The organism is Lactobacillus sp. ESL0785, from assembly GCF_029395455.1.
Classification (GTDB): domain Bacteria; phylum Bacillota; class Bacilli; order Lactobacillales; family Lactobacillaceae; genus Lactobacillus.
Genome location: NZ_CP113916.1, coordinates 173014 through 230684, shown reverse-complemented (window position 1 = coordinate 230684; position 57671 = coordinate 173014). Strand labels below are relative to the sequence as shown.

Here is a 57671-nt window from a genome sequence, read left to right as displayed (position 1 = left end):
ATCATTTCTAATGATTTTTGGCGGACAGCAGGATCAGCTGACCCTAGTGGAAACCGCCGATGTCCTGATAACATCAGATTATTAATCCGTGTATCAGTCAACCACATTAAATCACGGAATTTCTGGCGTTCTGCACGCGTCCAATCAAGTCGCGCTAAGCGCTCATCACTTTCATCAATTGAAAATTCTAAGAAATTAAAGCCTAATTGATGAACTAATTCAAACGTTTCCTGCCAAGATAAGTTTTGCGGCAAGGCCTTTTCGTAAATACCTAAAGAATTTACTGTCATTTGTTTTCTCCTTGTTATTTTCAAAATAAAAGGGAAACCATGAACCTAAATTCACCAGTTTCCCTAATTATTAACTAACCCCAAATATTATTAATTTCATCCTTAAATTGTTGTGCAACTGCACGCGGATCATCGGCTTCTCTAATTGCCCGACCAGCAATAAAGGTATAAACGGGCACACCCTTAAACAACTTGAGAATTTCTGGGTGAACACCACCAGTTACGGAAACTTTGAAGCCCATCTTAGTCAGATTTTTAACGTTCTCAACGTCTTGTTCAGACCACTTTTGCCCAGCAAACTTGGCATCACGACTTTGATGGTAGACAACTTGGTGAATACCATGATCAAGCCATGCCTGCATTCTCTCCTTGTCATCCCAACCTTCATAGAGTTCAACTTGAACTTCAATTTCTTTTTGTGCATTGCTCATCGTTGGTACAGTAGCTGCATTGATACAAGTCATCCAATCAGCACCTGCATCTTTGCAGGACTTGCCACACTTGGTTCCAGCATCTGCACATTTAACATCAGCAAGCACAATTTTATCTGGCGCCATTGCCCGCAAGTTTCTCACTGCACTCAAACCATCGCGATAAACCAGAATCGTTCCGGCTTCAACAACATCAATTAGATCTTCAACCTTACGCAAGACACTAATTGCCTGTGCCGTATTATCACTATCTAAAGCAACTTGTAATTTTGGAATAGCCATGATTATCTCCCTTAATTTTTCTTAAATTTAGTTGGAATATCAGAAGCATTAACTTTATCTTCAACTTCTTTAGCTGAAATTACATTTTTAATGCCAATTACTTCACCGCCACGTTTTTTAACTTCATCAAACATTTTGATAAATGGAATTGAGGTAAAAACAACATCGTAATTACGTGCAATTCCTTTAGCTTCAGAAATCGAAGTATGATCAGCCTTAGTAATCTGGTAACCCATTTTTTCCATTGTCTTTTTAACAGTCCGCATCAGCATTAAACTAGTACCTGAACCATTCGCACATGCAGTTAAAATTTTCATAATCATGCCATCCTTTAACTTATAATTAATAACTATTATTTTTCTTTATGATTTAGCTTTTCCCAAGCTGGATAATCTTCTGTAATTAAGAAGTAACCTTCTGGATCTGCTCTGTATTGTAATTGCGGAATTGCCAATAAGCCAATAACAATTACAGCAACCCCAATGTAGCCTAAGTACTTCATGATTACCGTGAAGAATGGCCAAACAGTTGCCCAGTCGAACATACCAAGATAACCACCGTAACGAGCCATTCCAACCCAAGTAGCAATCAGTGCTGAACCAGCAACTTGAATTAACCCAGAAATAAACGGCATAATCATGGCACACTTATAACCACCACGGTCATTAGAATACAAACCAATTGCAGCGTTATCAAAGAATAGAGGAATAAAGCCGGCAATAACCAATGTTGGTGAATGGAAAATAAGCAGTAAGAAAATCATCGTAAACTGACCTAAGGCACCAAACATAAAACCAATGGTTTGTGCATTTTGTGAACCAAAACCTAAAGTTGCAGCAACATCAATTCCGGGAACTGCACCTGGCAGCCATCTGTCAGAAATTCCAGTGAATGATTCTGTTAATTCGTTAACGAATGTTCTAACTCCCAGCTGCAAAATTGCAAGATAAACTGAAAATTGTAAGGCTGTTTGTAAAATATAAAAGACAAAACTTTGGCCCTTTTGCATAAAATGAGCCTTAGTTAAGTAATCTGGTCCTAACACAATCAAAATTGCCCCAATAAAGACCAGCATCAATAGTGAAGTTGAAACCATATTGTCATTAAAAATAGACATAAAGCTTGGCAATTCAATATCTTCCAGACGCTTATTCTTATCTGCTTTACCTTTTTTCATTGAATGCTTTTCAATTAATTCTGAAATTTTAGCAAAGAAATAAATCCCAAACATCTGTTGGTGCGCAACGGCAAAGCCAGCACCATCAGTCAATTCCTGAGTGATACCAACGGTTAGGTTCGAACCAACAGCCCAGTAAAGTCCCAAAATCAAACTCATAATTGCCAAAATTGACAATCTGTTTAACTTTGGAAAACAGAACAAAATCAACCAAAAGGCAGTTGCAGCCTGTTGCACTTGAACATTCCCAGTTGTAAAGACCGCACGCAGTTTAGTATATTTAGAAAAGCGCACTAAGAGAATATTGATGATGTAGGCAAACAGAAGTAGCAACATCGTATCTGCAAATGAGCGTCCAAATCGTTGCATAATGCCAGCATTAACAGCATTTTGACCAAAGTAAGGGTCAATAATCATCGCACTTAAATGAAAACGATCTTTTAACCCAACTAAAATCGGTCGAAAAGTATTAACTAAGCCACCAGACCCAGCTGACAAAATAAAGTAGCCAACTGTCGCTTTTAAAAAGCCAGACAAAACGTCATACCACTTCTTGCGTTCCAAGATATAACCGATTAATACAATAAAACCGATCATGAACGCAGGCTGTCCTAAAACATTAGTGGCAAAGTAGCTCCAAATGGTCATTAAAACATTTAAAACATTTTGCATTCTTTTACCTACTCTCTTCCTTATTTAACTCATACTTAGCCATTACCTGCTGGTAATCTTGTAAATTCTTTACTTGTCGCAGATCAGCAATTAAGCCATCTTCCATTAGCATATTGGATAAATTAGCAATATTTTCCATATGTTGCTTATTATCCTTAGCAGCTAACATAAAGAATAATTGTGCATCCTTTTCTGGATCATTTTGATCGAAGGAAATCGCCTGTGGAAAAATCGTTAGACCAATTCCAGTCCCCAAAACACCTGAACTATCTGCTTGTGAATGAGGCATTGCAACCCCAGGTACAATAACAATATATGGACCATATTCCTTCACATCAGCAATTACTTGATCAATATATTTGTCAGTAACAAGACCATTTGATTTCATCACTTCACCAGAAATTCTGATAGCTTCTTCCCAATCTTTAGGGTGTTTTGAACTGATATTAATCAAATGATTTTCTAAAAAGTAACGTAACATGATTCCCTCCTGCCATCATTATTCAAAAAGGAAATTATAATAATTCTGGGAATGGTAAATCTGGATCATTCTTAAAGGCATCGTGGAAGCCGCGATCATACATATACTCAAAATTATCTTTGTCTTGTGGATAATCAAATTCACCGCCAACTTGCCAAATATATGGCTTAAACTTGTATTGCAGACGGTACTTCTTCCGACTCCACAGAGCTAAAATATCTTTCGGATCACTATAAATATTGGTCCAGATATCATAGTGCATTGGAATAATTACCTTAGTATTCAGAGCTTCACCCATCCGCAATACTTGGGAATCATCCAACTTGTCAGTGATACCACGTGGATTTTCACCATAAGCACACAAAGTAACGTCAATCTTATTTTCATTACCATGTTTAACATAAGTATTAGAATAGTGTGAGTCACCTGAGTGATACAAATTACCTCCTGAAGTCTCAAGCAGATAATTTACTGCTAACTTGGCCATTTCTTTTGGCTTAGTACCAGCTAATTTAACATTAGGATCATCTTCAGTTACTAGTTCGGTTCTGTCAAAAGCTTCCAAAGCCTTAATAGTTACAGCACCAACTTTAACTTCATCACCTGGTTTGACTACGATAATTTTTTCTTCAGGAACGCCCCATGACTTCCATTCATCAGCAACTCCCTGAGGCCCAATAAATTTAGCATTAGGACAGAACTTGTTTACACAAGCTGCAGTATAAATATCCAAATGATCGTGGTGCGTATGGGTTACACACAAAGCGTCCAAATCTCTAATTGCAAAAGGATCAATAACGTATGGCTTATTGCGCATGTTAGGCTGCAAGGCTTCACCACCAGTCATCCGCATCATTTGGTGTCCTTTACGCATCTTGCCGTCACCATGTGTATGCTTACCTGTACCATTCCACATATCAATGGCAATATTTGTTCCTTCATGAGTCTTCAGCCACATGCCCATACAGCCAAGCCACCAAATTGAAAATGAATTTTCTGGCACTTTCTTTTCGGCAATTTGCTCATTTAAATATGTTCCCCATTCAGGAAAATTGTTTTCTGCAAAAACAGCAGGTGTAACTTCGTTTATATTTGTAGGTTTTGTCATCTTTTTCCTCCTAAGAGTTTATCTTGTTTGTTTTCAAAACAAATTATATTGTATAATGTTATCGCTTTCAATCATATTTTATGATAATTTGTTATTTTTATGGTGTTTTATCAAAACCGAAAATAAAATGTTGAGTTTAATACATTTTTATGATATTTTTTATCATAAATTTTAGAATAATATTGTTAATATTAGGACAGGAAAATGAAGAATTCATACCAAGAAATTAAAAATAGAAGAAAAAAAATTATTGATTTACTTAATCATGAAAAAAACATTTCATTAGATGATCTCAGTAAAAAGCTCGGTGTCTCAATCATGACCGTTCGCCGAGATTGCAGCAATTTAGCTAATCAAGGGCAAATAGAACAGGAAAAAGGCATTATTTCACTAGTTAAACCAGAAGAAATCCCCTTTACAGATTCCGTCAGTTATATCAAGCAACGAATTGGTAAAGAAGCCTCGTCTCATATTGAAAAGCATAATTGGGTTTTTATTAATTCAAGTACAACCGCATTTGAAGCAATACCATATTTATTGAAAAAAGACGTTAATATTCTAACTAATAACGGTTATGCCGGAAACTTAGACATGCATGCCAGCAATAGCAAAATTATCTTGAGCGGCGGTAATGTCAGCCGCAAAATGATTATGAGCGGTGACTTAGCAGTCGAACCCTTCTTAAAAATTTATGCCGATTGGGCAATTATTGGTTGCGCCGGACTTAGTTTAAGTCGTGGAGTTGCTACACCATTTATTGAAGAAGCCAAAGTTAATGAGGCAATTATCAAGCACGCACGCAAACTGATTGTGGTTGCAGATTATAGTAAATTCAGCCAATTTTCTAACTTCACAATTTGTCAGGCAACCGACATTGACTTGCTAATCACTGACTCTTTTACACCCAAGGACATTATTGCCGGCTTTATTAAAGCTGGAATTCAAGTCATTCAGGTTCAGCTATAAAATTTAAGCAAACAAAAACAGCAAAAAGTATGGATCATACTTTTTGCTGTTTTAATTTATGCAATTTATTTTAAAGATTTAATAACCTTTTTAAACATTTGCTGTTGAAATTTTTGAACGTATTGTTTAGCTAGGCTAGCCTGCTTAGCTTTATCAGTTGCCAAAGCCGGATTCTTCATCATAGCTTGCTTAATTTGTGCCATTACATATTGCTGTGCCTGCTGTTTCAGCTTTTGCTGAGCTGCTTTAGACTTCATGGCTGACATTTTCTTTTGCATTGCCTTAGCTTGATCAGTTGATAAATAGAACCAAGCTTTAGGTAAATAGAATGTATTTGAACGTTTAACTAATTTATTTTCTAAACCAGAAACACCAAACCACAACTTAGCTGCACTTGAATCAAAGCGCCAACGAGTTTCCTTAACCTTTAACGTTGCCGTGTCACCTGATACACGCTTAACGTGGTTATTCGCTGCCGTTAATTCATTAGCTTGTGTATGACTAGGCTTCTTTTGGTCTAAGGTCTTCTTATAAACGACAACTGTTTCTTTACCATTGGTTCCAACTGGCTTATACAGAACCATATTCAAGCCATTCTTAGTACTTGCTGGATAAACTTGCACAGTCTTAGTTGTCGTTTCCTGATGCATACCATAATGGTCATGGCTGTTCAAAGTTAAGAAGACAAGTGAACTAATTAAAATTACTGCTGAAACGATTGTTGCTATAATTCGCCATTTAGGCGTTTTAATAAAGATATAACTGATAAAAGCTGCAAGTGCTCCAATAACTAATGTTGCTAAAATCATTTATTATTCACCGCCTTCTAATTTAATATCATGACTAGGTGTCCGTTTATCCTTTAAGAAGAATGAAAGACATAAACCGATAACTGCAAAGACTAATGAGAACATGAATGCTACATGGTATCCGTCTAAAGTTGCAGTTAAGTACTTTTGCTTATAGCTAAACGGTGCTGCCTTTAATAACGACTTAGTTGGTGCCTTAGCATTAGTAACATTAGTTAATAAAGTAATCATAATTGCCGAACCAATTGATGAAGCAATCTGCCGCACTGTATTATTTGAAGCTGTCCCGTCAGCGATTAAGTCATCCGGCAAAGCATTCATTCCTGAAGTAGTTACCGGCATCGTAATCATTGAAATACCAAACATTCTAATTGCATATAAGAAGACAATGTAGATATCTGGTGTATCCAAAGTCAACCATAAAAATGGCAACGTCCCTAAAATAAGTAAGGACATACCCAATGTAACTAAGCGTTTACCACCAATTTCATCAAATAAGCGACCGGTAATTGGACTCATTAAAGTCATCACCACAGCACCGGCAAGCAAAGTTAAACCTGAGTTAAATGCACTCATGCCGTGAACAATTTGCAAATATAATGGTAAGACAGATTCAACCCCTAACATCGCAATGGTGGAAATTGAAGCCATTACTGATGCCAAAGTAAATTCCTTAGTCTTAAATACCCGCAATTGTAAGAATGGCTTAGGAATTACTAATTGCCGCCAAACAAATAGTGCCGTTACAATAACACCAACAACTAGGGCAATATCAACATTCTTTGCATCCCAGCCATCATTACCAGCAGCAGAAAAACCATAAAGTAAACTACCAAATCCCACTGTTGAGAGTGTTAATGATAGCCAATCAAGCTTTTGCTTAGTTGTTTTAAGTACCGGCTTCATGAAGAAGAGTGACAGTACAATAACGATCACCATTAATGGAATTAACATGCCAAACAGAACACGCCAGTTGTAATTATCAATAATCCAGCCAGATAAGGTTGGCCCGATTGCTGGTGCAACCCCAACGACAATTCCTACAAGACCTAAGGCAGCCCCACGTGAATTAGCTGGGAAGATTGATAACATAATTGTCTGCAACAGTGGCATTGAAATACCAACCCCAACAGCCTGAATTAAACGTGCTGTCAGCAATGTACCAAAGTTAGGTGCACTATAAGCTAAAATTGTACCACCAAGGAAAATTACCATGGCACCTGTGTACAACCACTTAGTGTTAATTGTAGTTGCTAAGTACGCTGATAACGGTATCATGATTCCGTTAACCATCAAGAACCCAGTTGTCAACCATTGTGCTGTAGCAGTTGAAATATTAAACGTCGACATTAATTTAGGTAATGCAGTTGAAAGTAGCGTTTGGTTCAAAACCGTACAAAAGGTTCCGACTAAAAGCACAATAATCAACATTGCTCTACCAAATGAACTTGTTTTATTATCAGCAATTTTTGCCAAAACAGTTTCCTTCTTTCATATTTTTAAACAAGATGTTTTCTAATATAAAATAGTTCATATTTAATGTCAAATATTTGATATTGAGGTTAAAAAATTAACACTGATGCTTTTTATGTTAAAATACTTCCTAACTAGCTAATAAATTATGCCAAAAAGTTTTATAATAATACTAAGTAAATTAGGAGTAACAAATGAAACAAGAGACTTATGCCGAATGGCTGAACCAAATCGTTAAACCTGATAAAATTTACCTTAGTATTCGTGATGCCGCCAGAGCAAGCGATGTCTCTGATACTCAGGTACGCTACTGGATCAAGATGGGCTACCTTAAAACTACTAAAGCAGAAAATGGCGCAATTAAGCTGCCCTTTAATCAAATTGCAAAAATTAGAATGATTAAATTCTTTTTGAATGAAGGGTATACTTTACCTGCAGCAGCTAAAAAGATGACCGAATATCAAAAAAATGTCCACTCACTCCTGCACCTATTCTTAGGTAGTATTCATGGCATTAAACAAGAAAACGACCAGACAATTTTTGATTTAGGGCCCCTAGCTACTAACCCTAAACAGCATATTTATGGTATCGAAAGCCAAGAAGATATCAAATTTGTTTTAAAAGAAAAAAAATAATCTGATAATCATTAAGATTGTCAGATTAATCAAGCCGCTAATTAAGGCGGCTTTTTTTGTGTTCAAAATATTTAGCTACATCTATAAATACTGCGCAACCTGATTAACCATGTTTTTAGCATGTCCATCACGCAATAAGGCAATGATATTTTCCGAAGCCTCATTAGCAATTGCTGTGCGTGCTTCTAATGTAGCGGTGCCTGCATGCGGCGTCAACACAACATTATCTAATGCACCTAAAGCTTCTGGCACTTCAGGTTCTTCCGCAAACACATCAAGTCCAGCACCAGCGATTGTCTTATTCTCTAAAGCTGTAATTAAATCCGTCTGATTAATCAGTTTTCCTCGCGCTGTATTAATAATATAAGCAGTTGATTTCATTTTATTAAAAACACTACTATCAAAAACGCCCTCGGTTTGCGGCGTTAATGGTGCGTGCAGCGTAATAACATCGGAATCTTTAATTAAAGTCGAAAAATCCGCATATTTAACATTAAGTTTTTGTTCTTCAGTAGAACTTAAAGGGTGCCGCTTATTATAAATAACCTTCATTCCCAATAGTTGGGCAAATTGACCAACTGTACTACCAATTCTTCCCATGCCATAAATACCTAAAGTTTTGCCAGCTAGGCTCATCCCCATATTTTGCGATTCACTAAGATCGGGCCAGTTGCCCGCGCGCAAATCTTGGTCATACACATGCAACCGGCGCACTACCGCAAGCATCAATGCAATTGCCATTTCAGCCGTCGGTAGTCGCACTGCCTGTGGCGTATTCGCAACGACAATGCCCTTTTTTTGTGCATAATCAATGTCAATATGATCAAAGCCGACACCAACAGTCGCAATAATTTTCAAATTAGAGCCCGCATCAATTAATTCGCGGTCACCTTTTAATCCTACTAAGAGCACGCCATCATATTCAGGCAGCATTTGCAATACTTCCACACGCGAAAACCGTCTATTCTGTGGATACGTAACATCAAATACTTCCTGTAATTTTTTTATTACTTGTTCAGGAACTTTCCCCGTTACTAATACTTTTGACCGTTGCATTAACTTTTCCCCTTCTAACAACTAAACTTTCATAGCTGGATCACTAGCTGCCTCAACAGCTGCAATTGCTGTCTTTTTAAAATAAATCCGTTCAGCATTATTGTACATCACATCCGTTAGTTCTTCGGTTGTAAAAATTGACGTGCGTTCTAACCAAGTTGACAAACTATGGTAAGAATTAAACGTGGCTGACCATGGTGCATCACTGCCCCAAATAATTCGCTTAGCACCCAAGATCTTTTTAGCTAGAGCAACATCTTGTTGACAACGCAAGAATGGCTCCGCAGTTTCATTTTCAATATCCTGAATTGCCGCAATATCAGTATAGATATTCGAATACGGCTGCCACTCATTAAGTGCAGCTTGTAGACGATTTAAATGATCTGCATTGGGAAACGACAAATGACAAACCACAAAATCCAGCTTGGGGTACATTTTAGCCAAGTTGGCAATTGCTTCTGGCTGATAACTAGCTTGTGTATAATCACCATAGTCAACCGTTACCACAAAGCCGGGATAATCACTAAGATAGTGAAAAATGCGGCCAATACGCAGATCCGTATCCAAGCGAAACGGTGTTGTTAAATGATAACCTGTCAGGCCACCACCCTGACTGATTTCAAACTTCATTGCCCTAAAGCCCAGTTTTTCAACATATCGTTTAACAATTTGCATGTAAAATTCACTAAAGGGATCGACAGAAAAGGTACCAATAAAGTGGTCAGGATACTTTTTAACTGCTTGATAAGAATAATAATTCTGAAAGCCGTATAAACTGCCTTGCAGCAAAACGGCTTTATCAATCCCATTAGCTGCCAAGACTTTTAGCGCTGACTCAGCAGTAAAAGTATCATCTCCCCAGCCATCTGGAAGTAACTTAATTACTGTTTGATCATTATCCCAAATCGCGCGACCATTGCCTAAAGCTGTTAGACTACCTTTACCATTAAAGCCGGCAAGTGAACGCACTAAGTGCAAGTGCCCATCAATCTTTTTCATTATTAAACCTCCGTTGTTAATTCTTAGTTTACTACTAATAAACTAATATTTTTCAAATCAACTTTCGTCTCTGCCGTCATGAACACTTAAACCGAATTATAAATTAAAAACCACGCCTAACTCTAGACGTGGTTTTATTTAATCAAAGCAAGCGATAATTCCTTGAATATCTTTATTTTTTTGCTCAGGCGTAATCTGATTATCATTAATGATTTTAATCGCTTGTTGCACTAAAGAAAATACCTGCTCATCATTTTCATTATCATTAACTAAATAACTGATCTTGTAATATGACGCGAGTTTTTTAGTACTATTTTCTTCTAACGCATCCTTAATCAAGCTCTTAAAAATCAACCGTAAATTGCGTGACCGCTTATTGCGTTCTTGTCTTTTTTCATAATATGGCAAAAATAATGCTACACAAACAGCTGCAATCTCAGCAAATGCTGTCACCCATTCTGATATCGAACCTAATTCCATGATTTCACCTCTGTATTATTATACAAATATATTGCAGAAAAATCACAGCTTTTCATAATTAAGCGTCAGTATCATTAAAGGTTGCCATTAATTCGTCCAAATTCAGCTTTGCTTTTTGTTCATTGCTAAGGTCAGCTACTACTTGACCAGAGCGCAAAACCAGCAACCGATTGCCATATTTAAGCGCATCTTCCATGCTGTGGGTAATCATTAAGCAGGTTAACTTTTGCGCGGTTACAATTTGGCTGGTCTGCGCCATTAACTCACGACTAGTTTTCGGATCTAGCGCTGCTGTATGTTCATCTAATAAGAGAATATCTGGGCGTTTAATTGTCGCCATCAAAAAGCTTAGTGTCTGTCTTTGACCACCTGACAGATGCTCTGTTGGCGTATCCAATTTATCAGTCAAAGAATTACCCATCTGGGCCGCGATTTCGCGCAATTGCTTTTTATGAGCAGCCAACTTGCGCAAGTGTAACCCGCGTCGCTCGCCCCGCTTTTTAGCGAGTAAAATATTTTCCGCAACCGTCATTCGCGGTGCTGTTCCCATCTTGGGATCTTGAAAAACGCGACTGATGAAGCTGGTTCTTTTTTCAACTGATTGGTAGGTAATCTCCTGTCCCTGATGCAATATTCTGCCTGCTGTCGGGATAATTAACCCGCTGATAGTATTAAAAAGCGTTGATTTACCAGCACCATTGGCACCCACAATGGTAATAAAATCGCCTTGATTAATTGTTAACGACAAATTCCGCAAAATTTTTGCTTCTGCCGGTGTGTGCTGGTTAACAGTGGTTGTCACTTTATCCAAAGTCAAAACTGCCTGCTTATTTTCCATTTTGGCTCACCCCTTTACGTAAAATTCCGTCCAACTTTAACGCATGTCGTAATTTGGGTAGCATTAGACAGATTGCTAAAATAATGGCCGAAATCAAATTTAGGTCATTAGTTGAAAAGCCTAATTGCAGAACAATTAATAAGACAAAACGATAAATGATACTACCTAAAATTACGGCAATTAACCGCTGATTAAGCGTTAAATAGCCGAAGACTACTTCACCGATAATAATTGAAGCTAACGCGATTACGATAATTCCAATACCCATATTGGCATCCGCATAACCATTATTTTGCGCAATTAAGGCACCAGCTAGACCAACTAGGCCGTTAGACAAAGTTAAACCTAAAATGGTCATATTATCGGTATTAATCCCTAGTGACCGCGCCATCATTTGGTTATCACCTGTTACAATGAAGGCTTGTCCTAAATCAGTTTCTAAAAACAAAGCGATTAATATAGTAATTAGAATAATTGTCCCGCCGCCAATTAGTACACTATCGAAATACCGTGGAAGTGATTGGAAGATTTTAGCTGAGAAAAAGGTCTTTTGCCCTAGCAATGAAACATTTGAGCCGCCCATAATTCGCAAGTTAACCGATAAGCAGCCCGTCATTACCAAGATTCCCGCCAGCAAAATTGGAATGTTACCTTTGGTATAAAGTAAGCCGGTAATTAACCCGCCAGCCGCGCCGCCTAAAAATCCTAGGAAAGTAGCCATCAATGGCGATGCCCCCTTAGTAATTGCCGTCACTGTAATGGCAGCACCTAGTGGGAATGTCCCTTCAACCGTCATATCAGGAAAATTTAAAATGCGAAATGTTAAAAATAAGGCAAGCCCTAGTAGAGCCCATAATAATCCTTGCCCAATACTTGAAGTTATTAAATTCATTTGATCACCTTCCCATGTTGACTAGCAGCACGAACAATTGCTGCTGGAATTTTAATATGTAATTTACGCATTTCCTTTTCATTTATCATATAATAGCCATTTTTAACCGTAGCAACTGGATAAATCGCTGGTTTTTTACCACGCAAGACTTTCGCAGCCATCACGCCAGCAAGCCTGCCCATTTCTCGTTGACTAATGACATAAGAAGCTAGACCGCCATCAGGCATCATCGTTTCTGCACACGGAAAGACCGGAATATTAGCATTATTAGCAACATTTACCAGTGTCTTCATTGCCGAAGCCACACCATTATCTTGGGGCGCATAAATCGCATCAACTTGGCTTACCATTTGATTAGCTACTTGCTGAAGATCATTGGTATTGGCAATGGTATACATCTTAGGGATTAGACCTGCCTGTTTAACAACTTGCGCAAACGCGTGAGCATTCGTCTGGCCGCCATGATCTGATGACGTATAGATAATACCGATTTTCTTAGCTCGCGGCATAATTGCGTGCAGCAATGCAAATTGCTTAGATACTGGGTTGAGTCCCGATGTTCCCGTGATATTGCCGCCGGGGCGCTCTTCACTTTTGACTAAACCGCTAGCTGCTGGGGTAGAAATCCCTGCCAAAATAATTGGTGTTGTTTTAGGGGCACTATTAGCTAGAGCCTGTGCCGCTGGGGTCGCAATTCCCACCAGTAGTGAATCTTTATTAGCTAACTGTTGAGACATCGTTTTTAAGTTGCTTTGGTCTCCTTGGGCATTCAAAAAATCAATTTTGAGATTTTTGCCGGTAGTAAATCCTTCCTCTTTTAAGCCGGCGACCACTCCGTGATGAATTTGATCAAGTGCTGGGTGGGTCATCATTTGTAAAATACCAACATGGACGACCTCTGATTTAGACGCCGTTTGACTAGCGGTTTTGGGAGCCACTACCAAGTCAATCCCAAGAAACAATAGAATTGCACTAATAAATGCGAGCATTCGTTTCATTTTTTCTCCTTAGTTTTTGTTAAATCCGGGCATTTTGACAACAAAAAAAGGCAAACCAGCATTTTGCTCTGGTCTGCCCTAAGGACGCAAAGCCTGCTGCACGTTTTACCATGCAAACAAACTTCGTCAAGTTAAAAGTAGTCAGCACGGATACAAACTGTTTGCCAGATCGTATCCGTTCAAGACGATTACGATCAATCCTGCTGGCTTTGCCAACTCTTATTCAGGTTTAATGTGAACGATTGAATCATAATTATTTCCTTTCTCTAATAAATTATCCTAAGTTTAACCGATTTTTAATTAATGTCAAGCAAATTTTTAAAGCTTTGACCATTTAACCTGCAAAAATAACCATTTATCTCCCAGAGATAGTAATTTAAGTAAAAAGCGAATATATTTAAAATGGCAACAGAAAGGAAGTAATATTACATGCTTGTAAAATTTAACATAGATCCCCAGTTTAAGCCCACTTGGATTGCTATTAATACGGATAAGAAAACCACTAAGTTAGAAAAAATGGCCTGTTCTATCAAACATCTAGTTAACGACTGGCAAATTCAAGGAAGTAGAAATAACCAAATCAAAATGATTCCACTTTATGAAATTACCCGCTTTTATACGCAAAATAAATATGTTGTCTGTGAAGCAGGTGGGCAGACCTATCGCATAAAGGCAAGAATATACGAATTAAACAACAGTTTGCCGCCAAATACTTTTATTCAGATCTCCAGTTCTGAAATTGTTAGTCTTGCTAGTATTGATAGCTTGACTTTAACCAAGACCGGCTGCTATCAGGTCAATTTAACTACTGGCGAAACAACTTTTACCTCAAGAAGATACATGCAAAAGTTAAGAAAGGAATTTTTACAATGAAATTATTTAAAAAAATCATCCGTTATGGCTGCTCAGGCATTCTATCAGGTATTGCTATCGGCTTTATTATTGCCCTCTGCTGTAATCTTATTGACCAAACAAACTACTTCGTGCCATCAAATCCACCCTTCTTACACAGATTTTCTTCTGTTACCTTAGCAACTTTAATTTCTGCAATTCTCTGGGCTCTGATGGGCTTTCTAGGAGGAGCTTCAGCGATTATCTTCATGCAAGAAAGATGGAGCATTACTAAGCAAACAGTTATTCACTTCATTGTAATGTTTTGCTTGTTTACACCTCTGGCCATTTTAGCAGGCTGGTTCCCGCTAAACTTCCTGTGGTTCAGTCTTTATACCCTAATCTTCATCATTGTTTACGCCATTATTTGGTACATTTCAATGCTTAAAGCAAAAAAGCAAATCAGTAAAATTAACCGCGCAATCAAAGAAAACAATTAATAATAATTATTCGTTTCATCTCCTTGAATCATCTTATCAAAACTCCTATAATCATTTCTTATAATCTTAGAAACATAATATTTTAATTTACGGAGGAAAACCAATGATTGGTTGTAGCAGTTTTACACTAGAAACTAAGGACAAAAAGCACTTTTTGTCACGAACAATGGACTTTATGATGGAAATGGCTGAACAAGTCGTTTATACACCCATCAACAAAACTTTTAAAGTTGCTTACAGTGTTGAGCAAGAAATCACTAGCAAGAGAGCTTTTATCGGCTTAGGCGAAATTCAGGAATACGACCATGCCCCTGTAACTTTTGATGGTGTTAACGACAAAGGTGTCATGGGTGCCACTCTGTACTTCCCAGGTTATGCCAGTTACCACGAAAAAGCGCAAGCTGGTACTTGGGCAGTCTCACCTGACAAAGTGATTTCTGTAATTTTGTCACAAGCTGCTAACTTAGACGATGTTGCAGAGCTTTTCCAAGAGCAAATCACAATTGTAAATGACGCCAACCCAACACTTAAGGCTGTCTCGCCACTGCACTTTATCTTTTCTGACACTACCGGCAAAAGCCTAATCGTTGAACCTGAAGAAGATGGTGTTCATATCATTAAGGATTCAATTGGTGTCATGACTAACAGTCCTGATTATCGTTGGCATGAAACTAATTTGCGCAATTATTTGTCAATTACTCCTAAGCAGCATGACGATGTTGCCTTTTTAGGCAAAACTTTAAAGCCATTCAGTCAGGGTTCTGGTACCTTCGGCTTGCCAGGTGATTATACTCCAGTTTCTCGCTTCGTCAGAACTGCCTTCATGAAGAACAACGTCGAACAGCCAGCTGATGAAACTGCTGCTGTCAGCCTTGCTCATCATATGCTTGAACCTGTCAGCATCCCGCGCGGAATTGTTGTTACACCTAACGATACCTTTGATTATACTTGTTACAGTGCCTACATCTGTGCCGAATCCAGAAGCTATTACTACTCAACTTACAACAACCAACGAATTCGCTGCGTACGTTTAACTCCAGAATTATTGCAAGAAACAGATTATAAAGAATTCAAGGTCAACCCTAAAGAAGACATTGATTACCAAAATTAGAAAAATAAAAAGCATGTTCACATTAAATAGTGAACATGCTTTTTTATAATATTAATTATTTTACCTGATCCGGCTTCTTATTGAAGCGATATTTACGACCAATAAATACTAGCAAAATCATTCCTGCAATTAAAATAGCACCAAACATGAATACAGCATTAAATGTCTTAGTTGAATCATAAATCATACTCAAAAGTGGCACAGCAAAAGCAGCTAAAATATATGTAATAGTATTTACATATGAATATCCTATATCAAAAGCTTCACCGAACATATCACGAGCAAATATTTGTTGACCTGGACCATAAATATCAGTCAAAATATCTGCACCAACTGCAGCTACAAGTGCAAAAGCAACTGTATGTGTATTAGTAGCAGTTATCAAAAGTATAAAAGTTAAAAAGCCACCAAATAACCACACAGGTAAAGCTTTCCTACCACCAAATTTATCAGTAGTAAAAGCGAAAATAGGAGCAATTACAATATCAACCGCTGTCATGATTGTTTCCATTAATCCACCTGTAGTTGAGCCAAAACCTACTGAAGTAGCATAAGTTGGGAACAGTTGATTAATATTAGAAGCAAAAGCAATAAAAATGAAGAATAATAACACAATTAAAAATGCACCGGAAAAAATAACCGTCTTACTTGAAAAACTACCCGAACTTTTATCTTCTTCAGTATCTTCCTCTTCTTCACTACTTAAATCATAACCATAAGGCTTTAAGCCGATTTTTTCCGGTTTTAGTCTAATAACTAATGCAGATGGAATTCCAACTACCAAAGCAATGATAGATAAAATCATCATTGTAGTTCGCCAACCAATATTAGCAATCATTAACGTAGTTGCTGGCGTCATAATAAGTAAATAAATAGTTGCTACAAAAGAAGCAGCAGTAAACGCAAAATTTCTTCTCTTTTCAAACCAATTATTAATAACTATGCCTTGAATAACCAATCCACTAAAGCCACAACAAACACCAATTACTGCAGCTAAAATATACATTGTCCAAATATTTGAAGCATGTGATAATAAAAAGATACTACCAGAGCCAATAATAATTGCCGCTAAAATTGTAAAAGTTAAATTTATTTTTTCAATAAACCTACCAACTAAGGGCATAGTAGCAGCAAGTGCTAAGTTAACAATTGTGTAATACATTGATGTAACCGTTAAACTAGCACCCATTGATTTAACTAATGGATCCAAGAAAAGACTAATCATTCCAGTAAATGTATCTTCCATAACACTTGCTAGTAAGCCAACAGCCAAGATTATTATCCATGGATAAATTTTCTGTTTTGTTTTCATTATTTGCCTTTCTATAAATTTTGTTTTTTAACATTAATATTAATTTTCAGCAGCATTTTGCCCAGCTAATCTACCAAAAGTTTGTGCATGACTGCAAGTTAAACCTGGGACATGATCAGGATAACTACCCCAGAAGAAACCACCACTACAATTACCTGCTGCATATAAATGAGGAATAGCTTTCCCCTCTTCTGTAATAACTTCCATATTTGTATTAATGCGTAAGCCATCAAGGGTAGCTAATAATCTACCACCTAAAATTGCACCATAAAATGGGCCTTTAGTAACCGGAACTAATCTAAATGCTTCTTTACCAAAATCTGTATCCTTCTTTTGAGCACACATTTGATTATAGCGAGTAACGCTTTTTACTAAATTATCCTTAGGCATATCTAATTTATCAGCAAGTTCTTCAATCGTATCAGCCTTTTGAATAAAACCCTCTTTTAATCTAGAAGCAATTTCATCCCGATTTTCTTCTGTATTATAGAAACCTGGCCATCCTAATCTTGCACATCCTTCAGTATGAAATTGTGCTAAATTATCTAATGTATCTTCATCCCAAATAGCAGCTTCTAAATATCCTGGTTGTTTAGCTGAACTATTTGTATCAAATTCATAAGGTTCACTTTCATTAAAGTAACGCTCTCCATTTAGATTTACTTTTAATAATGGATATGATCCCATCCAGAAATAACCAACATCCTTAAAGCCTTTGATATAATATTCTTTAGCATTTGTACCAACAGGAACAGCCCCACGATTAAACACAATCTCTGCTGGTTCTTCATCTTTAGCTGCACCAATCTCCATTGCTGCTATAATTCCTGAACCATCATCACGTGGACTGTCGGAATAAACATTCTTTTTTAATGCTAATGGATCCCATTTCTTCATTAAATCTTCGTTAGAGCCATATCCACCCGTACATAAAATTACGCCTTTACGTGCCATATATTCTGTCATAGCACCAGTTCTGCGGTCCCCGGCAGCAATGCCAATGACTTTACCTGAATCATCAGTAATCAATTTTTCTAATTTTGTGTTAAATTTAGTAGTAACTCCCAACTCAACAGCCTTATCAATTACCCATTGACCATAAAAAACATCTTTTCCATCAGCACTAGCAACATCATGTTCTGTTGGAAAAGAGGTATTAATTAGCGTTTCATATGAAGCATCTTTTTCAGCAAATAAGTGACAATTATGTGGTTTTAAGACATTATCTTCAAGCCAATCCACAGTTTCAGCACTATTATCTGCCCATTTCCAAAGCAAGCGTTGGTCAATATTATCTTGCGTGAAAGCTGATAAGAAGTTAATTAACTTCGTTTTATCTACTTTGATGCCTGCTTTTTTTTGAGCTTTTGTATCAATTCCGGCTATTGACAAGCGGTATAAATAACCTGCACTTCCTTGCTTATCAATTAAAAGTACCTTCGCACCCTTTTCTGCAGCAGCACATGCAGCCATTCCACCTGCATTACTTGCACCAACTACAATTACATCATAATTAGTTGCTTCCATATTTTTCTCCTCTTAATTCAAACATATTGAACAAATTTCACAATATTAAATATATCATTGATTCCAGACACTACTTAACGTAGTTATAGATAGCTTATTTAAATAATAGATAACAAAAAAATAGAGACAGCAATAGTTAAATTGCTGCCTCTATTTTTATTTCAAATTGTTTTACCAATATAAATTAATATTCTCATCAAGATATTTTTTGGTTGTTTGCCTAAAAATTCTAACAATTTGTGCAATATTAAACGATTTACTTAATGTTTTCATAAAAGCCAATCCGTATTCCGGACACTCTTCATACCTAAAAGGAATATAACTAATATTTTTATGACTTAAATTAGCAGTAAAATTTGGCAATACACCTAGCCCCCATCCAGCTCCAACATACGAATCCATTGTAAAAAGATCAGAAACATATTTAATACGTGAACTACCTATCTTTTCAACCAAAAAATTTTGCATTTTTTGCTGCACTGGTAAAGAACTATCCGTTTCAAGTAAAAAAATTGTTTTATCACTGCCACGTAAATCACGATAATCCAAAAAATGTTGCACACTAGGTAAAGATTTTTTAGAACAAGAAACCATAAATTTTCCCATAATTAATGGTTCAAAATTTATTCCATCAATTGCATCAACTATATCATTAGAAACTAAACAGGCATCAATCTGATGTCGGGATAATTCAGAAACAATATTATCTAAATAATTTACTTTGAACTCAATATCAATTTGACTGTTCTCTTTTTTTAATTCTTTTAAAAACAATGGAATAGTCTTTTGTTCCAAAGGTGTACTAAACAAGCCAACTCTAAAAGTACTCCCTATACCGTCTTTTTGCTGATTTATTTTGTTCTTAGCTATCTCCATTTCTTTTAAGATACTCCGTGCCACTTGATAAAAATATCTTCCTGCTGAGGTAACGTCTAATCCATGAGTTGTTCGGTTTAATAATAAAATATTTAATTCTGCTTCTAAATCTTTAATATTCTTAGATACAGACGACTGTGATAAATTCAATTTTCGTGCAGTTAACGTGAAACTAGCATTTTCAACAACTGTTATAAAACAAGATAATTGCGTAAAATTCATTACTATACCAACCTACTTTAAAATTTATATTAATTATAGCAAACATAATATCCATAATTAGGCATAGTTATTAATAAGATTACCTATATATTTTTTACACAACTTAATTAACAGTAAAAAACTTCTAATTGTCATTTTTGTTCAACAATTAGAAGCCTTTTAATTCATATTCATTTATAAAATCTTAAAATACGTCAGTCCAACAACTATCACCATCATTATAATAATCATCATTGCAGCATGCTTGCCATTCATTTTCTTCAAAATATAATAAACAGCAACTGTAACTAGTAAACTAAGCAAGCCTGGCATAATTTTGTCAAGCATTGACTGAACGCTAATAACATTATTACCTACTTTACTTGATATATTAGAATGAACAGCAATTTTTATTGGTGTTTTTACTTTAATAACCGTTGAAATTAAGGCGCCAACAACCATTAATCCAACAACATTTGCCATAGTTGAAATTCGCTGAATAACATCACTTTGTTGATTATTATTTAAAAATGCAATACCTTTTTTATATCCAAAAGAAACTGCATAATATCTCATACCCATATTAATAACGTTATAAAGGATAAACATTAATATCGGTCCAAAAATACTACCACCAAAAGCAATTGAAGCCCCAATACTACCAACAATTGGTAACCAAGTAAATTTAATTAAGCTATCGCCTAAACCAGCCAATGGGCCCATTAATCCTGTTTTTAAAGGATTAATACCATCTTTTTCATCTGGCGAAGTAGTTTCTTCCATTGCAGCAGTTAAACCTAAAATAACGGCATCAAAGTTAACATGTGAATTATAAAAAACTAATTGACGTTTCATAGCTGCTGATAAATCTTTTTTATCAGGATAAATCTTGGCTAAAGCTGGCGCAATTGCCCGCATAAAGCCTACGCCTTGTAAAGTTTCATAATTCAATGTAATTCGCATTGTATTTAAGCGCATAAACATCCGCCAAATATCACGATTATTTAATTTATGTTCTGGTGCAGTCAACTTTTCTTCTGTCATAAGTCATAATCCTCCGCATCTTCATCGGTTTGATTTTCAAAATTAGTATTTGTAGTTACTCCATTACCTACCGACTTAATTTTAGGTTCACGCGTTGCTCGTTCATATAAAAATGCAAATACCAAAGCAATTAACGTAATAGGTAAAATGTCTAACTTCATATATGCAGAAAAAACAAATCCTAAAATAACAAACATCCATAGTTCGCCTTTTTTAAGCATTGTCATCATCAATAAGGCAATACCGACTGATGGAATAATCGAACCCGCTGTACTTAAACCATTAATAATAAATTTCGGTAAATCATTAATAGCCTGTTGAATTGCTCCAGCACCAAATTGCAAAGCCAAAAAAGTCGGAAAAGCACAAGCCAGACCATATAAAATAGCAGAAGGCCAAGTTAACCAATAAGTACCCTTTACATCCGCATTATCTGCCAATTTTTTAGCCCAACCATTAAGTGAACAGTTAACCGTTTCAATTAAAACTAATAGCTGCTGAGCTAAAATTGATGTAGGAACTGCCAAAGTAATTGCAGTGGCAATCATGGTTGAAATAGAACCATTACTATTACCCATAATAGCAAGCGAAGTGCTAATCATGGTTCCAGTAATTAAGTCTGGAGCCATATAAGCACCAACATCACCAATTCCCATCCACATAATTTCAAGAGTAGCGCCAATTGCTAAACTTGCTTGTAAATTTCCTAAAACAAGTCCAACAATTGGTGCCATTAACAATGGACGCCTAAACATCTTTGTACTAACATTATCAATTCCTAGCAAAAATGCTAAAACTGTTAGAATTAAGACTTTCATTTCTTCAAAACCTCACTTAGCTTTTCAACTCCATCTGTTGGGACCATTTGTATTTCAATGTTTACTCCTTGTTTAAGCAATTTTTCTAAAGTTGCCCGTTCTTCATCTGTTAAAAAGACAGCTTTTGTATATTGCTTACGCTGGTCATTACCTCTAATACCACCAATGTTTAAATCAGGTATCTTATAACCACTTGCAACTATTTTTTCTACTGTAAATGGTGACGCAAATAATAACATCGTCCTTCTGGTTATCGGATTATTAGGAACTATCTTCAAAAACTTCTCAGTCGTAAAAATATGCAACTTAATGTTACGTGGAACACTCATTTTTAATACATTAGACTGAATTTTATCTGCAGCAACTTTATCATCAACGATAATAACTTGTTCAATTTGTTTAACATTTAACCATGTTGTTACTACTTGCCCATGAATTAATCGATCATCAATTCTACAAAATTCCACTGACATCGTCTTCTTGCTCCTGTTCTTTAAATCTATCCGTTATATTTTGAAATCCCATTTTATATGACTTAGTAAGTGATTCTGCCAATTCATCTAATGACCGATTACGATTAGTAAATAAATCTAATAGCATTGGTAAATTCAACCCACTTAATACCAATACATTATCCTTTTCTAAACAAAATGTACCACTGACATTAGATGGTGTACCGCCCAAAATATCAACCAAGATAATTGTTCCTTTGCTTGTATCCAAGTTTTCATACATTTGTTGCATTTGCGTTTTAGCTTGATCTAAATTCAAATTTTCAGTAACAGCTAAATATGCACAATTATCTTGTTTACCAACAATCATTTCTGCACTATGCAAAGCTTCTTTTGCTAAATAGCCATGACTTGCTAGAATTACTGCAACTCCAGGTGTTTTATTAACCATGTTGTATCCCCTCCTCTAAATAAAAGTCTCTTGCTTGATTAATTTCAGTCATTGTTAAACCAAAATGTTTTTGAAAGTAATTATTTGAAGTACCAAAATCAACTTTAATTTTATTAATAGCCGCTTTAATATAACTTTCTCTTGTATCAATCATTGCCATTAAATAGTCAAGATAGGATTTTTTCTGAACTAATTGATGGTACAAATCATATTTCAATTGATTACGCTCTTCACGAATAGTTTTAGTCAATAAATAATCCTTAATAATATCTTCATCCTTAATATTTAACATTAATAAAATTAACATTGAGCCAAATCCTGTTCGATCCTTACCTCCGCGACAATGATGGAATAATGGCAGATTTTCTTTACGTATAACAGCTTTAAGCATCCGAGCATATGCTTTTTGTGCAACTGGAGAAGTAACCAAATCCTCATAACTAGCAATTACATTCTCACCACGATCATTAAGATATTTTTGCGGCACTTTGCCTGATGTAATTGATTCAACTAATTTTTCATTTTCACCTTTTAAATCTACTACATCAGCTGCAGCTTCTGAAAAACTTGACTGTGGATCACAATTCAATACTTGTAAAATAGTAGGGATAAATTTGTTAGGATGATATTCCCGTTCATGCGGCGAGCGATAATCTACAAGCGTACGTAAATTATAATTAGTCAAAATTTGCTGATCAATCTTATCCAATTTGGATAATTGATCTCCTCGATACAATATTCCCCACTTTAAAAAGCGCCCATCATTTGCCTCATATCCGCCCATATCACGAACATTTATGGCATTATTAAGCGGGATAACTCTTTCAGCAAAAATATTAGTTGAAAAGCCATTTTTAGCCTTAATTATGAAATATTTAGGCAGGGTTTCACGCGGGATATCTACTTGAAATTCACCTGTATCGCTAATTGCTAATACATTACTAATTTCATTATTGTTAGGATTGCTACCCACTAATAATTGATATGAATCTTGTTTAGCATTTAATAATTTGATTGTTAATCTGTTACTATCACGCTTCATATAAATACTTGGTAAAATATATGGTTGTTCTTTCATTCTTTGTAACCCCTTTCAATTTTGAATGATACTACACAAAAATAATTTACGCAATATATTTTTTTAGAAAATTATTATCATTTTTAAGAAAGAAAGATTATACTACAATTCAAGACATAAACTCATATAATAATAGTAATAAGCTATACTAAGGAGAAAATCATTTTGAATTCACTAGTTGCCATCCAAAAAAATTATTTAAATTTTTCTAAAAATGAGAAAAGAATTGCAGATTATATTTTGCAAAATAGTCCCAAAATAAACAATATGAAGATTACAGAACTCGCTCATCAAACACAAACTTCTAATGCCACAGTTACCCGATTTGTTAAAAAAATTGGTTGTCAAAGTTACTCTGATATGAAAGTCAACATTAGCCAACATTTGATCAATACAGCATTTGAACAACAAGATGATATTTTAAATGAGGTCTTTAATTTTTACCAAATAGTTATCAAAAATACACAACAAATGATTGATCAATCTGCAATTAATCATTTTATAAAACTATTGCAAGAGCAAATCCATATTATAATAATAGGTGCTAGCAGTTCAGGTACTTCTGCTAAAACATTTGGTTTACGCTTAATGAGAATGGGAATTGATGCCTTAAGCATAGATGACCCCTATTGGATGCAAATGCGGGCAAGTATCGCCACCAAAAATGATCTATTTTTAGCAATATCAAATAGTGGAATAACTGATTGTATCGTTAAGACATTAACATCAGCTAAAAAGAATAAAGCGAAAGTTGTTTCTATTACCAGCTACCTAGATAATCCTGTTGCCCAATTAAGTGACCTTACTTTTCATGTTTATAATCCGCGATTTGCTAATAATAAAAAGTTTATTAATTCTCAATTTTCCAACATGTATTTAATAGATATCTTAACTTCCTATCTTCAAGAAAAAAGCAGATTCAAAAAAGCTATGCAAACAACCCGTTCAGCTATTGGAGATAAATAACCTGTAAATATTTCAAACTGACTGATACAGCAACCCAATGATCAATCAATCTTAATCAAAAAAGCTATGACTTGTAAATCGAGCCATAGCTTTTTAGTTAATTCAATTCTGTATAACGAGCCAAGTGAATTTGTTTTTCCGCAATTTGTTGTGGCAATTGCGGATCACACAAGAAGGCTACTTCCTGCGTGCGCGGAATTGTCAAACTTGACTGCTGCATAATACTTTGATCTAAAAATCCGGGATGACAAACCATCATTGGTACGTCATCAGCAGAAGTTTTTAACGTAAAATCAACGGCATGTTCAAAAGTACGGTAAGGATCATAATTCGGCTTCATACTATCCATGAAGGTCGTAATTGTCGTTTGCTCCTTAAATTTAACTGGATCTAACTCTAAATCAAATGGCAATAGCGGTAAATCATGCTTTTCAGCAACCATTGTCAATCCCTTAAGTAAGTTAGCACTATAAACTGCATGTGCTTCAAAGTAATCAGGTTTTTTATTTGTTAGTTGTAAAAAGCGCTGATATTGTGCCTCAATTTCCATGACCACTTCGTCCAAATTAACCAGGTCATGTTCGGCCTGACGGTATACCTTCGATGGCTTAAAAGAACCATCAGCGGTCACCAAACTTGGAATTAGTTTGGGATCAGTAATTGGGCGTCCTGCACAAATTACTGTGTGCATCCCTAAATCAAAATCAAAACCCTTCAGTAAGTTTAAGCCGTGAACAGTAGCAGCCATATTAACCATAACCCCAACATTGTTAATAATGCCATTTTTCACAGCTTCATAAATACCATAGTTAACGCCCTTAGAATAACCTAAGTCATCAGCACGAATAATCAAATTATGCATCAATATGTTCCTTTCTTAATTCTTAGTCTTTGGTTCAACTCCAATAAGATAAGTTGCAATCGCAGCAACTAGTAATGCAATCACACCGCTAATTACCCCGTTAATTAAGTTAGTAGTTGAACCACCAACATATCCGCTCAAACACATAAAGTTAGCAACTGGTACAACTACATAAGCTGATACGTGAGTTATTGCCGCATAAATACCACCAGCAAAACCGCCAAGCATCATGCCGATAAATGGTCGGCGATATTTAATTGCTAAACCATATAGTGCCGGTTCAGTAACACCGCCGATCAAGTTAGCAATAAAGTAACTGAATGCTAAGGATTTTTCCTTTTTATCCTTTAAACGTAGGCTGGCACCTAAACTCATACCGGCGACTGCCATGCTGGCTGCAATTGAACCAAGTAAAATAAAATTATCATGTCCGGTCTGCGCGACAATTGTAATCATCGCACTAATTAAGACCAAGTGCATCCCAGTCATTACCAGTAATTCCCAGAAGGCACCAATTAAGCCGACACCAATAATGGCAGCAATACCGCCCAATTCACCAAAAGAAATAATTCCTTTAGATACATATTCACCTAAAAAGCCACCCAAAGGTCCTAAAATGCAGAGTGATAACGGCAGCATAATTACAATCGTTAATGTTGGAGCAAAAATTGTTCTTAGTGAAGCCGTAATGTGCTTATTAAAAAAGCGTTCAATATAAGACATAATCCAAACAGATAACAGGATTGGTACCACTGTACTGGCATAATTAGTTAAATGCATTGGCAGGCCATAAACCGTGAATGGTTTGCCAGCAGCCACAATTTTAACTAAACCGGGATCCAGCATAATCGCGCCTAAGAAAATTCCCAAAATTGGCGACGTATTAAACTGCTTAGCAGCGGTATAGCCAATTGCAATCGGGAAGAAGTAAAATCCAGCATCCCCAACAAAAGTAAATAACTGGTACAAATCGCTATGAACTGAAATTACGTTCAACATAGTTGGTCCTAAGACAGCAACCAGCATCTTGAACATTGAAGCTGCAATTAACATTGGAATTAGTGGGGTTAAACTGCCGGCAATTTTATTTAAGATTGTATTACCAACAGATTTCCAAGTTCTTTTTTCTGTATTATTAACTGCTGCCTCATCCAAATTTTCATTAACTGGCGCAGCCGAAGTTAAGTTGCCTTCTGCAACAACGGCATCATAAACTTCGTTAACTGTCTGACCAATCACAATTTGATATTGACCGCCGGAACGAGCAACTCCAAGTACGCCGCCAATCTTTTTAACTTCGTCATCCTTAGGAACATTCATATCCTTTAAATTGAACCGCAGCCGCGTCATACAATGCGTAACACTGGCAACATTTCCGCTGCCGCCGACAGCTTGGTCAATCTGCTTCGCCATTTCTTGGTAATCTTTACTCATTTAATTCTCCTTTGATGTTAAGTAAGATAAATAATTACTGGTTTTGCTTAATAAGTATGTCTTGACTGGCAGTTTGCATGCCAAAATCCTTCGTCATCGTCCAATTTTGATTGACAGGTGCTAATTTAGTAAAAATCACCATCGTGGTCAAATCGGCATTATTTGCGGCTAAACTCTGACGGTCAAGTTTAATCAATGCTTGTCCCTGTTCAACGCTATCTCCTTGTTTAATCAGAGCCGTAAATCCAGCACCATTAAGATTGACTGTATCAATCCCAATATGAATTAAAATTTCATCGCCAGCTGGCGTTACCAGCCCTACTGCATGCTTTGATTCCGGTAACGACACAATTTTGCCAGCAACAGGAGCACTAACCGTGTCCGCAGCAGCTACCAACTTAATTGCAAAGCCATCACCCATCAACTTTTGTGAAAAAACCGGATCGTCAACCGTACTCAGGTCGGTAACTACTCCTGCTATTGGTGCAGTTACTGTAAACTCAGGCTTTTTCTTCTTAAAAAATCCAAACACAATTTCCCTCCAATAAAAAAACTCCCTGAAACAAGCTATTAGAAAGTATGCTAAAAATACTCAGCTAATGGTATGCCTCAAAGAGCAATAACCCATTGTTAGTCTGCAGCTATGCGCAGCTGCAAACGTTTTTAATATCAACAACTGCTATTCTACCGTAACCAATGTTAATTACAAAAATTTACGCACAGAAAAAGCCGCAGTCAATTAAACTGCAGCTTAAAAACTAACATTATTTTACTTATTACCTTCAGCTCTTGACTTATAAATACCACCATCGGTATTAATTACTAAGTCTTCACCTTCTGTAATAAAATCGGGTACTTGAACAACCAAACCCGTTTCCATCGTTGCCGGCTTACCAGAACCAGTTACCGTTGCACCTTTAATGCCAGGTTCTGTTTGCTTAACCTTCATTACAACAGTTGATGGTAATTCAACTCCCAGCAACTTGCTGCCGTTAGCAAATTCTAATTGAACTTCAATATTGGGAATTAAGTAAAGCTTATCATCACCTAATTGGTCACTAGAAACTTCATATTGTTCATAAGTTTCTGTATCCATGAAGGTATAAACATCACCTTCGTTATACAAATACTGGGCATTTTTCTTAGTAATATCGACCAAGTCAACCTTTTCTGTTGGGCGCATCGTCTTATGAACAACCGCACCACTTTCAACATTACGCAAGTCCATCTGCATCACGGTATTACCCTTACCAGGCTTGTGGTGATTGGCTTTAATTACCCGAATCAGCTTACCGTCTTGACTAAAAACCATACCCTTTTTTAAGTTAATTGCTTGTACCATGTTTATACTCCTTTAAATTCCAAAAATAATTATGCTTAAATTCAAAGTTATTCACGCTGGAGGCAAAGCAAATTTTTTAATTAATAATAAATAAATCCTGTTCATGTAATTAAGTATACCAAATTAAAAGTGTCTAAGATAGATTCGATCAATTAAATGTCCGTCAGTTTTATGCAAAATTAGACTCGCACGTTGCTTAGTGGGAGCAATATATTCACGTAAATTAACCAAATTAACCATTTGCCAAGTTTCTTGTGCTAATTGCAATGCATCAGCGCGCGGACCATTAGCCATTTGATAATAAAAATTATTGGGATTATTTTTATTTAATTCCAAAACACGCACGAACCGTTGCATAAACCATTGCTCAATTAATTCTTCAGCTGCATCAATATAAATTGAAAAATCAAAAAAATCGCTGGTTACAATTTGCCCATTTGTTGGTAACTGTAGCGTATTAATGCCTTCAATTATCAAAATATCCGGCTGCTTGACGTGACCATACTGCCCCGGCACAACATCACTTAGTTCTTGTGAATATAGCGGATAGACAATATCCGTCTTGCCTGCAAGCACATCTCGCAAAAAGTCATTCAGCAAGTTCATGTTATAACTTTCCGGAAAGCCTTTTCGATCAAACAAATGACGTCTTTTTAACTCTTGATTCGAATAAATAAAGCCATCTGTTGTCATTAAATGCACATTTAATTCTGGATATGTTCTGCTAAGCAAAACCTGTAATAGACGTGCTGTTGTGGATTTTCCAACAGCAACCGAACCTGAAATGCCAATAATAAACGGAGCAGCTGTAATCGCAGCATTTAAAAAGTTACTTTGTTTCTTCTGCAGTGCCCGTTTTTCTTGATAAACTAAATGTAGATACTCAATCAGACTACCATATATCTCACGGACATCGGTTAAGTTGACAACATCCCCTAATGACTTAATCTTCGCCAACTCAGCTTGGTTGATTTTAACCTGCTTATCTGAAGAAAATGATGCCCACTGATCCCGCTTAAATTGCAAATAATTTTTCATTTAATTGTCCTTTACCCTGTTTTCCTCTATTATAAGGTAAACAGATATTTCAACCAAAATATTTTTGGTTTCTTAATTAAAACGAAAAGAGTACTTATGCAAAACATAACTTTATTCGGTGATTCCTTATTTAACGGTTATCGTAACCACCACGACACTACCTTAATCACCGCAGGCCTGCAACAAATACTGGGAGCTAACTTCTATGTCAATAATATTTCTCAAAGTGGTGCCACAACTGCTGATGGCCTCAAACGTTTATCATTAGTTGACGAAGATAGTGATCTCGTTGTCTTGGAATTTGGCACTAACGATGCTGCTTCTACTTGGGGTATTCCCAGCAATCTTTATGCTCAAAATCTTCAAAAATTAATTACCGCAATTGGCGCTGCACGAATGATCATTATTGGACCTGCTTATCCCAATCCAGATAATTCAACTATCATGCAATATTACAGCAATGAAAGCTTAACGTGCTACAATCAAGTTGCACAAACTGTAGCAGCTGAACACAATATTCCTTTCGTTGATTTAATTGCTAATTTCAAGCATTTACCTAATATTTCATCTTACTATCAAGCAGATGGCCAACATTTTACTACCAAGGGCAATACTGTTTTAATTAATTTAGTTGCTACGGCAATTAACAAAAAACTTGTGCATTAACTGCACAAGTTTTTTCATTTATAAATCGTAATACATCATTATATGCTTAACATCTGCTTCAACAAATGGTTCACCCTGTGTCTTATAACCTAATGAATCATAGAATGGTTTTGCTTGCCACTGGGCATGACAATACAAGCGATCAGCACCTTGCTGCTGCAGGTATTCATGAACCTGCTTCATCATGTCAGTGCCTAAATGTTGTCCGCGAGCTGCCTTAGCTACAGCTACACGGCCGAGCATCCACTTGCCATCTTCTTGAAAGACGCGACAAACCGCTTGTGCCATTGTCTGCTCCTCATTCAACAAGTAAACCTGGATAGCGGTCAAATCCTCATCGTCTAATTCTGGTACCGTGATTTCTTGCTCGGTTACAAAAGTATTGATCCGTAAGCGGGCAATACAAAATACCTCACGCCCCGACATTTCATCAATTTTTTTAAAAACAAATTTTTCTTTTTCCACCATCAATTACCTCCTACTTTTCCTCATAAGTATGCGGGTCAACTGCAAGTAATGGACTCTTTTGTCCCGTATAAATTAAATCGAGTTTGTACATCGCACGTGAAGTAATTGTATAGACTAATTGCGTTTCATCAAGTTGATGATAGTTGGCCTCAGAAGCAGCCCACATAATAACGGCATCAAATTCTAATCCTTTAGCCAAATAAGACGGCACAACTAGTGTCCCGTCAACTAACCGCTGATTAGCTGTTGCAATCAGTGTCGCTTTGACGTTATTTTCTTGTAATTTTTGACTTACAAATTTGGCACTAGCCAAATCCTTAGTAATAATTGCCGTGGTCAGTTGCTCTTTACTATTATCCTGCAAAACCTGTTGCAGAACCTGAATCGTCTCAAGATCATTTTTACGACCCCACAAGACAGGCTTAGGTCCTTGCCGGTTAAAAGATTCAATCTTTTCTCCCTGCCGCAAAATCTGTTTAGTAAAATCGGTCAACTGCTTGGTTGAACGGTAAGACTTAGTCAATTGCACAACATCGGTCTTTTTAGGATCAAACAAACCACTAATCTGTTTTAATAAACTGCGACTTTCATCTTTTGTAAAAATCGCCTGGTTCAAGTCACCGAGCATTGTAAACTTCGCACGCGGGAAATTATACTTTAGATAACATAATTGAAATGGTGTGTAGTCCTGAATTTCATCGATAAAAGCATAACGCATTTCATAATTAACGTGCCGACCAGTAAGCAGGTCGTATAAGTATAAGTAAGCCGAAACATCATTCATATGAATATGATGCTGCTTAAAACTATCTTTTACCTTTGCTACATGCTTAGCCCAATCATCAGTGCTAATCTGCCATTTTGTTAAGTCTGTCATTTTTGGTACAGCCCGCAAAAAGCTCAAATACTGCGCCCGCATATTAATAAAATTATTATGCCGAATTTGTTGGTAAACTTTATCTAATGCTTTAACGACAATTTTACGACCTAAAAATTTTTCCTCTTTTTCTTCAGATTCAAATTCCTGATCTGGACGATCATAAAGAGCATTTAGCTGCTGCTTACTCAAACTTTCAATTGTTTCAGAAACCCAAGCTTTTTTCGTTTCCGCATTAATCTTGCGGTTAAGTGACTTAATCAATTCTTCACGCGTTGCGTCAATTCGATTACTCAAATTATAATTATCATTGTATGAATAGTAAAGTTCATTTATTTTATCCTTAGCAAAAAATGGGCGCTTTTTATTGCGAAAATAAATATCCTTAAAGACAACGCCTCGCTTATTGAGGTGCTCAGCATAACGCGTTACTAACTTAAAGAAACTCGTTGAATCCTTAAACTCGCCAATGGCTGTGTCTGCAGTTTGATCTTCAAACTGGTCAAACAAATTTTCCACTGTCATCCCTGGCAAACGCCGGCTAACAAACTGCCAGTAGGTCATCTGTACCATGTTTTGCTCGCCCATTTCTGGCAGAACATTTTTAATATAATCATTAAATAATTGATTAGGGCTAAACATAATCACATCACTACTGGTTAAGTTCCCACGATAACGATACAACAAGTAAGCAATTCGCTGCATAATCGCCGAAGTTTTTCCAGAACCGGCAGCACCTTGGACAAACAGCAAATCAGCACTAGTATTCCTGATAATCTTATTTTGCTCACGCTGAATTGTCGTCACAATGGACTTCATTTGTGTACTGGATTTTTCACCCAAAACTTCCAACAGCATTTGGTCACCAATTGATTCATTGGTATCAAACATGTTCACAATTTTACCGTCTTCAATCATAAATTGCCGTTTTTTCGTCATATCCACGGTAATTTCACCTTCAGGTGACAGATAAGAAACTTGCCCTAACTTACCATCATAATAAATTGAAGAAATTGGTGCCCGCCAATCATAAATTAAGAAGTGATTATCCTTATCCGCAAATGAACCCAGTCCAATATAGATTGTTTCTGGCTTTTCGCTGCCTTCTTTAAAATCAACCCGAGCAAAATACGGTTTCTTTTCTAAACGTTGTACAGTTCCAAGTTGCTTAGCAGAATGTTGCCAAGCATTCTCACGTTCATCAAGCAACTGTTGCTGCTGATGAATCGACAATGCCGTTTCCATTGATGTCGAATAACCATCATAATCAAGTCGTACATCATCGAAAAAGTGCGAATTAAGGTTTCGCGCTTCACCTTCAGCCGACTTAATCGCGGACGATAACTCTGCCTTTTTATCCTTAATCATCGCCAAAACATGGTTAAGATGTTTCTGTTCAAACTGCTTTTCATCCATTGCTTTTGTCATAAAGTCACCTGTTTTTTCAAAACTTGCATACTATTTTAACATGAAATAAGTTTAATATATAATTCTTAGACTTAATTAATAAGATTGCTAAAAGTTCATGAAAATTAGCGCAATTACTCCTATAATCTTCAGTATTGGAGATGATCTAAATTATGAAAAAATTGTTACATTTTTTGCGTAAATTATCTTGTGCATTAGTTGCAGCCTTAGCCCTCAGCAGCTTAGCTACACCCTTAAATAACTCACCTAGTGCACCAATGCAGATTGTTTTAGCCAAAAAAAGTGCAAAAAAGCATGCAGCTAAATCCATTAGAAAAATTGCTACCAACCAGGGTAAAGATTGTCATTGGCCTAAGAAAACCGCCAAAGTCTACATTGACTTAGATAATGATGAAGAATTAATTGCCGCCACAAACGATGCGATTACAGCTTGGAACAATACTGATACCTTTGCTTTAGTTCCAACTAATAATAGAAAAAAGGCTCAAATCATCATCGAGCCTATGTTCGATCCTGATACTGATGCCGCTGGACAAACTGGAATCAAATATAATCCCAAAACTAAGGTTATTTATACAGCAGATATCCAATTAAATGTGTATTACTTACAAAATTTTCTATATAATTATAGTTATCAACGAGTTGTCAATACCGTGGAACACGAATTAGGTCACGCCATTGGTCTTAACCATAATAAAGAAAAATCAGTGATGTACCCAGCAGGTTCACTTTATCCAATTGAACCCGTTGATATTGCCAATGTTAAGAAGATTTATCACGAGCAGTGATTTTCAAGTAGGAGTAACAGGATGAAAAGAATTTATATCATTCGTCACGGTCAAACTTATATTAACCGCTATAACAAAATGCAGGGTTGGTGCGATACGCCATTAACTGACGACGGAATTGCTGGTGCTGATGCGGCTGGGCAAGCGTTGAAAGATATCCCATTTGATATTGCATTATCAAGTGATCTAAAGCGAGCAAGTGACACTTGCGACATCATTATCAAGCACAACGTTAACCATAATGAAATCCAGCACATTGCCACGCCCTTTTTTCGTGAACACTTTTACGGCTATTTTGAAGGTATGGATACGGACATGGCATGGCAAATGATTGGTGGGCCTCATGGCTACAAGAACCACTACGATTTATTTAAAAATGAAACCATTGATACCGCAACTGATTGGATCAAAGAAGCAGATCCCTTTCATAATGCAGAAAACGCGGCAGAATATTGGCACCGCGTCGATCAGGGATTTGACCTAATTAGCCAACTTGATGGTGCAGAAAATATTCTATTAGTCACACATGGCTTTACCATTCGTAGTATTGCTGAACGCTTTAGCGATTTTGATATTACTCGTGGTCCCCGTAATGCATCCATTACCATCATGACAATGACTGAAAAAGAGAAAAAAGTTACTTCATATAACAAAATGAAGTTATAATTGGTACTTTCTTTCATAATTATGAAAGCGTATAATACAGTTAAATATTAATGAACAAGAGTCTATGGGGTGCTTAACAAGCTGAGATTAAACCCACGAACCTGATCTGGATAATACCAGCGCAAGGGATAGGCAATTAAGCAAAATCCCCTTCGTTATGTCGCGAAGAGGATTTTTTGTAGGCTGCTTGCTTTGAATTAGGAGGAAAAAATGACTAATAAAGGAAAACAAACCAAGAAGCTTACAATATTAGCAATTATGGTCGCACTCGATGTAGTGTTATCACCCATCTTTCGTGTAGAAGGGATGGCACCGATGTCCAGCGTCATTAATATCATTGGTGCCAGCATGTTAGGACCAGTTTACGTCACAATTATGGCAACCTTGTGTGGCATTATCAGAATGCTTATTATGGGTATTCCACCATTAGCCCTGACTGGCGCTATTTTTGGAGCACTTTTAGCCGGCATTTTTTATAAGTTAACCCGAAACATTTGGGCGGCCTGCCTTGGCGAAATTATCGGTACGGGAATTATCGGCTCGCTGCTTTCTTATCCGGTTATGGTTTGGTTCACTGGCAGCAGCAACAATCTTTACTGGTTTGTTTACACACCGCGGTTTATTGGAGCTGCCATTATTGGTTCTGCAGTTGCCTTGATTGTCTTACTAAAATTAGGTAAAGTGCGCCAATTTCAAAAAATTAGGCAATTATTTTTCGAATAAAAGTTAAAATATTTTACAAAATTCAAATACACCTGTAATAAAAATAGCGTCTTTCAAACTATAATAATAGATTTGATGGACGCTATTTATTTAATTATTCAATTACTTTATAAATCATGGGGTAAGGCTTAGCCTCATCTGCAATCTTAATACAGTTATAAAGCAGAGCCTTAATATCAGCAACATCTTTGCGGTTAGCATGAATTGTCAGCAAAGATTCACCTTTTTCAACCTTGTCGCCGACCTTCTTGTTAAGCTCAATACCAACACCATAATCAAGTTGATCATCAGCCTTTTCACGGCCGCCACCAAGCTTCATACTGGCAATGCCAACTTCATCTGCAGCTAATTGTGCTAAATAGCCACTTTCTAATGCTGGCAATTCAATCTGATATTGGGCGTGCGGCATAATGCTGTAGTCATCAATTACCTTACTATTGCCACCCTGAGCAATTACCATTGCCTTAAAGCGATCAAGAGCAGAACCATCAATAATCGTTTGTTCAAGCAATTGCCGAGCTTCTTCAATTGTCTTGGCTTTTTCACCTAAAACAACCATATGACTACCAAGTGTGAGTACTAGATCAACTAAATCTTTCGGACCCTTGCCTTTAAGTACATCAAGCGTTTCTTCAATTTCTAATGTATTACCAACTTTATTACCTAAAGGTTGGTTCATATCAGAAATCAGTGCCATGCACTTCATGCCGACACCCTTACCAATTTCTACTAAGGCATGTGCCAATTCTTCAGACTCTGGCAAGGTCTTCATAAAGGCACCAGAACCGGTTTTAACATCAATTACCAGCGCATCAGTTCCTGATGCGATTTTTTTACTCATAATTGAACTGGCAATTAACGGAATTGAATCAACAGTATCAGTCACATCCCGCAAAGCATAAATCTTCTTGTCTGCTGGTGCAATATTACCTGTAGCACCAATGATTGCTAATTTTTCTTTCTTAACTTGATCAATAAAAGCTTGTTCGCTGATCTCTACTTGATAACCTGGAATTGCCTCTAGCTTATCTAACGTACCGCCAGTGTGCCCAAGTCCGCGACCAGAAATCATTGGGACTGGGATGCCAGTTGCCGCAACCATTGCAGCCAACGGTAAACTTACCTTATCGCCAACACCACCAGTTGAGTGCTTATCAACCTTGATCCCAGGAATTCCGGATAAATCTAAATGATCACCTGAATTCATCATGTCCAAAGTCAAAGTCGACCGTTCATGGTCTGTCATATTGTTAAAATAAATAGCCATTAACAAAGCACTGGTTTGATAGTCTGGTATTGCGCCACTAACTACGCCATCAACAAAGAATTGAATTTCTTCGTCAGTTAATTCATGACCATTTCTCTTCTTATCAATTATATCTACCATTCTCATGGCATTCACCTCATTATTTATAGGTGAGTAATTCCTGTGCAATTGCTTGATCTAAAATAAATTCATTAGCATAGCCTGCCTTGATCACAGCATAGACCACTGGTGCCTTTAAAATACCACTAGCAACTAAAATTGAATGTTGCTTTTTCTTCAAATCATTTAGGCCAATCCCAACTGTTTTTTCATTTAGCTTAGGATCGACGATTTTACCATTATGGTCAATAAAACGGGAAACAATGTCACCAACAGCATCTTGTTGTAAAGCTGCTTTTTGCGTCTTACTAAAATATCCTAATTGGAACAACAAGGCATCTTTTCTAACTGTACCAACACTATACATTGCAATATTTGCTTTACGACCTAATTTAAGCGTATCCCGAATAAAGCGATCTTGTTCAACAATTTCCTTAGTCAATTTATCGTCAAAAAATGGCGGTAATGGCAGAAAATGTGCACTTGCCCCTAATGCATTAGCCAGGTCAGTCACACTTTCATTAGCGTAAGTTTCCTTACTATTAATGTTATCGCCACCCTTAAGTTGGACAATTTTAACATCAGGAACCGTCCGCTTTTTAAAATTAGATGTTACCATATGAATTGTTCTGCCCCAGCCAAGACCAACAATATCATGAGGCTTAATTAGATCGCTTAAATACTGTGCAGCATAGGCACCAACGCCTTTAACAGCAGTTAATTCACCGTTAAAATTATTGGGAACAACCATAATCTTTTTCTTAAATTCAGTAGATAATTGTTCACTTAGGTCTTCCGTACCAATAAATGGATTACAAATTTCAATTCTAACAATCCCAGATTCACGGGCTAACTTAAGTAATCGTGAGACTGTCGGACGCGATATACCTAAATGCTGAGCAATTTCTGATTGACCCAGATCATCTTCATAATAAAGCCTTGCAGCAGTCGCACTTAATGCCAACTTTTTTCTATCATATTTTTCAGCCATTTGATGTCTCCAATATAATTGGATCTATATTTCACAAAAACTTGTTATTTATTCTTCATTTATAATATAGATACTATTCTTAAACAAGTTTAACATATTCTAGTTACAAGTTAATAATTATATTAAAATATGATGTTCTTTATTCAGGTTAAATGCTTTTGCTATTTTAAGTAATTAAACTTATTGCAAAGAATTACTCAAATTATTTATTTACTTTAAATCAGCTAAGAAGCTAGTTCCAATACTATTACCTTCAACGCCAAAGTTATCCAAAACAGTAGCACCAAAATCAGAAAAGGTATCACGAATACCTAAGCTACCAGGATTAGTCATACTTGGTGAATAGGCAAGTAACGGTACATATTCTCTAGTGTGATCCGTACCCTTATAAGTTGGGTCATTACCATGGTCAGCGGTAATGATTAATAAATCATCATCGTTCATGTTGCTCATAACTGTTCCTAGACGCTTATCAAGATCCATCAAAGCTTGACCATCACCTGCAGTATTGCGGCGGTGACCATACATGGCATCAAAATCAACTAAATTAATGAAACAAAAACCAGTAAAGTCTTCTTTCATTACATGGTCAACATGATCCATTCCATCCATGTTGCTTTCATTATGATAACTTTCATCAATACCGTGACCTGAAAAAATATCCATTGTTTTACCAACAGCAATCGTCTTGTAACCAGCATTTTGCAAATGATCTAACACAGACTTACCTGTTGGCTCTAAGGTAAAGTCGTGTCGATTAGCAGTTCTTGTAAAGTGACCCTTACCATTGCCAACATATGGTCGAGCAATAATGCGCCCAACACGATATTCTGGTCCATTTACTAAACTTCTCGCATAACGTGAAATCCGGTATAGTTCTTCAACTGGAATGACATCTTCATGAGCAGCAATTTGTAAAACAGAATCACCAGAAGTATAGATAATTAAATCGCCAGTTTGCATTTGGTGTTCGCCAAGTTCTTCAATAATCTTGGTGCCTGATTCTGGCCGATTACCGACAATTTTGCGTCCAGAAAATTTAGAAATTTTATCTAATAAATCATCAGGAAAGCCATTAGGGAAGAAACTTAATTCTTGCATTACCGGCATTTCCATCATTTCCCAGTGGCCATCAAGACTATCTTTACCAACAGAAATTTCTTTCATTTTGCCAAAATGACCAACCGGCTGCTTAACCGCAGGAACACCTTCAATTGGAGTTTCACGTAAGTTAGACAAACCCAGCTTAGCAAAATTGGGCAACTTTAACCCGCCTTTAAAATATTCACCAATATGACCTAGAGTATCTGCACCAACATCATTAAAGTCTGCCGCATCCGGAGCTTCTCCAGTACCAATTGAGTCCATTACTAACCCAAAAATACGCTTATACTTCATTTTTTAAGCCTCGTAAAATTAAGATAAAATTTGAATTGTTGCACTAACACCTAAACGATTTGCACCAGCATCAATCATTGCTATTGCTTCATCGTAAGAGTGAATGCCACCTGAGGCCTTAACGCCTAAACGATCACCAACAGTTTCCCGCATTAATTTAACATCTTCAACCTTAGCACCGGCTGAGCTAAAACCAGTTGAGGTTTTAACAAAGTCAGCACCGGCTTTTTCAGAAAGTTCACAAGCACGAATCTTTTGATCCTTGTTTAAGAATGAAGTTTCAATAATAACCTTTAATAATTTATTTTCAGCATGAACAGCATCTACGACAGCCTTAATATCAGCCAAGACTGCATCATCATTGCCGCCAATTAATTCACCAACGTTAATTACCATGTCGATTTCTTCAGCACCGGCTTTAATAGCTTCAGTAGCTTCAAAAGCCTTAGCTTTGCTGCTCATTGCTCCAAGAGGGAAACCAACTACACAGCAGGTATTAACATCTGTACCCTTTAATTCTTCACTAACCAATTTTGCCCAGTAAGAATTAACACAAACTGAAGCAGTATTATATTGCTTAGCCTCGTTACAAATTTGTACGATGTCCTTCTTAGTTGCATTTGGCTTCAAAAGTGTATGATCTAAATATTTTGCTAATGTTGTTTTATCCATATTTAACAACCTCCTTGTGCTTAAAGTATAACTCATTTTTATCAAATGTAAATGTTTTAATTGAACATAAGTATTAAGCCTTGCTTATTGCCTTACTCTTTCTAATAGTGAACATTATTTCATTTAAATTATTTACAAATGATAAAAAACATGTTAATCTTATTAGCGATTACTGAAAGCGCTTGTTAAACAAGAGGGTTCAGCCAATTCAATAATTAATTTATATAGTAGTAATTAATATTTTTAAATTATAAGTAGGTCTAATTATGCAATTTTTATTTTTATTAACGGGCTTAGCGTTCGTCTTCGCTATCGGCTGGCTTGTCAGTAACGACCGTAAACACATCAAGTTTAAAAAAATGGGCGCTATGTTTGTTTTGCAGCTGATTATTTCTTTTCTTTGCCTCAAGACTTCTGGCGGTGTCAGCACTATGGGCGCTATTTCCAGCTTCTTTAGTTGGCTAATGGTTCAAGCCGCTGGCGGTGTTAACTTTGTCTTTGGCGGTTTAGTCATTCAAAAGGGAGCTTCCGTCTTCTTTTTAAATGTTTTAATGCCCATTGTTTTTATTTCAGCTCTTGTTGGTATTTTAAATTACCTCAAAATTTTGCCATTTATTATTAAGTGGACCGGTTTTATCCTTAATAAATTAGCTGGTATGGGCGAATTGGAAAGTTACTTCGCTGTTTCAACTGCAATTTTAGGACAACCAGAAGTTTTCTTAACCATTAAAGATACTATTCCTAAACTCGATGAAAAACGGCTCTACACCATTTGTGCTTCAGCGATGAGTGCGGTCTCAGCTGCTGTACTAGCTTCATACATGCAGCTAGTACCTGGTAAGTTTGTTGTTACTGCAGTCTTTCTCAACATTCTTTCAGCCTTGATTGTTTCCTGCATTGTTAATCCTTACGATGTAACTGATGCAGCAAGTATTAAAATTGAAACAGGCATGGAAAAAGAACCTTTCTTCCAAGTTATTGGCAACTACATTCAAGACGGCTTCAAATTAGCTGTAACTGTTGCTGCTATGCTGATTGGGTTCGTTGCGTTAATTACCTTTTTGAACAATACCTTTGCCATTATTTTTCACATTAGTTTTACCAACTTTTTGGGTTATCTTTTCTCACCAATCGCCTTTATCATGGGTGTACCAATGAAGGATATTACTAAGGTAGGTAGTCTAATGGCAACCAAGATTTTAACTAACGAATTCGTCGCTCTGGGTGAATTAAACAAGATAGCTGCTACTCTTTCACCTAAAGCCAACGCAATTATCTCTTCCTATTTAGTATCTTTTGCTAACTTCAGTGTAATTGGAATTATTACCGGTTCAATCAGATCAATCAATCAAAAAGCTGGTACTTTTGTTTCTAAATTCTCAATGAAATTATTATTGGGGGCTACTTTAGCCTCAATCTTAACCGGAACAATTGTTGGACTTTACTTTTAATTCCTAAAGCATCAAAACAGGCATTCACAATAAATGTGAATGCCTGTTTTGGTTTAACAATTAACCCCCAAAGTAAACACGCTGTACATCTGGATTAGCTAATAACTCCGACCCAGTACCCGATAGCTGAATGTTACCAGTTGCTAATACATAACCACGATCAGCAATTGCCAACGCTTGTTTAGCATTTTGTTCAATCAGTAAAATTGTTGTTCCTTTTTGATTTAATTCCTTAATAATCGTAAAAATTTCTTGAATAAATAATGGTGATAGACCCATTGAAGGTTCATCCAGAAGCAGTAACTTTGGTTGCGCCATCAATGCACGTCCCATAGCTAACATCTGCTGCTCACCACCAGAAAGTGTAGCTGCATCTTGATTTTTACGCTTTTTCAAAATGGGAAAGCGGGCAAAAATTTCTGTATAACTACGACTAACTTCATCATGATTTTTCGCTAAAAAAGCTCCCATCTGCAAGTTTTCCATTACTGTCATGCCAGCAAAAATATGTCGTCCTTCAGCTACTTGTGAAATGCCAGCAGCAACAATTTGTGGAGCCTGCTTATGTTGAATTTCTTTACCTTGATAAATAATTTCACCAGTTTTAGGTTTAAGTAAACCTGATATTGTTTTAACAATTGTTGATTTACCCGCACCATTAGCTCCAATCAAGGTGACGATTTCGCCTTGATTAATTTTAAAGTTAACGCCTTTAACAGCTTGAATGACGCCGTAATTAACTGATAGATTTTTTACTTCTAGCATTGTCATTATGCGTCACCTTCTCCCAAGTAAGCCTCAATTACTTGCGGATTTGCTTTGATTTCAGCTGGTGCACCTGCTGCTAAAATTTGTCCTTGATCCAAAACATAAATACGTTGTGCTAAATTCATAACTAGTGACATATCATGTTCAATTAATAAAACCGTAATTTCAAATTTTTCTTGAACATACTTAATTAATTGCGTTAAATCTGCTGTCTCTTCTGGATTCATCCCTGCCGCTGGTTCATCCAAAAATAGAATTTGCGGTCTTGTTGCTAGTGCCCGCACGATTTCTAGCCGGCGCTGAGTACCGTAAGGTAAATTTTTGGCTAATGTATTAGCATTAGCAGTTAAGTCAAAAATTGCTAGCAACTTACTAGCTGCTACCCGCATTTCACGTTCTGTTTGATAAAAAGCTGGCAAACGCAAAATCGTAGTAAGAAAACCTTCTTGATACTTATTAGTCATCGCTGTCAAGACATTATCCAGCACAGTTAAATCTTTAAATAAGCGAATATTTTGAAAAGTACGTGACAACCCTAAATCCGCAATCTTAGTAGCACTTTCCTTAGTTAAATCATAAGCGTGTTGCGCCTTTTGCAGTACAATCTTGCCACTGGTCACAGGAATCATCCCAGTTAACAAATTAAACAGTGTTGTCTTGCCAGCACCATTTGGGCCAATTAAAGCTACCAACTCACGTTGATCAAGATGCAGTGAAACGTCATTAACTGCGGTCAAGCCACCAAATTTGCGGACAACATGATCAACTTGCAATAAGTGCGTCATGATCTTACCTCTTTCTTTTTAGTAAACCGCCCAAATAAATTCTTAAAAGAGAATTCCCAATTGCCAAGTAGTCCTGATGGTTTAAAAATCATAATTAAAATTAAGGCAATTGCATAAATGACCATTCTTAATGAACCAAAATTTTGTAAGATCGTATCTAAAATACCTAAAACAATTGCAGCTAAAAAAGTACCTGTCATACTGCCAACACCACCTAAAACCACAATTACTAAGATAGAAATCGACTCCATAATACCAAAATCACTTGGGGCAATCGTCTGTAAATAGGAAGCATGCAGACTTCCCGCAAGAGCAGCAGTAACTCCACCTAAAACAAAGGCAGCTAATTTCCACTTAGTAGTATTAATCCCCATGGCAGAAGCAGCAATTTCATCTTCACGCACTGCCTTAATAGCGCGCCCATCGCGTGAGCGAATAAAGTTCATTAAAATAACTGTCGTGATACACACCAAAATGTAAACCGTCGGCCATGAACACAGTTGCGGAATATTAAACATACCACTAGAACCACCCGTGATTTTTAAATTATTAATCACATTGCGAATAATTTCGGCAGCCCCTAGCGTTGCAATTGCTAAATAGTCACCCTTTAACCGAATAAAGGTTGCTGTTCCAATAATCGCAGCAATAATCATTGCTAAAATCATCCCAACAAACAGTGACGTAATGAAGCCCAATTCTGTACTCCAATACTGGGTAATAATTGCCGTCGCATAAGCGCCAATCGCCATAAAACCAGCATGTCCTAGTGAAAACTGCCCACTAAAACCAATAATTAGGTTAAGTCCAGTTGCCAAAATAATATTAATCCCAATGGTAACCAGCATGTTTTCAATAAAAGCATCAATCACGCCGCAAGCAATTAGACCGTCGATCAAGCCAAAGCCTAAAATCATCACAACTAACCATGATAAGATATATTTCCAATTTGCTTTCATGCTGCCACCTAAACCTTTTCTTCAGTGTTCTTGCCAAAAATACCAGCCGGTAAAAAGAGCAAAATCACAATTAAAACTAGGTAAACAACTGCGTCTTTATAGGCTGATAATCCTATCGATTGGAAGAAAGTTTCCAAAATGCCGATTAAAAAGCCACCTAAGCTAGCTCCAGGAACTGAACCAATACCCCCTAAAACAGCAGCAACAAAGGCTTTAATCCCTGGCGTCATTCCCATTAAAGGATCAATCTGGTTATAATACATGCCGATTAAAATACCACCGGCACCAGCCAAAGCCGAACCTAAGGCAAAGGTAAACGAAATTGTATGATTGACGTTAACACCAACCAATTCAGCTGCTTCTGGATCAACAGAAACTGCCCGCATTGCGCGGCCCATTTTGGTTTTCTTAATAATTAATTGTAGTAATACCATCAAAATTAATGCCGTTAATAAAATTAAAATCTGAATATTAGAAATAAGTATGCCACCAATATGATAGTTAACCTGCTCAATAACTTGCGGAAAACTACGCGCATTAGACCCTACAAGATAGGACATACCGTTTTCTAATAAAAATGAAACTCCAATTGCCGTAATTAAGACTGCAATCCGCGGCGACTTACGTAAGGGGCGGTAAGCAAAATACTCTATTACCACCCCAGATACAGCACCCACAATCATTGCTGTCAGTAATGCCGTAATAAAATTGAAATGCCATAGACTAATTACATAATAAGCCGCAAAGGCACCAAGCATGTAGATATCGCCATGGGCGAAATTGATTAACTTGATAATGCCATAAACCATGCTATAACCAAGTGCCAGTAAAGCATATATTGACCCTAATGACAACGCGTTAATGATTTGCTGTAAGACTGTTTGCAAATTTTATCGCCCTTTCTAAAAAATAATTACTTAACACTAAACGAGTTACTTACTTTACCATTGGTCATTTGTTCAATTGCAATCGGCATCTCTGGATCATGCGTCTTATTAACCGTAATCTTACCGGTAACGCCGTCAAAGTCCTTAATCTTGGCAAGGCCAGCAGCGATTTTAACAGAATCATCAGATTTTTCATCTTCGATTGCTTGCTTAACCATGTAAACTGAATCATAAGCTAAAGCAGAAAATGTTGGTGCAGTTGTGTGGTAGCGAGCTTTATAAGCATTCATAAATTTAACAGCTGTGGGGTTTTTAGCTGCAACATGAACTGAAAATGGTGTCGTGTAATAAACATTAGTAGCATTTTTAGGACTAGCAATTTGAGCGAGCTTTGGATCAGCCATCCCATCACTACCAATAATTGGTACCTTAATCCCCATTTGCCGTGCTTGCTTAATAATTAAACCAGCTTCAGTATAGTAGCCAGGAACATAAATAGCATCAATCTTCTTACCTTTAAATGACGTTAAGACAGCATTAAAGTCCTTATCTCCTTCAGAATAAGTTTGGCTATCAACAATCTTACCTTTGAATGTTTGCTTAAACGCCTTAGCTAACCCTGTACCATAGTCACTTGAATTATCCGCAAAAACAGCAACCCGTTTTGCTTTTAATTGATTTTCTGCAAACTTAGCAGCACTACTTCCCTGAAAATTATTCTGGAAACATGCCCGGAAAACATAAGGTTGCACCTTACCATTCTTTTGCAGCGTATAACCTGGATCCGTTGCTGATGGACTGACACTAGGAACATCGGCTTTAGTTATGTTAGGAATTTCAGCGGTACCCGCATTGGTTGTTGCTGGCCCCACAATCGCTGCAACTTTATCTTTAGTTGTCAGTTGTGCTGCAACTGATGCGGATGTGGCAATTGTCGTTTTATTATCACGAATGATCAGCTTAACTTGCTTTTTATGACCATTAACATTAATCCCTCCGTCCTTATTAATTTCATCGGCTGCTAATTGAATTCCTTGCTTTTGCGCATTACCATAACCAGCTGCCGAACCAGATAATTCCATGTTGACTCCGATTTTGATAGTTTTAGCATCTTGGTGTGTGCCCTTACTTGCATTCTTAGCCGTACTGCAGCCTGTCATCATTAAGGCTATTACACCAGCTGACATCACACCCATTATTCGCTTAGTAATTCGTTTCATTTTATTGCTCCTTTATAAATTACCAACTAAAAAAACCTCATTCAACTTAACGAATGAGGTTTTACTTATTTATTAGTTAAGCCCCAATCATTAAGACGCAAACTAGGGCTTAACCTGTAAGATTACAATCAAGTAATCAGAATAGTTAAGTCCAGCGCTGCAAGAACAAGGCTAATAAAATCCATAAAAAAGGCATCTTAATCTTTTTATTAAGCAAATTATTAATTTCCATTAAGACTACCTCCTCTAAGTTTCATTTATATTTAATATATGCTATTATATGCAACTATTTATTGTGTGTCAAGCCGAATTAGAAAATAAGCTGATAATTTGCACAAAACAATATCTTAATCATAAATATTGCAAAAAGTGCCAACCTCATATAGAGATTGGCACTTTTATCTTATTAAATTAAACATTCAACACTTTATTCAAAAAGTCTTGCAAACGTGGATTTTGTGGATGATCAAAGATTGCTGCAGGTGTACCCTGCTCCAAAATTTTACCATCAGCGACAAAGACTACACGGTCAGCAACTTCTTTAGCAAAGCCCATTTCGTGGGTAACCACAACCATGGTCATCCCCTCTTTGGCTAATTTCTTCATAACTTCTAGCACATCGCCAACCATCTCCGGATCAAGTGCTGAAGTTGGTTCGTCAAACAGCATCACGTCAGGGTTCATTGCTAATGCTCGTGCAATTGCCACCCGCTGCTGCTGCCCACCTGACAATGACTTAACATCCGCATCAACTTTATCCTCTAATCCAACTGTCTTCAATAATTTTTCAGCTTGGGTACGCGCAGCAGCCTTATCTAACTTTTTAAGTTCAACTGGTGCCAGCATAATATTTTCACCAACAGACAAGTTATTAAATAGATTAAAGTGCTGAAAAACCATACCAATATTCTCACGCACCTTATTCATATCAGTTTTAGGATCAGCAATATTAACACCATCAACAATTACTGTTCCTGAAGTCGGTTCTTCAAGCTTGTTAAGCGTTCGCAGCAAGGTACTTTTACCAGAACCAGACGGTCCTATAATGACCACTACTTCATTATCAGCAACTGTTAAATCAATATCTTTTAAAACATGATTACTACCAAAATTTTTAACTAAGTTCTTTACTTCTATTTTTGCACTCATACACGTGTCCTCTTTTGTACCCAATTTGATAACCAAGTTAACAATGTAATGACAATTAGGTAAATAATTGCAATAATTGTCCAGACCTTAAAGCCCTCTAAGTTACGTGCGATAATAATTTTACCAGTCTGTGTTAATTCTAAGATTCCAATAATCGACAGAATTGACGTATCCTTTAAGGTAATAATGAACTGGTTAATAAACGATGGCACCATAATCTTAATTCCTTGCGGCAAGATAACTTTGCGCATTGCCTTACCAAATGGCAAGCCTAATGAACGTGCAGCTTCCATTTGACCAGAGTCAACAGCTTCAATTCCGCCTTTAACAAAAGCAGCAATATAAGCACCTTCATTTAAAGTTAAGGTTAATACACCCGCAACAAAGGCTGGAATCTTCTGCCCAGTTAAACTTGGAATCCCCGTATAAATGAACAACGCTAAAACTAATAGTGGCATTCCCCGGAAAAGATAAATTAAGGTACTGGAAAGACCATTACAGAACTTATTAGGTACAACACCCAGTAAACCAATCAAAACACCAAAAATTGTAGCAAAAATGATGGCAACAACTGTTAACCACATCGTTTCTGCAAAGCCTGATACTAAGGCATCTTTATTTTGCTTAAGTAAGCCAATAAAACTACGATCTTCATTATCTTGACCGTTATTAGCCACCTTCTTATCAGCTGTGCCTAAATATTTAGCCTTAATATCATCATACGTACCACTAGCTTTAAGGTCCTTTAATCCAGCATTAAAGGCAGCAAGCAAAGCCTTGTTTTGTCCTTTTTTAACGGCAAACGCATAAGGTGCCTTAACTGCTGGTGCAGTCACAATCTGCAGCTTAGTACCCTTCTTGATAGCGTACTGCATAACCGGCTGATCTTCAAAACAAGCAGCTGAGTTACCAGTTAAAACATCTTGATACATATTATTTGAATCATCAAAAGTTGTCGTCTTAAAACCATACTTTTTCTTAATGCTGTTAGCATATTGTGCACCCGCTGTACCGGTCTTAATCGCAACCTTTTTACCGCGTAATTGTGACAACTTAGTAACTTTACCTTTAGTTGCCATCACGACTCCTGACATAAAGTAAGGATCAGAAAAATCTATTTTTTTCGCACGTGCTGGTGTAATCGACATTCCAGCAATCATCCCGTCAATCTGACCGGATTCCAGCGCCTGCAGCGAACCGTTAAAGCCCATTGGCTTGATATTAACCTTGAAGCCCTGTTCCTGAGCAATATTCTTCAAAATATCAATATCAATGCCGATGTACTGATTGTTATTATTAGCAAATTCAAATGGTGGAAAAGTTACATCCGTCCCAATTGTAAAAGTTTTACCTTTTAAAGCTGGATTCATCTTGCTTCCAAGGTACTTGCCGACAATCTTATTATAAGTACCATTGGCCTTAATCTTCGCAAAGCCGGCGTTAAACATCTTAATTAATTCTTGATGTGTACCTTTTTTAACACCAAAACCATACCAACCAGTATTCGCTGCCTTAGTCACGATTTTTAGCTTCATGCCCTGATTAATCGCATATTGCATAACTGGCTGATCTTCAAAACAGGCTTCAGAATTGCCGGTCAATACATCTTGGTACATATTATCAGAATCATCAAAGGTCACTGTCTTAAAACCGTACTTTTTCTTTAAGCTTGTCGCATACTGTGCTGCTGCAGTCCCGGTTTTAATTGCTACTTTCTTGCCCTTTAAATCACTAAAACTGGTGATTTTACTATTTTTACCAACAGCCATTACCACACCAGTCTTAAAGTAAGGCGTCCCAAAGTCAAATTTAGCTTGTCGCTCCTTCGTGATTGTCATGCCGGCAATAATTCCATCCAATTGTCCGGATTGAACTGACTGGACGGCACCATTAAAACCAACTTGCTTAGTTTCAACTTTAAAACCTTCTTCTTTAGCAACCGCATTAATAATATCAATATCAATTCCGATATACTTATTATTATCATTGGCAAATTCAAATGGTGGATAAGTTACATCCGTCCCAATTTCATAGGTTTTAGCATCTGCCTTCCCGGCAAAAATACTAAAGCACATCAACATCATTCCTAGGATAAGCATCCCAAAAATGCTCTTTTGCAATCGTTTGTGCATAAAATTCGCTCCCAAAATTAAAACTAAATTATATATTTAATCAAAAACAAATGTATAACTATGTTTTCTATCTTACCATATTTATCGCAATTGAATATCTATCGTCCTCAATCTAATAAGAAAATTAAAAAACGAGCTCCATTTACTATGAAGTTCGCTGTTATTTTTTAAAATTTACGGAAACGAGCATGCCGTTTAGCTAATAATTGCTTTAAATCAACTTGATCAAAATCAACCAGTTGTTCAGCAATTAATTGCTGCAATTTTGCCGCCCCATTATCAAGAACACTTTCTGGCAAAACACGTTCAAGCACGCCTTTTTCCTTAAGCCATTCGGGTTCAATATGCATTAACTTAGCTGCATCTTGAGCACGCTGACCATCTTTCCACATAATTGAAGCAAAACCTTCCGGCGAAACCACAGTATACATACTATGTTCAAGCGCCCAAACTTGATCACTGCAGGCCAAGGCCAAGGCCCCACCAGAACCAGCTTCACCAATAATAATTGCCAAAAGTGGCACTTTGAGCTGCAGCATTTCGCTGATATTGTTTGCCAAAATCTGACCTTGACCACTAGCTTCTGCATCAGCACCGGGATATGCTCCCGGTGTATTAATCAATGTAATTACCGGGCAATTGAGACTTTCAGCAGTTTTCATAATGCGCAATGCTTTACGGTAACCTTGTGGTGTCGGACTACCAAAGTTAGTTGCTAACCGCTGGTCCAGATCCTTACCCTTATTTGTAGCAATCACGCAAACTGCACGTTTATCTAAACTAGCAAATCCACCAACAATTGCTGCATCATCACCAGCTGTGCGATCACCATGCATTTCAAAAAAGTCAGGAAACAATTGCTTAATTAGCGCACGCATATCGGTCTTATCATCTTGTCTAGCGCCAGCCATAATTGCTGCTATCTTCTTATTTGCCATTAAGCTTCGCCCCACTTTCGGTTAGCAAAAATCGTCAACAATTGTGCCAACTGATCTACTTGTTGATTTCGTGGGACAATTGCGTCAACAAAACCATTTTGATAAGCATTTTCAGCACTTTGAAAACCTTGTGGTAACTTTTTATGGATTGTCTGTTCAATAACACGCCGCCCAGCAAAGGCTAACATTGCCTTAGGCTCAGCCAAAATAATATCAGCTTGTGAAGCAAAACTAGCCGTTACCCCACCAGTTGTTGGATCCATAATGACAACAATATATGGTAAACCAGCCGCACGATGATCATTAACAGCTTGCGAAATTTTAGCCATCTGCATCAACGACTGAATTCCTTCTTGCATGCGCGCACCACCAGAAGCCGTAAACATAATTACCGGTAAACTTAATTTCGTTGCTTTTTCAAATAAACGAGTTATCCGTTCACCGTTAGCAGTACCAAGACTACCCATGATAAATACCGGATCCATAATTCCTAACGCAACGGGATTTCCTTTAATCTCTGCTTGTCCCGTTAAGACAGCATCCTGCAACTTAGTCTGTTCACGTGCTTTAGTCAATTTTTCTTGATAACCAGGAAAATTTAACGGATCAGTTGTCACTAAATCAGCATCCCATTCCGTAAACTGCTTAGTCAGCATCTTTAACCGCTGCCGCGCAGTCACACGAAAGCCATAGCCACAATTAGGACACACATGGTACTTGCCTGAACGCGTAAAGTAAAATTTAGCACCGCAATTTTTGCAATAACGAAAAATTCCTTTAGGAATTTTCTCTTCATAATCTTTCAGCGCTTGTTTCGGATGACGCGCAAATTTGACCATTATTTGTCCTCCTTTTGCGCCTGCTTGATGTAATTAGGTAAGAATGTTTGATCTAAATAGGTAATCAAATAATTACCAGCATTAAAAACTGGATCTTCCAGCAATTTAATCAAAAATGAGCAATTAGTGGTTAATCCTGTAACTTGAAATTCATTCAAAGCATCAATTAATCGTCGAATCGCGACTGGACGATTTTCGGCATGAGCAATAATTTTTATAATCATTGAATCATAAAAAGGCGATACCGTATCACCGCTATTAACACCACTTTCAATCCGAATACCCAGACCGCCTGGTAAAGACATCTGCTTAATTGTTCCTGCTTGCGGACAAAAATTCTTTACTGGATCTTCCGCATTAATCCGAGCTTCAATTGCAGCACCATGAATCTTGATTTGCTTTTGTGTCAGCGGCAAATCTAGCCCAGCCGCAATCTTAATCTGTGCCTTCACCAAGTCAATGTGAGCGACTTCCTCGGTAATTGAATGCTCTACCTGAATTCGCGTATTCATTTCCATAAAATAAAAATGATGGTCAGGATCCATTAAAAATTCAATCGTACCTACATTCTCGTATTTAATTGCCTTAACTGCTTTAATCGCAATTTCTTGCAGATAGGTACGTTCAGCAGGATTAATTTGCGAACAAGGTGTTTCTTCAATTACCTTTTGGTGGTTACGCTGCATTGAACAATCACGCTCTGGCAAAGCAACAACATTGCCCGCTTGGTCGGCGATAATTTGCACTTCAATATGTTTAGCTGGCGAAATAATCTTTTCCACATACATTCGACCATCGCCAAAAGATAGACGTGCTTCTTCTTGCGCTTCTGCAAAAGCATTAGGCAAATCTTCCGGTTTTGCCACTTGCCTAATTCCTTTGCCACCGCCACCAGCAACTGCTTTAAGCATTACAGGAAAGCCGACTTCACGTGCTACTTGCAAAGCTTCATTACTATCTTTAACAAAGCCTTGACTACCGGGAATGACCGGCACATCATTTTGGCGCATAGCTTCACGAGCATTTGCCTTATTCCCCATCAATGAAATTGTTGCCGACTTTGGCCCAATAAAAGTTAAATGGCATTTTTCACATAATTGGGCAAATTCTGGACTTTCTGATAGAAAGCCATATCCCGGATGAATTGCCGTTGCACCAGTTAAAATCGCGGCACTAACGATGTTTTCCATCTTTAAATAAGAATCTGCCGGCTGCGGACCACCAATACAAACTGCTTCATCAGCTTCTTTGACGTGCTGGGCATTTTTATCAGCTGTTGAATAAACCGCCACTGATTTAATCCCCATTTCTCGTAAAGCCCGAATAACACGAATGGCAATCTCACCGCGATTAGCAATTAATACTTTTTCAAACATTTTTCACACCTTATTGAATTGCAAATGTTAATTCACACGTGCAGGCAACTTCGCCGTCGACTAACGCCTTCGCCTTACCAATTCCGGCACTACCGCGTAACTTATCTAGTTCCACTTCTAGCCGCAATGTGTCACCAGGAATAACCATTCTGCGAAAGCGAGCCTTCTTAATTCCGCCAAAATAAGCAGTCTTACCTTTAAATTCTGGCAGAGTCAGCAGAGCAATTGCGCCAGTTTGTGCTAAAGCTTCAACGATTAATACTCCGGGCATGACGGGATTTCCTGGAAAATGCCCTTGGAAAAATGCTTCGTTCATTGTCAAATTTTTACGCGCAATAGCGTATTTACCTGCTTGATAATCTAATACTCGGTCAACTAAAAGCATTGGGTAACGATGCGGAATAATCTTTTGAATCTGTGTAATATCAAGTGTTTGCAGGGTTTCTTGTTCTTGCATGTTCATCACCCTCTATTCCGGCGTTACCGTAAATAACGGCTGGTCATACTCAACCACTTCTTCATTAGCAACCAAAATTTCACTGATCGTGCCACTAATGTCACTTTTAACTTCCGTCATCATCTTCATGGCTTCGATTACACAGACAACATCGCCTTTTTCAACATGATCGCCAACTTTTTTATACTGCGGCTGGTCAGGATTAGCCTGTAAATAAACAATTCCCACTAACGGCGACTTAATTTGTGGCAGTACTGCATCTGCTGGAGCCGCTGGTTTAGCAGCAACAGCAACATTGCCACTAGGTGCAGCAGCAACGGCTGCCTGTTTTTTATCAATATCAATATGCCCACCGTCAAAATCCAAGTTTAACTTGGTGATGTTACTTTGATTAACCTGTTTTATTAATTTTTGGATTTCTTCAAAAGTCATCTAATTAACCCACCTTTTTAAAGCTAAAACCGCATTGTGACCGCCAAAGCCAAACGAATTACTAATTGTGTAATCAACTTGGCAGTTGCGATTTTCTGTTGTAACTAACTGCACTGGACATTCTGGAGCTTGCTCAGTCAGCCCAACGTTAACTGGCAACTGACCCGAATTCATTGCCGCTACACTAGCAATTGCCTCAATTGCACCAGCAGCACCTAATAAATGTCCAGTCATACTCTTAGTACTCGAAACCAGCACCGAACTATCAACGCCGAAGACTTGATTAATTGCTTTGGCTTCAGCAGAATCATTACCTTGGGTAGCTGTCCCATGTGCATTGACATAGCCAACTTCATCTGGCGTAATGCCAGCTTCGGCAATTGCCAACTCCATTGCCCGTGCTGCCTGCGTGCCAGCTGGATCCGGCGAAGTGATATGATAGGCATCCGATGAGGTTCCATAGCCAACCACTTCTCCTAAAATCTGCGCGCCACGTTCTTGTGCATGCTCTAATGACTCAAGAACAAGCGTACCTGCACCTTCACCCATCACAAAGCCGGAACGGTGCGCATCAAACGGCAAGCTTGCCTTGGCTGGATCCGTTTCTTTGGACAAGGTTGACAGAGCTGCAAAGCCGCCGATCCCGTCAGCATTAATTGCAGCTTCTGAACCTCCGGTAATCATTACATCGCAACGACCTTCCTTAATTTGGCGGTAAGCTTCACCAATTGCATTGGTTCCAGAAGCACAAGCCGTCACAATTGTCGTACTGATTGCTTGAGCACCATAACGAATTGACAAATTGCCAGCGGCCATATTAGCAATTGATACCGGAATAAACATTGGTGACAAACGATCTATACCTTTGTCATGCATCTTAATCGTCTGTTGCTCAATGGTGGTCAAGCCACCAATACCTGAGCCCCAAATAACGCCAAAACGATTACTGTCCGTGTTCTCTGCATTAATCCCCGACTGCTCCATTGCTTCATCCGTCGCATAAACAGCATATTGCGTAAATAAGTCCATTCTCTTAGTATCTTTTTTCTTCAAATGAACCAGCGGATCAAAGTCATCTAATTGACCAGCTAAAGTAACACCAGTTTCGGAAGCATCAAAATATGTAATTGGCTTAAAGCCAACTTTTTGTGCATTAATACTGGCTTCAAAGCTGGCTACATCATTACCAATGGGTGTTAATGCGCCCATCCCTGTAATTACAACTCTTGTCATTAACCCTTCTCCTTACTGCATCGTCAGGCCGCCATCAACAGTGATAACTTGACCCGTAATGTAATCATTTTGTGCTAAAAAGACTGCAGTTTGGGCAACTTCTTTAATCTGACCAAAACGCTTTAAAGGAATTTGCTTAGCAATCTCTGCTTGCCGCTTCTCACTCAAAGCTTCCGTCATCTGCGTAACAATCATGCCCGGCGCAATCGCATTACAACGCAAATTACGCAAAGCTGCTTCTTTAGCAACCGACTTAGTTAGACCAATTACGCCTGCCTTGCTGGCCGCATAATTAGCTTGGCCAATATTACCGGTTAAGCCCACAACACTAGCCATATTAATAAAACAACCTGAACGTTGTTTATACATTGGCCGCAAAGCTTGTCTAATTACGTTAAATGTTCCTACCAAGTTAGTCTGCAAGACCGCATTAAAATCATCTTCAGACATACGGTTAAGCAGCCCATCTTTATTGATACCGGCATTATTAACCACCACATCTAATTGACCAAAATGAGTCATAATCTGTTCAATCATTTTTTTAACTGACTCAGGTTTTGTAACATCCGAGCTAATATCAATTACAGATGTCGCAAACTGTTCAAATTCAGCTAGTACTTCTGGTGCAATTGGTTTGCGGGCGTTTAAAACAATTTTTGCGCCGCGTTGAGCAAAAGCCTTCGCAATCGCTAAGCCAATGCCACGTGAACTACCAGTAACTAGGACTACTTTATCTTTTAAATCCATTAATGTGCCTCCAATGCCGCAATGGTCTTTTGCAGTTCTACGCTGCTATCCAAGCGATAAGTTGGCAATTTGCGGTCAAGTTTGCGCGCAAACGAAATGAGCGTTCTACCAGGTCCGACTTCAATAACCGCAGTCAGATCAGCCTTATGTTCAGACAATGTCTTAGCAAAGTAGGTAGTTGAGATGAGCTGCTGCGTTAAATTAGCAGTCAGATTTTCTGGTGAAAATGCCATCTGCGTGGTGGTACTGTAAACAGGAAAAGTCCCCGTTTGCCAGTCAACCGTGCGCAATTCCGCGTTTAAATCAGCTTGAATTGGTGCCATCACTGGCGTATGAAAAGCGCCGCTAACCTTCAGCGGGACAACCCGTTTGCCAGCAGCTGTTAGTTCACTAGTAACCTGATCAACAGCAGCAGTTGCACCACCAATAACAATCTGCTGGGGAGTATTAACGTTGGCAATACCAACAGCCCCCAAACTTGTCGCTTCTTTACAGGCAGCTTGAACATCGACCAGATCAGCCTTCATCACAGCTGCCATCTTGCTTGGTGTATTGTCACTAGCCTGCTGCATCAACTCACCGCGACGTTTAATTAGCCGCAGAGCAGTCGCAAAATCAATGTGGCCACTAGCAGCTAAAGCACTGTATTCACCTAAACTCAGACCAATCCCGAATTTGGCTTCCGGTAAATTAGCTTCAATTAGCTGGTATAACCCATAACTGATGGCTAAAATTGCCGGCTGACAATAGCGCGTTGAGGCAAGTTTAGAAGCTTGCGCATCATCAAACAATAAACTAGGTAAGTCAAAGTCCAAAATCGTCGTAGCTTGGTCGATTACCTTGCGATAGGTTGGAATTGTCTCGTAAAGGTCTTGCGTCAAGCCTGTTTTTTGGGCACCTTGACCACTAAATAATAAGCCAATCATCGTTAGTTCTTGCCACTTAATAACTTATCAGCTTGCGTGTAAACATCATTCAGAATGTCAGCTGCTGATTCTTCTTTTTCAACCATTCCAGCGATTTCACCAGCCATGAACGAACCTGTATCAGAATCGCCATCAATTACAGCACGGCGTAAACTACCGCTGCCCAATTCTTCTAATTCCGCAAAATCTGGTTTGTCCTTAAGTGCCTCAGCTTTTTCAATCTTAATGTACTTTTTCGCCATCTTATTCTTCAAGACCCGTGACGGATGTCCTGCAAAGTCGCCAGTCACCATCGTGCTGGCATCCTTAGCCTTCAAAACGGCCTTCTTATAATTAGGGTGGACTTTAGATTCAGTAGCGACCAAGAACCGTGTACCCATCTGCACACCTTGAGCACCAAGCATGAAGGCAGCAGCCATGCCGCGGCCATCGCCAATCCCGCCAGCGGCAATCACTGGAATATTCACAGCATCGACAACCTGTGGTACTAAGGCCATCGTGGTTAACTTACCGATATGACCGCCGGATTCCATACCTTCAGCAACTACCGCATCAGCACCAACACGTTCCATCATTCGTGCTAATGCTACTGAACCAACAACTGGAATTACCTTAATGCCCGCAGCCTTAAAGTCCGCAACATATTTACCAGGATTCCCAGCACCTGTGGTTACAACAGCAACACTATCTTGATGAGCTAAAATCACCTTAACTACCTCTTCAGCGTAAGGTGAAAGCAACATCACATTAACGCCAAATGGTCGGTCAGTTAAACTTTTAGCTGTCTTAATTTCTGCTTCAACGACACTACCAGGAGCATTACCAGCACCGATAATTCCTAAGCCGCCAGCATTCGAAACAGCTGCTGCTAATTTACCATCAGCAACCCAGGCCATACCGCCTTGAAAGATGGGATACTTTAATCCCAAACTTTTCATAAATGGAGTTAATTCCATAAATTAGCCTTCTTTCGCATCCAATTGCTTCTTAACAAAGTTAACTAAATCTTGCACAGTGGCAATACCTTCTTCACTTTCGATTTTAATATCGAATTCATCTTCTAATTCATTAATTACTTCAAAGATATCAAGACTATCGGCATCTAGGTCATCCTTAATGTTTGCTTCTAAGGTGACAGCTTCTTCGTCTTCACCAGTTTCGTCTACAATAATTTCTTTTACTTTGTTAAAAATTTCTTGGTCCGTCATGTTAAAAAACTCCTTTAATTCATTAAAAAACAATTGCGGTGGTAGCAGTCGTCAAGCCGCCACCAAAACCACTTAAAATCAATTTTTGTCCGCGCTTGATGCGCCCAGTAGTAACTGCTTCATCAAGTAACAATGGCACACTAGCAGCTGAAGTATTGCCGTACTTGGCAACATTGCTCAAAAACTTCTCTTCGGGAACACCGAGATGATGAGCAATTGAAGTTAAAATTCGACCATTAGCTTGATGCAGAATAAACCAATCAACATCATTAAGCTGCCAAGTAGTTTGAGCAATTGCCCGTTCAATTGAAGCAGGCACCTCATGAGTCGCAAAACGATAAACCGCCCGACCATCCATCTCAAAGTAGTACTTATGCTTATCGGTCTGATCATTGCTAAACGCCGAATTAACTGGTTGATAACCAGCCGTTAACGTATCACCATCTTGACCATAAGCTGCTAAATCCTCAGCGATTAAGGCTGCTTGGGGACTTTGTTCAACTAATACCCCACCAGCACCATCACCGAATAAGACTGCCGTCGACCTTTCCTGCCAATCAACTAATTTAGACAAAACTTCTGCCCCAATCACAATTCCGCAGTGATAAGTTGCTAGCAACTTATCAGCGAGTGTCAGAGCATAGATAAAGCCAGAACACGCAGCATTAATATCAAAAGCTAAAGCATTTTT

At 37.6% G+C, this 57671-nt stretch carries 61 protein-coding genes, 2 pseudogenes and 1 riboswitch (2 of these 64 only partly in view); of the genes and pseudogenes, 11 read left to right on the top strand and 52 right to left on the bottom strand.

Going from position 1 to position 57671, the window contains the following annotated elements; translation table 11 throughout:
- The 6 genes from OZY43_RS01170 to ulaG all read right to left on the bottom strand — a co-directional run.
- Positions 1 to 290: the 5' portion of an L-ribulose-5-phosphate 3-epimerase gene (locus tag OZY43_RS01170; RefSeq protein ID WP_277165194.1), read on the bottom strand. Its footprint begins 592 nt before the window's first position; only the first 290 of its 882 coding nucleotides appear in the window; the start codon lies at positions 288 to 290; its stop codon lies off the left edge, out of view.
- Between the two features lie 74 nt (positions 291 to 364).
- On the bottom strand, positions 365 to 1003 hold the full coding sequence (locus OZY43_RS01165; protein ID WP_277165192.1) for a 3-dehydro-L-gulonate-6-phosphate decarboxylase: 639 nt from the start codon (positions 1001 to 1003) through the stop codon (positions 365 to 367).
- Between the two features lie 11 nt (positions 1004 to 1014).
- The gene (locus tag OZY43_RS01160; protein WP_277165190.1) at positions 1015 to 1320 is read right to left on the bottom strand and encodes a PTS sugar transporter subunit IIB; all 306 of its coding nucleotides are present in this window, start codon (positions 1318 to 1320) and stop codon (positions 1015 to 1017) included.
- Between the two features lie 35 nt (positions 1321 to 1355).
- Positions 1356 to 2852 (bottom strand): PTS ascorbate transporter subunit IIC, encoded by a 1497-nt coding sequence (locus OZY43_RS01155; RefSeq protein WP_277165188.1) that lies wholly within the window; start codon positions 2850 to 2852, stop codon positions 1356 to 1358.
- Between the two features lie 4 nt (positions 2853 to 2856).
- The gene (locus OZY43_RS01150) at positions 2857 to 3333 is read right to left on the bottom strand and encodes a PTS sugar transporter subunit IIA (RefSeq protein ID WP_277165186.1); all 477 of its coding nucleotides are present in this window, start codon (positions 3331 to 3333) and stop codon (positions 2857 to 2859) included.
- A gap of 34 nt (positions 3334 to 3367) precedes the next feature.
- Positions 3368 to 4441, bottom strand: coding sequence for an L-ascorbate 6-phosphate lactonase (ulaG, locus tag OZY43_RS01145; protein ID WP_277165184.1), 1074 nt, complete (start codon positions 4439 to 4441; stop codon positions 3368 to 3370).
- 204 nt (positions 4442 to 4645) lie between these two features.
- On the opposite strand from ulaG, the gene OZY43_RS01140 reads away from it, so the two are divergent.
- Positions 4646 to 5407 (top strand): DeoR/GlpR family DNA-binding transcription regulator, encoded by a 762-nt coding sequence (locus OZY43_RS01140; protein WP_277165182.1) that lies wholly within the window; start codon positions 4646 to 4648, stop codon positions 5405 to 5407.
- Between the two features lie 65 nt (positions 5408 to 5472).
- On the opposite strand, the gene OZY43_RS01135 is transcribed toward OZY43_RS01140, so the two are convergent.
- Complete coding sequence (locus tag OZY43_RS01135; protein WP_277165180.1) at positions 5473 to 6216, bottom strand: DUF4811 domain-containing protein; 744 nt, start codon at positions 6214 to 6216, stop codon at positions 5473 to 5475.
- Positions 6217 to 6219: 3 nt separating this feature from the next.
- Complete coding sequence (locus tag OZY43_RS01130) at positions 6220 to 7647, bottom strand: MDR family MFS transporter (protein ID WP_277166299.1); 1428 nt, start codon at positions 7645 to 7647, stop codon at positions 6220 to 6222.
- 236 nt (positions 7648 to 7883) lie between these two features.
- Here OZY43_RS01130 and OZY43_RS01125 point away from each other — a divergent pair, with 236 nt between their 5' ends.
- Positions 7884 to 8324 carry a MerR family transcriptional regulator gene (locus OZY43_RS01125; RefSeq protein ID WP_277165179.1) on the top strand — a complete coding sequence of 147 codons (441 nt, stop codon included), beginning with the start codon at positions 7884 to 7886 and terminating at the stop codon, positions 8322 to 8324.
- Positions 8325 to 8405: 81 nt separating this feature from the next.
- Here OZY43_RS01125 and OZY43_RS01120 read toward each other — a convergent pair whose 3' ends face one another.
- The 6 genes from OZY43_RS01120 to trpX form a co-directional block, all read right to left on the bottom strand.
- Positions 8406 to 9380 (bottom strand): NAD(P)-dependent oxidoreductase, encoded by a 975-nt coding sequence (locus OZY43_RS01120; RefSeq protein ID WP_277165177.1) that lies wholly within the window; start codon positions 9378 to 9380, stop codon positions 8406 to 8408.
- Positions 9381 to 9401: 21 nt separating this feature from the next.
- Positions 9402 to 10379 carry an amidohydrolase family protein gene (locus OZY43_RS01115; protein ID WP_277165175.1) on the bottom strand — a complete coding sequence of 326 codons (978 nt, stop codon included), beginning with the start codon at positions 10377 to 10379 and terminating at the stop codon, positions 9402 to 9404.
- A 138-nt stretch (positions 10380 to 10517) separates the two neighbouring features.
- Positions 10518 to 10859 carry a hypothetical protein gene (locus OZY43_RS01110; RefSeq protein ID WP_277165173.1) on the bottom strand — a complete coding sequence of 114 codons (342 nt, stop codon included), beginning with the start codon at positions 10857 to 10859 and terminating at the stop codon, positions 10518 to 10520.
- 58 nt (positions 10860 to 10917) lie between these two features.
- The gene (locus OZY43_RS01105) at positions 10918 to 11697 is read right to left on the bottom strand and encodes an ATP-binding cassette domain-containing protein (protein ID WP_277165171.1); all 780 of its coding nucleotides are present in this window, start codon (positions 11695 to 11697) and stop codon (positions 10918 to 10920) included.
- Positions 11687 to 12589, bottom strand: a complete 903-nt coding sequence (locus OZY43_RS01100; RefSeq protein WP_277165169.1) for an ABC transporter permease — start codon at positions 12587 to 12589, stop codon at positions 11687 to 11689. The genes OZY43_RS01105 and OZY43_RS01100 overlap by 11 nt, the downstream gene beginning before the upstream one ends.
- On the bottom strand, positions 12586 to 13587 hold the full coding sequence (trpX, locus tag OZY43_RS01095; RefSeq protein ID WP_277165167.1) for a tryptophan ABC transporter substrate-binding protein: 1002 nt from the start codon (positions 13585 to 13587) through the stop codon (positions 12586 to 12588). The genes OZY43_RS01100 and trpX overlap by 4 nt, the downstream gene beginning before the upstream one ends.
- A gap of 429 nt (positions 13588 to 14016) precedes the next feature.
- On the opposite strand from trpX, the gene OZY43_RS01090 reads away from it, so the two are divergent.
- The 3 genes from OZY43_RS01090 to OZY43_RS01080 all read left to right on the top strand — a co-directional run bounded on the left by OZY43_RS01090 (position 14017) and on the right by OZY43_RS01080 (position 16029).
- Complete coding sequence (locus OZY43_RS01090; RefSeq protein WP_277165165.1) at positions 14017 to 14460, top strand: LytTR family DNA-binding domain-containing protein; 444 nt, start codon at positions 14017 to 14019, stop codon at positions 14458 to 14460.
- Positions 14457 to 14918 carry a DUF3021 domain-containing protein gene (locus OZY43_RS01085; protein ID WP_277165163.1) on the top strand — a complete coding sequence of 154 codons (462 nt, stop codon included), beginning with the start codon at positions 14457 to 14459 and terminating at the stop codon, positions 14916 to 14918. The genes OZY43_RS01090 and OZY43_RS01085 overlap by 4 nt, the downstream gene beginning before the upstream one ends.
- A 103-nt stretch (positions 14919 to 15021) precedes the next feature.
- Entirely contained in the window at positions 15022 to 16029 is a 1008-nt protein-coding gene (locus OZY43_RS01080; RefSeq protein WP_277165161.1) for a choloylglycine hydrolase family protein, read from the top strand.
- Between the two features lie 55 nt (positions 16030 to 16084).
- Here the strand turns inward: OZY43_RS01080 and OZY43_RS01075 are convergent, their stop codons facing one another.
- From OZY43_RS01075 to OZY43_RS01040, 8 genes are all read right to left on the bottom strand, one after another.
- Positions 16085 to 17341, bottom strand: coding sequence for an MFS transporter (locus OZY43_RS01075; RefSeq protein ID WP_277165159.1), 1257 nt, complete (start codon positions 17339 to 17341; stop codon positions 16085 to 16087).
- Between the two features lie 39 nt (positions 17342 to 17380).
- Positions 17381 to 18868, bottom strand: a complete 1488-nt coding sequence (locus tag OZY43_RS01070) for an FAD-binding protein (RefSeq protein ID WP_277165157.1) — start codon at positions 18866 to 18868, stop codon at positions 17381 to 17383.
- A gap of 171 nt (positions 18869 to 19039) precedes the next feature.
- Complete coding sequence (locus OZY43_RS01065) at positions 19040 to 19966, bottom strand: LysR family transcriptional regulator (RefSeq protein WP_277165155.1); 927 nt, start codon at positions 19964 to 19966, stop codon at positions 19040 to 19042.
- Between the two features lie 174 nt (positions 19967 to 20140).
- Positions 20141 to 20989, bottom strand: coding sequence for a PTS system mannose/fructose/sorbose family transporter subunit IID (locus tag OZY43_RS01060; RefSeq protein WP_277165153.1), 849 nt, complete (start codon positions 20987 to 20989; stop codon positions 20141 to 20143).
- Positions 20986 to 21807, bottom strand: a complete 822-nt coding sequence (locus OZY43_RS01055) for a PTS sugar transporter subunit IIC (protein ID WP_277165151.1) — start codon at positions 21805 to 21807, stop codon at positions 20986 to 20988. The genes OZY43_RS01060 and OZY43_RS01055 overlap by 4 nt, the downstream gene beginning before the upstream one ends.
- Positions 21804 to 22280: a PTS sugar transporter subunit IIB gene (locus OZY43_RS01050; RefSeq protein WP_277165149.1), complete on the bottom strand. Its 477-nt coding sequence runs from the start codon at positions 22278 to 22280 to the stop codon at positions 21804 to 21806. Before OZY43_RS01050 ends, OZY43_RS01055 begins: the two co-directional genes overlap by 4 nt.
- Entirely contained in the window at positions 22261 to 22710 is a 450-nt protein-coding gene (locus tag OZY43_RS01045) for a PTS sugar transporter subunit IIA (RefSeq protein WP_277165147.1), read from the bottom strand. The genes OZY43_RS01050 and OZY43_RS01045 overlap by 20 nt, the downstream gene beginning before the upstream one ends.
- Positions 22703 to 23788, bottom strand: a complete 1086-nt coding sequence (locus tag OZY43_RS01040; RefSeq protein WP_277165145.1) for a tyrosine-protein phosphatase — start codon at positions 23786 to 23788, stop codon at positions 22703 to 22705. Before OZY43_RS01040 ends, OZY43_RS01045 begins: the two co-directional genes overlap by 8 nt.
- Positions 23789 to 23953: 165 nt before the next feature.
- On the opposite strand from OZY43_RS01040, the gene OZY43_RS01035 reads away from it, so the two are divergent.
- Positions 23954 to 24754 carry a MurR/RpiR family transcriptional regulator gene (locus tag OZY43_RS01035; protein WP_277165143.1) on the top strand — a complete coding sequence of 267 codons (801 nt, stop codon included), beginning with the start codon at positions 23954 to 23956 and terminating at the stop codon, positions 24752 to 24754.
- A 97-nt stretch (positions 24755 to 24851) separates the two neighbouring features.
- Here OZY43_RS01035 and OZY43_RS01030 read toward each other — a convergent pair whose 3' ends face one another.
- From OZY43_RS01030 to coaA, 5 genes are all read right to left on the bottom strand, one after another.
- On the bottom strand, positions 24852 to 25616 hold the full coding sequence (locus tag OZY43_RS01030; protein ID WP_277165141.1) for a ChbG/HpnK family deacetylase: 765 nt from the start codon (positions 25614 to 25616) through the stop codon (positions 24852 to 24854).
- A 15-nt stretch (positions 25617 to 25631) separates the two neighbouring features.
- Complete coding sequence (locus OZY43_RS01025) at positions 25632 to 27050, bottom strand: PTS transporter subunit EIIC (RefSeq protein WP_277165139.1); 1419 nt, start codon at positions 27048 to 27050, stop codon at positions 25632 to 25634.
- 34 nt (positions 27051 to 27084) lie between these two features.
- Entirely contained in the window at positions 27085 to 27582 is a 498-nt protein-coding gene (locus OZY43_RS01020; RefSeq protein WP_277165137.1) for a PTS glucose transporter subunit IIA, read from the bottom strand.
- A gap of 237 nt (positions 27583 to 27819) precedes the next feature.
- A complete protein-coding gene (gene efp / locus OZY43_RS01015; protein ID WP_277165135.1) occupies positions 27820 to 28392 on the bottom strand; it encodes an elongation factor P in 573 nt (190 codons plus the stop codon).
- A gap of 123 nt (positions 28393 to 28515) precedes the next feature.
- Positions 28516 to 29430 (bottom strand): type I pantothenate kinase, encoded by a 915-nt coding sequence (gene coaA / locus OZY43_RS01010; protein WP_277165133.1) that lies wholly within the window; start codon positions 29428 to 29430, stop codon positions 28516 to 28518.
- Between the two features lie 96 nt (positions 29431 to 29526).
- Between coaA and OZY43_RS01005 the strand changes: the two genes are divergently transcribed.
- Complete coding sequence (locus OZY43_RS01005) at positions 29527 to 30096, top strand: GDSL-type esterase/lipase family protein (protein WP_277165131.1); 570 nt, start codon at positions 29527 to 29529, stop codon at positions 30094 to 30096.
- Positions 30097 to 30114: 18 nt separating this feature from the next.
- Here OZY43_RS01005 and OZY43_RS01000 read toward each other — a convergent pair whose 3' ends face one another.
- Together OZY43_RS01000 and helD are read right to left on the bottom strand one after the other, a co-directional pair.
- A complete protein-coding gene (locus OZY43_RS01000; RefSeq protein WP_277165129.1) occupies positions 30115 to 30564 on the bottom strand; it encodes a GNAT family N-acetyltransferase in 450 nt (149 codons plus the stop codon).
- A 10-nt stretch (positions 30565 to 30574) separates the two neighbouring features.
- Positions 30575 to 32869: an RNA polymerase recycling motor HelD gene (gene helD / locus OZY43_RS00995; RefSeq protein ID WP_277165127.1), complete on the bottom strand. Its 2295-nt coding sequence runs from the start codon at positions 32867 to 32869 to the stop codon at positions 30575 to 30577.
- Positions 32870 to 33021: 152 nt separating this feature from the next.
- Between helD and OZY43_RS00990 the strand changes: the two genes are divergently transcribed.
- From OZY43_RS00990 to thiW, 3 genes are all read left to right on the top strand, one after another.
- Positions 33022 to 33657 (top strand): matrixin family metalloprotease, encoded by a 636-nt coding sequence (locus tag OZY43_RS00990; protein WP_277165125.1) that lies wholly within the window; start codon positions 33022 to 33024, stop codon positions 33655 to 33657.
- A 21-nt stretch (positions 33658 to 33678) separates the two neighbouring features.
- Positions 33679 to 34323, top strand: coding sequence for a histidine phosphatase family protein (locus OZY43_RS00985; RefSeq protein ID WP_277165123.1), 645 nt, complete (start codon positions 33679 to 33681; stop codon positions 34321 to 34323).
- 55 nt (positions 34324 to 34378) lie between these two features.
- A riboswitch (TPP riboswitch) is annotated at positions 34379 to 34469 on the top strand.
- Positions 34470 to 34533: 64 nt separating this feature from the next.
- Positions 34534 to 35046, top strand: coding sequence for an energy coupling factor transporter S component ThiW (thiW, locus tag OZY43_RS00980; RefSeq protein ID WP_277165121.1), 513 nt, complete (start codon positions 34534 to 34536; stop codon positions 35044 to 35046).
- Positions 35047 to 35140: 94 nt separating this feature from the next.
- Here the strand turns inward: thiW and OZY43_RS00975 are convergent, their stop codons facing one another.
- The 4 genes from OZY43_RS00975 to deoC form a co-directional block, all read right to left on the bottom strand.
- Entirely contained in the window at positions 35141 to 36439 is a 1299-nt protein-coding gene (locus OZY43_RS00975; RefSeq protein ID WP_277165119.1) for a pyrimidine-nucleoside phosphorylase, read from the bottom strand.
- A 13-nt stretch (positions 36440 to 36452) separates the two neighbouring features.
- Complete coding sequence (locus OZY43_RS00970) at positions 36453 to 37403, bottom strand: sugar-binding transcriptional regulator (RefSeq protein ID WP_277165117.1); 951 nt, start codon at positions 37401 to 37403, stop codon at positions 36453 to 36455.
- A 210-nt stretch (positions 37404 to 37613) separates the two neighbouring features.
- Positions 37614 to 38801, bottom strand: coding sequence for a phosphopentomutase (locus OZY43_RS00965; RefSeq protein ID WP_277165115.1), 1188 nt, complete (start codon positions 38799 to 38801; stop codon positions 37614 to 37616).
- 18 nt (positions 38802 to 38819) lie between these two features.
- The gene (gene deoC, locus OZY43_RS00960) at positions 38820 to 39473 is read right to left on the bottom strand and encodes a deoxyribose-phosphate aldolase (protein ID WP_277165112.1); all 654 of its coding nucleotides are present in this window, start codon (positions 39471 to 39473) and stop codon (positions 38820 to 38822) included.
- A gap of 266 nt (positions 39474 to 39739) precedes the next feature.
- Between deoC and OZY43_RS00955 the strand changes: the two genes are divergently transcribed.
- Entirely contained in the window at positions 39740 to 40924 is a 1185-nt protein-coding gene (locus OZY43_RS00955) for a nucleoside transporter C-terminal domain-containing protein (RefSeq protein WP_277165110.1), read from the top strand.
- A gap of 60 nt (positions 40925 to 40984) precedes the next feature.
- Here the strand turns inward: OZY43_RS00955 and OZY43_RS00950 are convergent, their stop codons facing one another.
- The 19 genes and pseudogenes from OZY43_RS00950 to OZY43_RS00860 all read right to left on the bottom strand — a co-directional run.
- Positions 40985 to 41695, bottom strand: coding sequence for an ABC transporter ATP-binding protein (locus tag OZY43_RS00950; protein ID WP_277165108.1), 711 nt, complete (start codon positions 41693 to 41695; stop codon positions 40985 to 40987).
- Positions 41695 to 42477: an ABC transporter ATP-binding protein gene (locus OZY43_RS00945; protein WP_277165106.1), complete on the bottom strand. Its 783-nt coding sequence runs from the start codon at positions 42475 to 42477 to the stop codon at positions 41695 to 41697. Before OZY43_RS00945 ends, OZY43_RS00950 begins: the two co-directional genes overlap by 1 nt.
- A complete protein-coding gene (locus tag OZY43_RS00940; protein ID WP_277165104.1) occupies positions 42474 to 43436 on the bottom strand; it encodes a branched-chain amino acid ABC transporter permease in 963 nt (320 codons plus the stop codon). The genes OZY43_RS00945 and OZY43_RS00940 overlap by 4 nt, the downstream gene beginning before the upstream one ends.
- An 8-nt stretch (positions 43437 to 43444) precedes the next feature.
- Entirely contained in the window at positions 43445 to 44323 is an 879-nt protein-coding gene (locus OZY43_RS00935) for a branched-chain amino acid ABC transporter permease (protein ID WP_277165102.1), read from the bottom strand.
- Positions 44324 to 44349: 26 nt separating this feature from the next.
- Complete coding sequence (locus OZY43_RS00930; RefSeq protein WP_277165100.1) at positions 44350 to 45543, bottom strand: ABC transporter substrate-binding protein; 1194 nt, start codon at positions 45541 to 45543, stop codon at positions 44350 to 44352.
- A gap of 411 nt (positions 45544 to 45954) precedes the next feature.
- Positions 45955 to 46692 carry an amino acid ABC transporter ATP-binding protein gene (locus OZY43_RS00925; protein ID WP_277165098.1) on the bottom strand — a complete coding sequence of 246 codons (738 nt, stop codon included), beginning with the start codon at positions 46690 to 46692 and terminating at the stop codon, positions 45955 to 45957.
- Positions 46689 to 48041 (bottom strand): annotated as a pseudogene (locus OZY43_RS00920) (amino acid ABC transporter substrate-binding protein/permease); the annotation flags it as partial. The pseudogene OZY43_RS00920 and the gene OZY43_RS00925, both read right to left, overlap by 4 nt.
- A gap of 87 nt (positions 48042 to 48128) precedes the next feature.
- Positions 48129 to 48767, bottom strand: a pseudogene (locus OZY43_RS00915) (transporter substrate-binding domain-containing protein); the annotation flags it as partial.
- A 224-nt stretch (positions 48768 to 48991) separates the two neighbouring features.
- Positions 48992 to 49762 (bottom strand): carboxyltransferase subunit alpha, encoded by a 771-nt coding sequence (gene accA / locus OZY43_RS00910; protein WP_277165096.1) that lies wholly within the window; start codon positions 49760 to 49762, stop codon positions 48992 to 48994.
- Entirely contained in the window at positions 49762 to 50601 is an 840-nt protein-coding gene (locus tag OZY43_RS00905) for an acetyl-CoA carboxylase carboxyltransferase subunit beta (protein WP_277165094.1), read from the bottom strand. The genes accA and OZY43_RS00905 overlap by 1 nt, the downstream gene beginning before the upstream one ends.
- The gene (locus tag OZY43_RS00900; RefSeq protein ID WP_277165092.1) at positions 50601 to 51977 is read right to left on the bottom strand and encodes an acetyl-CoA carboxylase biotin carboxylase subunit; all 1377 of its coding nucleotides are present in this window, start codon (positions 51975 to 51977) and stop codon (positions 50601 to 50603) included. Before OZY43_RS00900 ends, OZY43_RS00905 begins: the two co-directional genes overlap by 1 nt.
- A 10-nt stretch (positions 51978 to 51987) precedes the next feature.
- On the bottom strand, positions 51988 to 52434 hold the full coding sequence (fabZ, locus tag OZY43_RS00895; RefSeq protein ID WP_277165090.1) for a 3-hydroxyacyl-ACP dehydratase FabZ: 447 nt from the start codon (positions 52432 to 52434) through the stop codon (positions 51988 to 51990).
- A gap of 12 nt (positions 52435 to 52446) precedes the next feature.
- Positions 52447 to 52866 (bottom strand): biotin/lipoyl-containing protein, encoded by a 420-nt coding sequence (locus OZY43_RS00890; protein WP_277165088.1) that lies wholly within the window; start codon positions 52864 to 52866, stop codon positions 52447 to 52449.
- The gene (fabF, locus tag OZY43_RS00885) at positions 52867 to 54099 is read right to left on the bottom strand and encodes a beta-ketoacyl-ACP synthase II (protein WP_277165086.1); all 1233 of its coding nucleotides are present in this window, start codon (positions 54097 to 54099) and stop codon (positions 52867 to 52869) included. It abuts the gene before it with no gap.
- Positions 54100 to 54111: 12 nt separating this feature from the next.
- Positions 54112 to 54846, bottom strand: coding sequence for a 3-oxoacyl-[acyl-carrier-protein] reductase (gene fabG, locus OZY43_RS00880; RefSeq protein WP_277165084.1), 735 nt, complete (start codon positions 54844 to 54846; stop codon positions 54112 to 54114).
- Positions 54846 to 55772: an ACP S-malonyltransferase gene (locus OZY43_RS00875; RefSeq protein ID WP_277165082.1), complete on the bottom strand. Its 927-nt coding sequence runs from the start codon at positions 55770 to 55772 to the stop codon at positions 54846 to 54848. Before OZY43_RS00875 ends, fabG begins: the two co-directional genes overlap by 1 nt.
- A 2-nt stretch (positions 55773 to 55774) precedes the next feature.
- Positions 55775 to 56728, bottom strand: coding sequence for an enoyl-[acyl-carrier-protein] reductase FabK (gene fabK, locus OZY43_RS00870; RefSeq protein WP_277165080.1), 954 nt, complete (start codon positions 56726 to 56728; stop codon positions 55775 to 55777).
- 3 nt (positions 56729 to 56731) lie between these two features.
- Complete coding sequence (locus tag OZY43_RS00865; protein WP_277165078.1) at positions 56732 to 56980, bottom strand: acyl carrier protein; 249 nt, start codon at positions 56978 to 56980, stop codon at positions 56732 to 56734.
- A 22-nt stretch (positions 56981 to 57002) separates the two neighbouring features.
- Positions 57003 to 57671, bottom strand: partial view of a beta-ketoacyl-ACP synthase III gene (locus OZY43_RS00860; protein WP_277165076.1) — the 3' portion only. 297 nt of this gene lie beyond the right edge of the window; only the last 669 of its 966 coding nucleotides appear in the window; its start codon lies off the right edge, out of view — the gene reads right to left on this strand; the stop codon is at positions 57003 to 57005.

Coding starts and splice junctions, on each gene's coding strand:
- OZY43_RS00890 (WP_277165088.1), bottom strand. CDS start 52,866: ATGACTTTTGAAGAAATCCAAAAATTAATAAAACAGGTTAATCAAAGT.
- OZY43_RS01135 (WP_277165180.1), bottom strand. CDS start 6,216: ATGATTTTAGCAACATTAGTTATTGGAGCACTTGCAGCTTTTATCAGT.
- OZY43_RS01160 (WP_277165190.1), bottom strand. CDS start 1,320: ATGAAAATTTTAACTGCATGTGCGAATGGTTCAGGTACTAGTTTAATG.
- OZY43_RS00930 (WP_277165100.1), bottom strand. CDS start 45,543: ATGAAACGAATTACTAAGCGAATAATGGGTGTGATGTCAGCTGGTGTA.
- coaA (WP_277165133.1), bottom strand. CDS start 29,430: ATGAAAAATTATTTGCAATTTAAGCGGGATCAGTGGGCATCATTTTCT.
- OZY43_RS00985 (WP_277165123.1), top strand. CDS start 33,679: ATGAAAAGAATTTATATCATTCGTCACGGTCAAACTTATATTAACCGC.
- accA (WP_277165096.1), bottom strand. CDS start 49,762: ATGGCAAATAAGAAGATAGCAGCAATTATGGCTGGCGCTAGACAAGAT.
- fabK (WP_277165080.1), bottom strand. CDS start 56,728: ATGGAATTAACTCCATTTATGAAAAGTTTGGGATTAAAGTATCCCATC.
- OZY43_RS01040 (WP_277165145.1), bottom strand. CDS start 23,788: ATGAAAGAACAACCATATATTTTACCAAGTATTTATATGAAGCGTGAT.
- OZY43_RS00865 (WP_277165078.1), bottom strand. CDS start 56,980: ATGACGGACCAAGAAATTTTTAACAAAGTAAAAGAAATTATTGTAGAC.
- OZY43_RS01105 (WP_277165171.1), bottom strand. CDS start 11,697: ATGGAAAATAAGCAGGCAGTTTTGACTTTGGATAAAGTGACAACCACT.
- trpX (WP_277165167.1), bottom strand. CDS start 13,587: ATGAAACGAATGCTCGCATTTATTAGTGCAATTCTATTGTTTCTTGGG.
- OZY43_RS01115 (WP_277165175.1), bottom strand. CDS start 10,379: ATGAAAAAGATTGATGGGCACTTGCACTTAGTGCGTTCACTTGCCGGC.
- OZY43_RS00950 (WP_277165108.1), bottom strand. CDS start 41,695: ATGACAATGCTAGAAGTAAAAAATCTATCAGTTAATTACGGCGTCATT.
- OZY43_RS00955 (WP_277165110.1), top strand. CDS start 39,740: ATGCAATTTTTATTTTTATTAACGGGCTTAGCGTTCGTCTTCGCTATC.
- OZY43_RS00975 (WP_277165119.1), bottom strand. CDS start 36,439: ATGAGAATGGTAGATATAATTGATAAGAAGAGAAATGGTCATGAATTA.
- OZY43_RS01065 (WP_277165155.1), bottom strand. CDS start 19,966: ATGAATTTTACGCAATTATCTTGTTTTATAACAGTTGTTGAAAATGCT.
- OZY43_RS01165 (WP_277165192.1), bottom strand. CDS start 1,003: ATGGCTATTCCAAAATTACAAGTTGCTTTAGATAGTGATAATACGGCA.
- thiW (WP_277165121.1), top strand. CDS start 34,534: ATGACTAATAAAGGAAAACAAACCAAGAAGCTTACAATATTAGCAATT.
- OZY43_RS00940 (WP_277165104.1), bottom strand. CDS start 43,436: ATGAAAGCAAATTGGAAATATATCTTATCATGGTTAGTTGTGATGATT.
- fabF (WP_277165086.1), bottom strand. CDS start 54,099: ATGACAAGAGTTGTAATTACAGGGATGGGCGCATTAACACCCATTGGT.
- OZY43_RS01110 (WP_277165173.1), bottom strand. CDS start 10,859: ATGGAATTAGGTTCGATATCAGAATGGGTGACAGCATTTGCTGAGATT.
- OZY43_RS01130 (WP_277166299.1), bottom strand. CDS start 7,647: ATGTTGATTATTGTGCTTTTAGTCGGAACCTTTTGTACGGTTTTGAAC.
- OZY43_RS00900 (WP_277165092.1), bottom strand. CDS start 51,977: ATGTTTGAAAAAGTATTAATTGCTAATCGCGGTGAGATTGCCATTCGT.
- OZY43_RS00990 (WP_277165125.1), top strand. CDS start 33,022: ATGAAAAAATTGTTACATTTTTTGCGTAAATTATCTTGTGCATTAGTT.
- OZY43_RS00905 (WP_277165094.1), bottom strand. CDS start 50,601: ATGGTCAAATTTGCGCGTCATCCGAAACAAGCGCTGAAAGATTATGAA.
- OZY43_RS01080 (WP_277165161.1), top strand. CDS start 15,022: ATGATTGGTTGTAGCAGTTTTACACTAGAAACTAAGGACAAAAAGCAC.
- OZY43_RS01155 (WP_277165188.1), bottom strand. CDS start 2,852: ATGCAAAATGTTTTAAATGTTTTAATGACCATTTGGAGCTACTTTGCC.
- OZY43_RS01070 (WP_277165157.1), bottom strand. CDS start 18,868: ATGGAAGCAACTAATTATGATGTAATTGTAGTTGGTGCAAGTAATGCA.
- OZY43_RS01030 (WP_277165141.1), bottom strand. CDS start 25,616: ATGCATAATTTGATTATTCGTGCTGATGACTTAGGTTATTCTAAGGGC.
- fabG (WP_277165084.1), bottom strand. CDS start 54,846: ATGGATTTAAAAGATAAAGTAGTCCTAGTTACTGGTAGTTCACGTGGC.
- OZY43_RS01090 (WP_277165165.1), top strand. CDS start 14,017: ATGCTTGTAAAATTTAACATAGATCCCCAGTTTAAGCCCACTTGGATT.
- OZY43_RS01000 (WP_277165129.1), bottom strand. CDS start 30,564: ATGGTGGAAAAAGAAAAATTTGTTTTTAAAAAAATTGATGAAATGTCG.
- OZY43_RS01120 (WP_277165177.1), bottom strand. CDS start 9,380: ATGCAACGGTCAAAAGTATTAGTAACGGGGAAAGTTCCTGAACAAGTA.
- OZY43_RS00925 (WP_277165098.1), bottom strand. CDS start 46,692: ATGAGTGCAAAAATAGAAGTAAAGAACTTAGTTAAAAATTTTGGTAGT.
- OZY43_RS00945 (WP_277165106.1), bottom strand. CDS start 42,477: ATGACGCACTTATTGCAAGTTGATCATGTTGTCCGCAAATTTGGTGGC.
- OZY43_RS00970 (WP_277165117.1), bottom strand. CDS start 37,403: ATGGCTGAAAAATATGATAGAAAAAAGTTGGCATTAAGTGCGACTGCT.
- OZY43_RS01025 (WP_277165139.1), bottom strand. CDS start 27,050: ATGAGTAAAGATTACCAAGAAATGGCGAAGCAGATTGACCAAGCTGTC.
- OZY43_RS01055 (WP_277165151.1), bottom strand. CDS start 21,807: ATGAAAGTCTTAATTCTAACAGTTTTAGCATTTTTGCTAGGAATTGAT.
- OZY43_RS01075 (WP_277165159.1), bottom strand. CDS start 17,341: ATGAAAACAAAACAGAAAATTTATCCATGGATAATAATCTTGGCTGTT.
- OZY43_RS00875 (WP_277165082.1), bottom strand. CDS start 55,772: ATGATTGGCTTATTATTTAGTGGTCAAGGTGCCCAAAAAACAGGCTTG.
- efp (WP_277165135.1), bottom strand. CDS start 28,392: ATGGTACAAGCAATTAACTTAAAAAAGGGTATGGTTTTTAGTCAAGAC.
- helD (WP_277165127.1), bottom strand. CDS start 32,869: ATGACAAAAGCAATGGATGAAAAGCAGTTTGAACAGAAACATCTTAAC.
- OZY43_RS01005 (WP_277165131.1), top strand. CDS start 29,527: ATGCAAAACATAACTTTATTCGGTGATTCCTTATTTAACGGTTATCGT.
- fabZ (WP_277165090.1), bottom strand. CDS start 52,434: ATGCAAGAACAAGAAACCCTGCAAACACTTGATATTACACAGATTCAA.
- OZY43_RS01050 (WP_277165149.1), bottom strand. CDS start 22,280: ATGTCAGTGGAATTTTGTAGAATTGATGATCGATTAATTCATGGGCAA.
- OZY43_RS01140 (WP_277165182.1), top strand. CDS start 4,646: ATGAAGAATTCATACCAAGAAATTAAAAATAGAAGAAAAAAAATTATT.
- OZY43_RS01060 (WP_277165153.1), bottom strand. CDS start 20,989: ATGACAGAAGAAAAGTTGACTGCACCAGAACATAAATTAAATAATCGT.
- deoC (WP_277165112.1), bottom strand. CDS start 39,473: ATGGATAAAACAACATTAGCAAAATATTTAGATCATACACTTTTGAAG.
- OZY43_RS01100 (WP_277165169.1), bottom strand. CDS start 12,589: ATGAATTTAATAACTTCAAGTATTGGGCAAGGATTATTATGGGCTCTA.
- ulaG (WP_277165184.1), bottom strand. CDS start 4,441: ATGACAAAACCTACAAATATAAACGAAGTTACACCTGCTGTTTTTGCA.
- OZY43_RS00965 (WP_277165115.1), bottom strand. CDS start 38,801: ATGAAGTATAAGCGTATTTTTGGGTTAGTAATGGACTCAATTGGTACT.
- OZY43_RS01085 (WP_277165163.1), top strand. CDS start 14,457: ATGAAATTATTTAAAAAAATCATCCGTTATGGCTGCTCAGGCATTCTA.
- OZY43_RS01150 (WP_277165186.1), bottom strand. CDS start 3,333: ATGTTACGTTACTTTTTAGAAAATCATTTGATTAATATCAGTTCAAAA.
- OZY43_RS01125 (WP_277165179.1), top strand. CDS start 7,884: ATGAAACAAGAGACTTATGCCGAATGGCTGAACCAAATCGTTAAACCT.
- OZY43_RS01045 (WP_277165147.1), bottom strand. CDS start 22,710: ATGGTTAATAAAACACCTGGAGTTGCAGTAATTCTAGCAAGTCATGGC.